This window comes from Thiobacillus sp., assembly GCF_018780105.1.
GTDB lineage: Bacteria > Pseudomonadota > Gammaproteobacteria > Burkholderiales > Thiobacillaceae > Thiobacillus.
Genome location: NZ_JADMKC010000006.1, coordinates 1 through 55890, shown reverse-complemented (window position 1 = coordinate 55890; position 55890 = coordinate 1). Strand labels below are relative to the sequence as shown.

General features: G+C 61.5%; 59 protein-coding genes and 3 tRNA genes (1 of these 62 only partly in view). 13 read left to right on the top strand and 49 right to left on the bottom strand.

The features are described from left to right. A protein-coding gene (locus IV098_RS06465) for a PAS domain S-box protein (protein WP_296887222.1) crosses the window boundary here: on the bottom strand, window positions 1–264 show its 5' portion. Its footprint begins 126 nt before the window's first position; 264 of the gene's 390 nt are visible here — the first part of the coding sequence; the start codon lies at window positions 262–264; its stop codon lies off the left edge, out of view. Between the two features lie 221 nt (window positions 265–485). Here IV098_RS06465 and IV098_RS06460 point away from each other — a divergent pair, with 221 nt between their 5' ends. After that, window positions 486–737, top strand: a complete 252-nt coding sequence (locus IV098_RS06460) for a hypothetical protein (protein ID WP_296887220.1) — start codon at window positions 486–488, stop codon at window positions 735–737. Between the two features lie 166 nt (window positions 738–903). Here IV098_RS06460 and IV098_RS06455 read toward each other — a convergent pair whose 3' ends face one another. Both IV098_RS06455 and IV098_RS06450 read right to left on the bottom strand, forming a co-directional pair. Then, a complete protein-coding gene (locus IV098_RS06455) occupies window positions 904–2289 on the bottom strand; it encodes an ATP-binding protein (protein ID WP_296887218.1) in 1386 nt (461 codons plus the stop codon). Further along, a complete protein-coding gene (locus IV098_RS06450; RefSeq protein WP_296887216.1) occupies window positions 2289–2972 on the bottom strand; it encodes a response regulator transcription factor in 684 nt (227 codons plus the stop codon). Before IV098_RS06450 ends, IV098_RS06455 begins: the two co-directional genes overlap by 1 nt. A gap of 279 nt (window positions 2973–3251) precedes the next feature. Between IV098_RS06450 and IV098_RS06445 the strand changes: the two genes are divergently transcribed. Then, complete coding sequence (locus tag IV098_RS06445; RefSeq protein ID WP_296887214.1) at window positions 3252–3782, top strand: cytochrome b/b6 domain-containing protein; 531 nt, start codon at window positions 3252–3254, stop codon at window positions 3780–3782. A gap of 45 nt (window positions 3783–3827) precedes the next feature. Here IV098_RS06445 and metK read toward each other — a convergent pair whose 3' ends face one another. From metK to IV098_RS06365, 16 genes are all read right to left on the bottom strand, one after another. Continuing rightward, complete coding sequence (gene metK / locus IV098_RS06440; protein WP_296887212.1) at window positions 3828–5009, bottom strand: methionine adenosyltransferase; 1182 nt, start codon at window positions 5007–5009, stop codon at window positions 3828–3830. A 26-nt stretch (window positions 5010–5035) separates the two neighbouring features. Further along, on the bottom strand, window positions 5036–6178 hold the full coding sequence (locus IV098_RS06435) for a class I SAM-dependent methyltransferase (RefSeq protein ID WP_296887210.1): 1143 nt from the start codon (window positions 6176–6178) through the stop codon (window positions 5036–5038). Between the two features lie 117 nt (window positions 6179–6295). Next, entirely contained in the window at window positions 6296–6793 is a 498-nt protein-coding gene (locus tag IV098_RS06430) for an arsenate reductase ArsC (RefSeq protein ID WP_296887208.1), read from the bottom strand. 99 nt (window positions 6794–6892) lie between these two features. After that, window positions 6893–7816, bottom strand: coding sequence for an MBL fold metallo-hydrolase (locus tag IV098_RS06425; protein WP_296887205.1), 924 nt, complete (start codon window positions 7814–7816; stop codon window positions 6893–6895). 14 nt (window positions 7817–7830) lie between these two features. Then, window positions 7831–8274: a hypothetical protein gene (locus tag IV098_RS06420; protein WP_296887203.1), complete on the bottom strand. Its 444-nt coding sequence runs from the start codon at window positions 8272–8274 to the stop codon at window positions 7831–7833. 148 nt (window positions 8275–8422) lie between these two features. Continuing rightward, the gene (locus IV098_RS06415) at window positions 8423–8713 is read right to left on the bottom strand and encodes a thioredoxin family protein (protein ID WP_296887201.1); all 291 of its coding nucleotides are present in this window, start codon (window positions 8711–8713) and stop codon (window positions 8423–8425) included. Window positions 8714–8756: 43 nt separating this feature from the next. Continuing rightward, on the bottom strand, window positions 8757–9044 hold the full coding sequence (locus IV098_RS06410; protein ID WP_296887199.1) for a hypothetical protein: 288 nt from the start codon (window positions 9042–9044) through the stop codon (window positions 8757–8759). A gap of 13 nt (window positions 9045–9057) precedes the next feature. Beyond that, entirely contained in the window at window positions 9058–10113 is a 1056-nt protein-coding gene (locus IV098_RS06405; RefSeq protein WP_296887196.1) for a permease, read from the bottom strand. A 141-nt stretch (window positions 10114–10254) separates the two neighbouring features. Beyond that, window positions 10255–11334 carry an ACR3 family arsenite efflux transporter gene (arsB, locus tag IV098_RS06400; RefSeq protein ID WP_296887195.1) on the bottom strand — a complete coding sequence of 360 codons (1080 nt, stop codon included), beginning with the start codon at window positions 11332–11334 and terminating at the stop codon, window positions 10255–10257. After that, window positions 11331–11828 (bottom strand): arsenate reductase ArsC, encoded by a 498-nt coding sequence (locus IV098_RS06395; RefSeq protein ID WP_296887193.1) that lies wholly within the window; start codon window positions 11826–11828, stop codon window positions 11331–11333. The genes arsB and IV098_RS06395 overlap by 4 nt, the downstream gene beginning before the upstream one ends. 27 nt (window positions 11829–11855) lie before the next feature. After that, window positions 11856–12281 carry an arsenate reductase ArsC gene (locus tag IV098_RS06390; RefSeq protein WP_296887191.1) on the bottom strand — a complete coding sequence of 142 codons (426 nt, stop codon included), beginning with the start codon at window positions 12279–12281 and terminating at the stop codon, window positions 11856–11858. 66 nt (window positions 12282–12347) lie between these two features. After that, entirely contained in the window at window positions 12348–12830 is a 483-nt protein-coding gene (locus tag IV098_RS06385) for an ArsI/CadI family heavy metal resistance metalloenzyme (RefSeq protein WP_296887189.1), read from the bottom strand. After that, window positions 12827–13177, bottom strand: a complete 351-nt coding sequence (locus IV098_RS06380) for a metalloregulator ArsR/SmtB family transcription factor (RefSeq protein WP_296887187.1) — start codon at window positions 13175–13177, stop codon at window positions 12827–12829. The genes IV098_RS06385 and IV098_RS06380 overlap by 4 nt, the downstream gene beginning before the upstream one ends. A gap of 338 nt (window positions 13178–13515) precedes the next feature. Continuing rightward, window positions 13516–14136, bottom strand: a complete 621-nt coding sequence (locus IV098_RS06375; RefSeq protein WP_296887185.1) for a hypothetical protein — start codon at window positions 14134–14136, stop codon at window positions 13516–13518. A 13-nt stretch (window positions 14137–14149) separates the two neighbouring features. After that, window positions 14150–14563: an EF-hand domain-containing protein gene (locus IV098_RS06370; RefSeq protein WP_296887183.1), complete on the bottom strand. Its 414-nt coding sequence runs from the start codon at window positions 14561–14563 to the stop codon at window positions 14150–14152. A 56-nt stretch (window positions 14564–14619) separates the two neighbouring features. Beyond that, entirely contained in the window at window positions 14620–14910 is a 291-nt protein-coding gene (locus IV098_RS06365; protein ID WP_296887181.1) for a hypothetical protein, read from the bottom strand. 174 nt (window positions 14911–15084) lie between these two features. Between IV098_RS06365 and ompR the strand changes: the two genes are divergently transcribed. Together ompR and IV098_RS06355 are read left to right on the top strand one after the other, a co-directional pair. Continuing rightward, a complete protein-coding gene (gene ompR, locus IV098_RS06360) occupies window positions 15085–15795 on the top strand; it encodes a two-component system response regulator OmpR (protein WP_296887179.1) in 711 nt (236 codons plus the stop codon). A 2-nt stretch (window positions 15796–15797) separates the two neighbouring features. After that, on the top strand, window positions 15798–17093 hold the full coding sequence (locus tag IV098_RS06355) for an ATP-binding protein (protein WP_296887177.1): 1296 nt from the start codon (window positions 15798–15800) through the stop codon (window positions 17091–17093). On the opposite strand, the gene IV098_RS06350 is transcribed toward IV098_RS06355, so the two are convergent. The 4 genes from IV098_RS06350 to guaB form a co-directional block, all read right to left on the bottom strand. Further along, window positions 17032–18678 carry an NAD(P)/FAD-dependent oxidoreductase gene (locus tag IV098_RS06350; protein WP_296887175.1) on the bottom strand — a complete coding sequence of 549 codons (1647 nt, stop codon included), beginning with the start codon at window positions 18676–18678 and terminating at the stop codon, window positions 17032–17034. The two genes, IV098_RS06355 and IV098_RS06350, sit on opposite strands and share 62 nt — an antisense overlap. After that, window positions 18662–19906 (bottom strand): TIGR03862 family flavoprotein, encoded by a 1245-nt coding sequence (locus IV098_RS06345; protein ID WP_296887173.1) that lies wholly within the window; start codon window positions 19904–19906, stop codon window positions 18662–18664. The genes IV098_RS06350 and IV098_RS06345 overlap by 17 nt, the downstream gene beginning before the upstream one ends. A gap of 113 nt (window positions 19907–20019) precedes the next feature. Then, window positions 20020–21582 carry a glutamine-hydrolyzing GMP synthase gene (gene guaA, locus IV098_RS06340; RefSeq protein ID WP_296887171.1) on the bottom strand — a complete coding sequence of 521 codons (1563 nt, stop codon included), beginning with the start codon at window positions 21580–21582 and terminating at the stop codon, window positions 20020–20022. Between the two features lie 96 nt (window positions 21583–21678). Then, window positions 21679–23139 (bottom strand): IMP dehydrogenase, encoded by a 1461-nt coding sequence (gene guaB / locus IV098_RS06335; protein WP_296887169.1) that lies wholly within the window; start codon window positions 23137–23139, stop codon window positions 21679–21681. Window positions 23140–23361: 222 nt separating this feature from the next. On the opposite strand from guaB, the gene IV098_RS06330 reads away from it, so the two are divergent. Continuing rightward, the gene (locus IV098_RS06330) at window positions 23362–23688 is read left to right on the top strand and encodes a hypothetical protein (protein ID WP_296887167.1); all 327 of its coding nucleotides are present in this window, start codon (window positions 23362–23364) and stop codon (window positions 23686–23688) included. Window position 23689: 1 nt separating this feature from the next. Next, the gene (locus IV098_RS06325; protein ID WP_296887165.1) at window positions 23690–24178 is read left to right on the top strand and encodes a DUF4124 domain-containing protein; all 489 of its coding nucleotides are present in this window, start codon (window positions 23690–23692) and stop codon (window positions 24176–24178) included. 26 nt (window positions 24179–24204) lie between these two features. Here the strand turns inward: IV098_RS06325 and IV098_RS06320 are convergent, their stop codons facing one another. Together IV098_RS06320 and IV098_RS06315 are read right to left on the bottom strand one after the other, a co-directional pair. Next, entirely contained in the window at window positions 24205–24558 is a 354-nt protein-coding gene (locus IV098_RS06320) for an RnfH family protein (RefSeq protein ID WP_296887163.1), read from the bottom strand. Beyond that, on the bottom strand, window positions 24555–24989 hold the full coding sequence (locus IV098_RS06315; RefSeq protein ID WP_296887160.1) for a type II toxin-antitoxin system RatA family toxin: 435 nt from the start codon (window positions 24987–24989) through the stop codon (window positions 24555–24557). The genes IV098_RS06320 and IV098_RS06315 overlap by 4 nt, the downstream gene beginning before the upstream one ends. A 49-nt stretch (window positions 24990–25038) precedes the next feature. On the opposite strand from IV098_RS06315, the gene smpB reads away from it, so the two are divergent. Further along, on the top strand, window positions 25039–25488 hold the full coding sequence (gene smpB, locus IV098_RS06310) for an SsrA-binding protein SmpB (RefSeq protein WP_296887158.1): 450 nt from the start codon (window positions 25039–25041) through the stop codon (window positions 25486–25488). 593 nt (window positions 25489–26081) lie between these two features. Beyond that, window positions 26082–27137: a tRNA 2-selenouridine(34) synthase MnmH gene (gene mnmH, locus IV098_RS06305; RefSeq protein ID WP_296887156.1), complete on the top strand. Its 1056-nt coding sequence runs from the start codon at window positions 26082–26084 to the stop codon at window positions 27135–27137. 15 nt (window positions 27138–27152) lie between these two features. On the opposite strand, the gene IV098_RS06300 is transcribed toward mnmH, so the two are convergent. The 11 genes from IV098_RS06300 to IV098_RS06250 form a co-directional block, all read right to left on the bottom strand. Beyond that, window positions 27153–28100, bottom strand: coding sequence for a Dyp-type peroxidase (locus tag IV098_RS06300; RefSeq protein ID WP_296887154.1), 948 nt, complete (start codon window positions 28098–28100; stop codon window positions 27153–27155). Then, the gene (locus tag IV098_RS06295; RefSeq protein WP_296887152.1) at window positions 28081–30219 is read right to left on the bottom strand and encodes a bifunctional (p)ppGpp synthetase/guanosine-3',5'-bis(diphosphate) 3'-pyrophosphohydrolase; all 2139 of its coding nucleotides are present in this window, start codon (window positions 30217–30219) and stop codon (window positions 28081–28083) included. Before IV098_RS06295 ends, IV098_RS06300 begins: the two co-directional genes overlap by 20 nt. 227 nt (window positions 30220–30446) lie before the next feature. After that, a complete protein-coding gene (locus IV098_RS06290) occupies window positions 30447–32342 on the bottom strand; it encodes a SurA N-terminal domain-containing protein (protein ID WP_296887150.1) in 1896 nt (631 codons plus the stop codon). A 153-nt stretch (window positions 32343–32495) separates the two neighbouring features. Next, a tRNA-Asp gene (locus IV098_RS06285) sits at window positions 32496–32572 on the bottom strand. Window positions 32573–32676: 104 nt separating this feature from the next. Continuing rightward, window positions 32677–32752, bottom strand: a tRNA-Val gene (locus IV098_RS06280). Between the two features lie 57 nt (window positions 32753–32809). Continuing rightward, window positions 32810–33088, bottom strand: a complete 279-nt coding sequence (locus IV098_RS06275; RefSeq protein ID WP_296887148.1) for an HU family DNA-binding protein — start codon at window positions 33086–33088, stop codon at window positions 32810–32812. Window positions 33089–33236: 148 nt separating this feature from the next. After that, the gene (gene lon / locus IV098_RS06270; RefSeq protein WP_296887146.1) at window positions 33237–35657 is read right to left on the bottom strand and encodes an endopeptidase La; all 2421 of its coding nucleotides are present in this window, start codon (window positions 35655–35657) and stop codon (window positions 33237–33239) included. Between the two features lie 117 nt (window positions 35658–35774). Continuing rightward, window positions 35775–37046 (bottom strand): ATP-dependent Clp protease ATP-binding subunit ClpX, encoded by a 1272-nt coding sequence (gene clpX, locus IV098_RS06265; RefSeq protein ID WP_296887144.1) that lies wholly within the window; start codon window positions 37044–37046, stop codon window positions 35775–35777. Window positions 37047–37057: 11 nt separating this feature from the next. Next, window positions 37058–37699: an ATP-dependent Clp endopeptidase proteolytic subunit ClpP gene (gene clpP / locus IV098_RS06260; protein ID WP_296887142.1), complete on the bottom strand. Its 642-nt coding sequence runs from the start codon at window positions 37697–37699 to the stop codon at window positions 37058–37060. Further along, a complete protein-coding gene (gene tig / locus IV098_RS06255; RefSeq protein ID WP_296887140.1) occupies window positions 37699–38997 on the bottom strand; it encodes a trigger factor in 1299 nt (432 codons plus the stop codon). Before tig ends, clpP begins: the two co-directional genes overlap by 1 nt. Window positions 38998–39053: 56 nt before the next feature. Next, window positions 39054–39138, bottom strand: a tRNA-Leu gene (locus IV098_RS06250). A gap of 115 nt (window positions 39139–39253) precedes the next feature. Here IV098_RS06250 and hpnC point away from each other — a divergent pair. Genes hpnC through IV098_RS06225 form a run of 5 tightly spaced genes read left to right on the top strand, consistent with a single transcriptional unit; the run spans window position 39254 to window position 44252 of the window. Next, window positions 39254–40063: a squalene synthase HpnC gene (gene hpnC / locus IV098_RS06245; RefSeq protein WP_296887138.1), complete on the top strand. Its 810-nt coding sequence runs from the start codon at window positions 39254–39256 to the stop codon at window positions 40061–40063. A 2-nt stretch (window positions 40064–40065) separates the two neighbouring features. Continuing rightward, the gene (gene hpnD / locus IV098_RS06240) at window positions 40066–40911 is read left to right on the top strand and encodes a presqualene diphosphate synthase HpnD (RefSeq protein WP_296887136.1); all 846 of its coding nucleotides are present in this window, start codon (window positions 40066–40068) and stop codon (window positions 40909–40911) included. Next, window positions 40908–42185 carry a hydroxysqualene dehydroxylase HpnE gene (hpnE, locus tag IV098_RS06235; RefSeq protein WP_296887135.1) on the top strand — a complete coding sequence of 426 codons (1278 nt, stop codon included), beginning with the start codon at window positions 40908–40910 and terminating at the stop codon, window positions 42183–42185. The genes hpnD and hpnE overlap by 4 nt, the downstream gene beginning before the upstream one ends. Next, window positions 42182–42925: a YciK family oxidoreductase gene (locus IV098_RS06230; RefSeq protein ID WP_296887134.1), complete on the top strand. Its 744-nt coding sequence runs from the start codon at window positions 42182–42184 to the stop codon at window positions 42923–42925. Before hpnE ends, IV098_RS06230 begins: the two co-directional genes overlap by 4 nt. Window positions 42926–42953: 28 nt before the next feature. Then, on the top strand, window positions 42954–44252 hold the full coding sequence (locus IV098_RS06225; RefSeq protein WP_296887132.1) for a serine/threonine-protein kinase: 1299 nt from the start codon (window positions 42954–42956) through the stop codon (window positions 44250–44252). A 42-nt stretch (window positions 44253–44294) separates the two neighbouring features. Here IV098_RS06225 and modC read toward each other — a convergent pair whose 3' ends face one another. The 13 genes from modC to IV098_RS06160 all read right to left on the bottom strand — a co-directional run. Then, entirely contained in the window at window positions 44295–45368 is a 1074-nt protein-coding gene (gene modC, locus IV098_RS06220) for a molybdenum ABC transporter ATP-binding protein (protein ID WP_296887130.1), read from the bottom strand. Further along, entirely contained in the window at window positions 45365–46039 is a 675-nt protein-coding gene (modB, locus tag IV098_RS06215; RefSeq protein WP_296887128.1) for a molybdate ABC transporter permease subunit, read from the bottom strand. Before modB ends, modC begins: the two co-directional genes overlap by 4 nt. Before the next feature lie 12 nt (window positions 46040–46051). Beyond that, the gene (gene modA, locus IV098_RS06210; protein ID WP_296887125.1) at window positions 46052–46807 is read right to left on the bottom strand and encodes a molybdate ABC transporter substrate-binding protein; all 756 of its coding nucleotides are present in this window, start codon (window positions 46805–46807) and stop codon (window positions 46052–46054) included. Between the two features lie 213 nt (window positions 46808–47020). Continuing rightward, a complete protein-coding gene (locus tag IV098_RS06205; protein WP_296887122.1) occupies window positions 47021–48007 on the bottom strand; it encodes a nitrogen fixation protein NifQ in 987 nt (328 codons plus the stop codon). A gap of 1 nt (window position 48008) precedes the next feature. Further along, window positions 48009–48323 carry a ferredoxin III, nif-specific gene (gene fdxB, locus IV098_RS06200; protein ID WP_296887119.1) on the bottom strand — a complete coding sequence of 105 codons (315 nt, stop codon included), beginning with the start codon at window positions 48321–48323 and terminating at the stop codon, window positions 48009–48011. An 8-nt stretch (window positions 48324–48331) separates the two neighbouring features. Continuing rightward, entirely contained in the window at window positions 48332–48652 is a 321-nt protein-coding gene (locus IV098_RS06195; protein WP_296887117.1) for a CCE_0567 family metalloprotein, read from the bottom strand. 348 nt (window positions 48653–49000) lie between these two features. After that, complete coding sequence (locus tag IV098_RS06190) at window positions 49001–49474, bottom strand: NifX-associated nitrogen fixation protein (protein ID WP_296887115.1); 474 nt, start codon at window positions 49472–49474, stop codon at window positions 49001–49003. Beyond that, complete coding sequence (gene nifX / locus IV098_RS06185; RefSeq protein WP_296887113.1) at window positions 49467–49883, bottom strand: nitrogen fixation protein NifX; 417 nt, start codon at window positions 49881–49883, stop codon at window positions 49467–49469. Before nifX ends, IV098_RS06190 begins: the two co-directional genes overlap by 8 nt. Window positions 49884–49920: 37 nt before the next feature. Continuing rightward, window positions 49921–51288 carry a nitrogenase iron-molybdenum cofactor biosynthesis protein NifN gene (nifN, locus tag IV098_RS06180; RefSeq protein ID WP_296887111.1) on the bottom strand — a complete coding sequence of 456 codons (1368 nt, stop codon included), beginning with the start codon at window positions 51286–51288 and terminating at the stop codon, window positions 49921–49923. A 17-nt stretch (window positions 51289–51305) separates the two neighbouring features. Then, entirely contained in the window at window positions 51306–52772 is a 1467-nt protein-coding gene (gene nifE / locus IV098_RS06175; RefSeq protein WP_296887109.1) for a nitrogenase iron-molybdenum cofactor biosynthesis protein NifE, read from the bottom strand. A 67-nt stretch (window positions 52773–52839) separates the two neighbouring features. Next, complete coding sequence (locus IV098_RS06170; protein WP_296887106.1) at window positions 52840–53187, bottom strand: 2Fe-2S iron-sulfur cluster-binding protein; 348 nt, start codon at window positions 53185–53187, stop codon at window positions 52840–52842. 75 nt (window positions 53188–53262) lie between these two features. After that, window positions 53263–54801, bottom strand: coding sequence for a nitrogenase molybdenum-iron protein subunit beta (nifK, locus tag IV098_RS06165; RefSeq protein ID WP_296887104.1), 1539 nt, complete (start codon window positions 54799–54801; stop codon window positions 53263–53265). A gap of 87 nt (window positions 54802–54888) precedes the next feature. Next, window positions 54889–55890: nitrogenase component 1 (locus IV098_RS06160; protein ID WP_296887102.1), on the bottom strand; the 1002-nt coding region annotated here is incomplete at its 5' end.

Sequence of the window (55890 nt, the reverse complement as noted above, 5' to 3'; positions counted from 1 at the left end):
GCAAAGAAAGGCGAGTCGGGCGTTGATGCGGTCTTCCATCACCAGTTCGGTGCCATGCAGCTCGGGAAGCAGGGTCGACACATGATGGCCGGCCAGTTCGTCGGTGCGGTAGCCGAACACCTGTTCGCAATCGGGACTGCAATGCTGGATGACGCCGCGGTCGTTGAGCGCGAGCATGGCGAGATCGATGGTGTCAGGGTGGGATGGAAGCTGCGGGTTGAAAGAAGTGAGTGTCGTGTGCAGGTGCTTGCGGGCTATTGCCATGAAATCCTCCGTAGGATGTCGTGCAGGAATGCGCCAGGGGAGGCTGATTCTGATCCTGCAAAGTGACGCATTTGTGACCCGGGAATGAACTTATAAAGCCGTTCCGCAGGCCCGTAACCGGGCGATGCGGATTCAAACTTCATCTGGCTGCGATAGCGCGGCAACCAGATAAAGTTGTAGCATCCAGAACAGCGGATTTCAATATCAAGGATCGAGTTGCGATGAAAAGAACCCCAAGTGATGAATACCTGGAAAAGGCCAAACTGCTGGACGAGGAAGCCTGCGAACGCGTGCTGTCGCGCGCCCGCTCGAAACTCATGCGCCGGCTCGAAGACCGAAAGGTAACGGTTCAGGAAGTCGTGGCCATCCAGCTTGAACTCGAAGACGAAGACTTGGCCGAATGGCGCGCCAGAATGGCCGAAATCAAGGCGGTCGAAGAGAAGAAAAAGAACAAATCCAAAAAGTCGGACTGATTCCGGCCGGGCAGTGAAAGCTGCCCACGCCGTCTGCTGGTGCCTTTAATAAATCCATAAAAAAGTTGCAACCCTTCTTTCAGGTCCGCGCCTGATCCGGGTTGCGCACGCTTCCACCTGCGCCTCCTAACTCTCACAGTAGCCCGCCTGCTGGATGTGGCGCCGTTCACATCCCGACAAGGGGCAGGGACAGCCTGACGCTCAAACCGCCTCCCGGCGTGTCATCGAGCGACAGATTTCCACCATGCGCATGCGCGATCGCCTCGACCAGCGCCAGGCCCAATCCGCTACCCGGCTGGGTCCGGGCGCTGTCGCCGCGGGCGAAGCGCTGCGTCATGCGGCTGCGTTCCGCCGCCGCTATGCCGCTACCGTGGTCGATGACGGCCAACTCGGCATGGTCGCCCAGTCGCTGCAAGCTCACCCCGACTGCCGCAGCGGGCAGCGTGTATTTGAATGCGTTGTCGAGCAGGTTGGCGAGCGCCTGGGCAAGCAGGGCAGGCTGCCCGCTGATGTTCAGGCCCGCAGCCAGTTCGACGCTGAAAGGCCGCCCTTCGTCTTCCGCTTCGGCGGCGTACAGTTCCGTCACCTGCCGGACCTGCCCTGCCAGATCGAAGCGCTCGGGCGATGCGATATCGCTGCCCGCCTCCAGCCGCGCAATCGACAGCAGCGCATCGAAGGTGCGCATCAGTTCGCCAGCGTCGGCTGCGGTTTGCGCCAGCGCCGTGCGGTAATCGTCCGCTGCGCGCGGCTGCGCCAGTACCACCTCGATGCGGGTTTGCAGCCGCGCCAGCGGTTTGCGCAAATCGTGGGCGACGTTGTCGGACACGTCGCGCATTCCCGCCACCGCAGCTTCGATGCGCGCCAGCATGGCGTTGAGATGCGCCGCCAGCAAGTCGAATTCGTCCTTGCGCCCGCTCGTTTCCACACGCTGACCGAGGTCGCCTGCGGCGATTTTTCCGGCCGTTCGATCGATCGCCTCGATCCGCGCCAGCCACTGGCGACCGAGCGACACGCCGAGCGCCAGTGCCAGCAAGGCGGACACGCCCAGCAGCGCAGCGGCGATGCCGAGCACCGTTTCGCGCAGCTCTTCCAACGCGCCCGGCGCCTGCGCCACCAGCAAGCGGCCGCCACCGGGGAGCCGCGCGGCCACTGCAGGCAGCGACACCCATTCGTCGTGATCTTCGCCGGGCTCGCGCACCCGCAATTCGAGCATGCGGACCCGGCTGTCGGCGGCCAGTGCAGCGGGCCACTGCGCGACGTTGCCGGCGAGCGTGCGGCCATCGGCGGCTTCCAGCCGGTAGTAGCGCAGATCCTTGTGGCTGCCGCTGGCCGCCAGCACGCGCACGCTGTTCACGCGATGCTCGCCGGGCAGACTGGCCAGCGCGGCGAGTTCGCCTGCAAGCGCCGACTCGATCTGCCGGTCGACATAGCGGTTGAGCAGCACGAACAGCAGTGCCAGCGCGACCATCAGAATACCCACCTGCAGCAGCGCCGCGCGCAGGGCGAGGCGCATGGCCGAGGTGCGGGCGAGCTGGCGCAAATAGGCAAACATCAGGCGTCGTCGCCAAGTCGATAGCCGATACCGCGCAGGGTATGCAGCAGGGGGGTATCGAAATCGCGGTCGATCTTGGCGCGCAGGCGGCTGATCTGGCTGTCAACCACGTTGGTCTGCGGGTCGAAATGCAAATCCCACACCTGTTCCAGCAACATGGTGCGGGTGACGATGCGGCCGGCGCGCCGCATCAGATACTCCAGCAGCCGCAGTTCGCGCGGCTGCAGGCGGATCAGCTGGCCGGCACGGCTGACCCGCCGGCGTTCCAGATCGAGTTCGAGGTCGGCGACCCGGAGCACGCCGGGCACCGCCACGTCCACCGGCTGCGCGCGCCGCGCGAGCGCCTCGACGCGCGCCAGCAACTCGGCGAACGCACACGGCTTGACCAGATAATCGTCGCCGCCCGCGCGCAGGCCCTCCACCCGCTGATCGACCTGCCCCAGCGCCGACAACACCAGCACCGGGGTGGTCCGGCCATCGGCGCGCAGCATGCGCACGATCGACAGGCCGTCGCGGCGTGGCAGCATGCGGTCGATCAGCAGCACGTCGTAGTCGCCCTGCAGGGCAAGCTGCAGTCCGGCCTCGCCGTCATGTGCGACATCCGCGACATGCCCGGCTTCGGTCAAGCCCTGCCGCAGGTAGTCGGCTGCGGCGATATCGTCCTCGATGATCAGTAAGCGCATGGGCGAAGTGTAGCCGCCGCGCACAGCGGATCGGCATTACCGTTTGGCGACCTGGCCCCAACCTCGCCAAACCGTCATCCTGCCGCCAGCCTGGGGTGAGCTGCGCTGCGTAATCTGACATCACGGCATTTCCACGGTTCTGGTGAAAGGACACCTCATGACCCGCATCACTACCGCATTTTCCGTCGTCACCCTGATTGCTGCGCTCGGCGACGAACGCAGCTGATCAAGCCCGCCGGCCATACGTCCGGTTCATTCCATGATTGCGAAAGGCCCGACATGAAACGCTACCCTGCCCTGCTCATCGCCCTGCACTGGCTGACCGCGCTCGCGGTCGTCATCGCCTATGCAAGCAGCGGCAACCCAGCCGAATCCCACGACCTGTTCGATGCGTTGATCGGACAGGTACACGTCATCAGCGGCCTGGCCGTGTTCGCGCTGGTGGCGCTGCGCCTTCCTGCCCGCCTGCTGCTGGGCACGCCCGCCGCTCTGCCCGCGCCACGCTGGCAAGCTCGCCTTGCACGTGCCGCGCACATCGCGTTGTATGCGCTGATGCTGCTGGTGCCGCTGGCCGGCTGGGCCGCGCTCGCCGACGAAACCGCGACATTCACCCTGGCCGGCGGCATCGCCCTGCCGCTGCCCGACGCGCACGCGAGCTGGGTGGAATGGCTGGGCGAAACACACGAAACCCTGGGCAACGCATTCATCTGGCTGGCCGGACTGCATGCCCTGGCTGCGCTGGTGCATCACAACCTGTTGCGCGATGCGACCCTGCTGCGGATGCTGCCGCTGAAGGCGCTTGCGCGGTAACCCGGCATCCGGCAACGGGCTGGTTTTTCAGGGATCGAAAAGCGCTCAGCCGGAAAATCCTGCCAGCGCCTGCGCCTGATCCACGTGTTCCCAGCTGAACTCGGGTTCGGCGCGGCCAAAATGGCCGTAGGCAGCGGTTTTCCGGTAAATCGGGCGCAGCAGGTCGAGGCTCTCGATGATGCCGCGCGGCGTCAGGCGGAAAGTCTGACGCACCCGGCGTTCGAGCGCTTCGTCGGGCACGCTGCCGGTACCGTAGGTTTCGATCAGCAGCGAGACCGGCTCGGCCACGCCGATGGCGTACGCCAGCTGCACCAGGCAGCGCCGCGCCAGTCCGGCCGCGACGATGTTCTTGGCGATGTAGCGCGCCATGTAGGCGGCGGAACGGTCAACCTTGGTAGGATCCTTGCCGGAAAACGCGCCGCCGCCGTGCGGGCACGATCCGCCATACGTGTCGACGATGATCTTGCGTCCGGTGAGGCCGGTGTCGCCGTTGGGGCCGCCGATTTCGAACGGGCCGGCCGGGTTGACCCACAGCTTGAAGTCAGGCGTGCGCAGTTCGATCGGCACCAGCGGGTCGACGATTTCACGCGCCACCTCGCGGGCAACCCAGGCCGGATCGAGATCGCGTTCGATCTGGGTGGAAATGATCACGTTCTCGACCCCGACCACGCGCTGGCCTTCGTACGCCACCGTCACCTGGCTTTTGGCGTCGGGACGCAGCCACGGCAAGGCGCCGGAATGGCGCAGCTCGGCCTGACGTTTGACCAGGCGGTGCGCCAGCCATACCGGATACGGCATCAGGTCGGGCGTTTCGTCGCAGGCATAGCCGAACATCAGCCCCTGGTCGCCCGCGCCGATGTCGCCGCCCGCCAGCGTGATGCCCTTGTTGATCTGGATCGACTGGTGGTTGAAGCGTACCTGCACTTCGCAGGTGTCGGGATCAATGCCGGTATCGGAATCGACATAACCGATGTCGCGCAGCACCTGGCGGGCAATCGCTTCGGCACGGCCCTGAATCTCGCTGAACAGTTCGCGGCGCGCAGTTTTGAACTCGCCCGCAATCACCACCAAATGGTCGGCCACGAAGGTTTCGCAGGCGACCTTGGCGGCGGGTTCCTCGGCCAGGAAGGCGTCGAGGATGGCATCCGAGATCTGGTCGGCGATCTTGTCGGGATGGCCTTCGGCAACGGACTCGGATGTGAACAGGTAGCGACGGTTGTTTTGCATGTTGATTCCTCAATCAAATGAAACGATCAAGCGGGCGCGAGCCGCCACAGCGAGGTGATCTCGGCGGCGCGTGCGGCGTGCAGCGGGTCGCTGGCGTCGGCGGCGCGCGGGTGGGTCGGTTTGGTATCGATGCGCTCCAGCTGCTTGAGCCCGGCGGCGTCGATGGCTGCCAGCAGGCTGTCGCGCGTGCGCAGGCCAAGGTGCTCGGCGAGGTCGGACAGGATCAGCCAGCCTTCGCCGCCGGGTTCGAGATGCGCGGCCAGCCCGTTCAGAAAGCCCAGCAGCATGCGGCTGTCCGGGTCGTATACCGCGTGTTCGAGCGGCGAGTTGGCGCGTGCGGGTAGCCACGGCGGGTTGCACACGATAAGCGGCGCGCGGCCGTCCGGAAACAGGTTGGCCTCGACCACGCTGACCTGCGGGTTCAAGCCCAGCCGCGCGATGTTTTCGCGCGCGCAGGCCAGTGCACGCGGGTCCTGGTCGGTCGCAATCACCTGCTTGACCCCGCGGCGCGCCAGCAAGGCTGCCAGCACCCCGGTGCCGGTGCCAATATCGAACGCACGTTCCAGCGACGGCAACGGCGTCTTGGCCACCAGATCGAGATACTCGCCGCGCACCGGCGAAAACACGCCGTAATGTGGGTGGATGCGCGCGCCCAGCGCGGGAATGTCGACACCCTGCTTGCGCCATTCGTGCGCGCCGATGACGCCGAGCAGTTCGCGCAGCGATACCAGCGATGGCATTGGATCCTTGCCATGCGGCAGTGCGCCATAGGCTTCGATACAAGCCTGCCGCACGTCGGGCGCGCGACGCAGCGGAATGCTGTAGTCGGCCTCCAGCGGCAGCAGCAGCATGCCCAGGGTGCGAGCGCGCTGCGACTGGAACTGGCGGTGAAAATTGAAGGACTCGATCGGCGAGGTGGCAGGCTTGCGCGGCTTGCGGTCGATGCGGCGTGCCATCGCCTGCAGCAACTGGCGCGCGTTCTGGTAATCGCTGCGCCACAACAAAGCCGTACCCTCGCTGGCCAGGCGGTAGGCGGCGTCTGCCGTCATGCGATCGTCCGCCACCTGGATCCGCTTGGGCGGCGGCGAGCCGTTCTCCGAACGCCAGCGGGCGGATCGGGACTGGTCGGCTTCGGACCAGCTTGCAACGGGAAAACTCGGATCGCCCACTCAGCTCACTCGGTTAATGCTTAACCGCCAAAATGCATCAAGCCGGAAATTGTACGTTCCGCGAGGGCCCTGCGGTAAATGCCTGTGCGGCCTGCCTGAACAGCCGACCGGATGGACTCAGGCCGGATTGCCGATGTCGCGCACCGTCTGCCCAAGCTTCATTTTGTCGAGTGTGGCGAACGGCAGGCAGATCAGGGCGGAAATATGTTGCTGCAACTGGCTCATTGCCTCGACGAATGCGTGCTGCCTGTGTGCGTCGGAGCCCTGCGCCCGCACCGGATCGGGGATATGCCAGTGCGCCGTAATAGGATGTCCCGGCCATACCGGGCAGGCCTCGCCCGCCATGTCGTCGCAAACCGTGATGATGAAATCGAAGCGCGGCGCGCCGGCCGCGGCGAATGCATCCCACGACTTGCTGTGCAGACCGGCCGTCGCCAGACCGCTCTTGTGCAGCAATTCCAGCACCTCGGGATGGATCTGTCCGGCGGGCTGGCTGCCCGCGCTGTAGGCATGGAAACGTCCCTCGCCCATGGCGTTGAGCAGACACTCGGCAAGGATGGAACGGGCCGAGTTGGCGGCGCACAGAAACAGTACGTTAAAAGCGGCTTCGGCCATGCATTGAGTCTCCGGGGCGCAGGCAGCGGCCTGCGGACTCAATTATCGTGCAGCCTGGCCGGAAATTTGATGACAGATTCCCGGCAAGGCGGGCAAAAACTACTGCGACTCGAACTCGGTGAATGCACGGTTCATGTTGGCGCGATGCAGGCCTGTGTAGTTGTCCAGATGGCGGAAGGCAGGCAAGTCGGCATAGCGATCCAGCGTCGCATCCATCGGTTCCATGTCCTTTGCCGCAGCACCGATCTTGCCGGCCAGAAAATCGTAATAGTCGCCGCTCTCGCGCTGCGCCTGCTCCAGCTTGCAGACGCGGCCATGACCGGGAACGATCCACGCCGGCTGCAACGCGGCCATGGCCTGGAAAGCCGTCTGGCTGTGTTTCACGCTGGACCAGGGCAGGATGCCCGCCAAGCGGTCGACAAAAACCAGATCGCCGCTGAACATCACGCCGCGCTGCGGCAGCCAGACCCAGGCATCCCCCGGGAAATGCGCATCGGTGTAAGCCAGCCTCAGCGTCTCGCCCCCCAGCTCCAGACTGACGGCTTCGCCCGCGTAGGTTTTGGGCGCGGGCAACGGCTGCGTGCCTTGCATGCGGTCGCCCAGCATGCGCTGCAAGCTTGCCATATGCTGGGTGGAGAACTCAGCCTGGGTGGCCGCGGTGCGGGCAAGCGCAATGACTTCGGCGCCCTTGCCGGCGAAATAGGCGTTGCCCAGCCAGCGGTGATCCTGGCTGCCGGTATTGATGACCCAGCGCACCGGCTGCGCGGTCACTTTGCCGATCGCGGCCGCAATCTTTTCGGCGCCAAGACGGCTCGCGCCGGAGTCGATCAGGATCACCCCTTTGGGCGTGACGATGAAGCCGAAGCTGGCGTTGAGGCCGTCATTGTCCACGCTACGCTGGCCCAGCGGACCAACGATGGCATAGACATTTTCGACGACCGGTTCGGCTCTGGGTTGAAATGCATCGGCCGCATGGGCGCTCAGGGCGAGAAGAAACAACAGGGGAGCAAGCAGGGTACGCATGTTCGATTCCTTGATTATTTGAGGCGATAGCCCGCATGGCAGGCCACGCAGCTGGCGGTGACCTTGCCCAGCGCGTCCAGCACGCGCGGCAGGTCGCGGGTGACCGCCGTTTCCTGGGCGACAACGGCAAACCGGCTGGCCGACTGGTGCATCGCGGTGCCGGCTTCCTGCATGCCCTTGGGCATGAAGCCCGCCATGTGGCTCGCGCCATGCGACTGCAGCGAACTCATGCCGAGACGCTTTTCGGCGATGTCGGCCGCGGCGCCGTAGTTGCCGAGCGCCAACGCGCTCTGGATTTCATGGAGGGAAAGCAGGTGCTCGCGCATGTTCGCCAGCATGTGGCTGCGCATCATGGCGGGCATGTCGACCGCCACCCGGCTGTCGTCATCGGACGCCAGGACGACAGGCGTGATCAGCAGGCTGGCCAAAACAAGGGTAGCGAAGTGTATGGGGGTCATGGATGATTGATCCGGCAAGTTGAAATACCGGATCAATATAGCAAGCCGGCTGTCAGGCAGGCCGATCCTTTTCATACCATCTCTTGCTGCGGTTCACGGTCCTCGTTAGCGTACATATCTACCCCCGCGCCGACGTATGCCCCTGGCGTCAACAACACTTCCCGCCGCTGCAGCAGCTTCCGGCGGGCACGGCCGTCACGCCGCCGGCCAGCCAGCCAGCGATTTTTTCGCGGCTGGGCACGCCGCCCGCATGCACAACCTTGCCGTCGATGACGACGCCGGGGGTGGACATGACGCCGTAGCCCATAATGGCCTGGATGTCCTCGACCTTCTCGACCTGCACCGGCACGCCCTTTTCCGCGGCGATGTCCTCGATGAGTTTGGCGGTGGTCTTGCAGTTGGCACAGCCGGTGCCCAGAACCTTGATGGTGGTGCTCATGGTGTACTCCTCAGAACGCGATTGAAAAAACGGGATTGAAAAATCAGCAGCAGGATTGCCCCGACGCGGTGGGGGTGCAGCAGGCCTCGCCCGCGGAAACCGTAGGCACGCAACCGGCCATCGCCTGATCGAAACTATGGTCGAGCTTTTCGCCCGCCTCGTCGCGAATGTGGCGGGCGATCTCGACGACGGCGTCGATGTGCGCCTGCGAGACGCCATAAGACCGAAGCCGGTCGACCTGGCACAGCCCCTGTTTGGGATGATTGGCCGCGATGTTCGCCGCCAGCGAGACCAGGGCGGCGATGGCGGGATGAAGAGGTGTATCGCTCATGCGGCTTCCTTTATCAAATCAGGACATTGAACACATAGCCCACCAGCAGGATGCCGGCGGCGACGACCCCCACGAAGGTGGCGATCAGGCGGGGCTTGAGCACCTTGCGCAGAATGATCATTTCCGGCGCCGACAGCGCGATCACGCTCATCATGAACGCCAGCACGGTGCCCAGCGCCGCACCCTTGGCGAGCAGGGCCTGGACGATGGGGATGACGCCCGCCGCGTTGGTGTACATCGGCACGCCGATCAACACGGCCGCGGGCAGCGCCCACCACGGCGCGTCGTGCCCCATGATCGAGGCCATGAAGTCCTCCGGCACGTAGCCATGGATGCCGGCGCCCAGGGCCACGCCCAGCACGATGTAGATCCACACCTTGGCGACGATTTCGCGCACATGGTGGAAGCCGTTCTCGACGCGCTCGCCCCAACTCATCGTGCCTTCGACGATGGCGGACGGAACCTGCGAGTTCTGCATGGCGCGCACCCAGTCCTCGAGGTGATGCTCCATGCCCAGCTTGCCGATGACGATGCCGGAGAGGATGGCGACCGCCAGCCCCATCACCAGGTACAGGACAGCGATCTTCCAGCCGAACAGGCCGAACAGCATCGCCAGCGCAATTTCGTTGACCATCGGCGCGGCGATCAGGAAGGAGAAGGTCACGCCCAGCGGCACGCCGGCCTGCAGGAAGCCGATGAACAGCGGCACCGCCGAGCACGAGCAGAACGGCGTCACGATGCCCAGGCTGGCTGCCATCGCGTTGCCGCTGCCCAGGCGGCGGCCGGACAACAGCGCACGGGTGCGCTCGGGCGAGACGAAGGTATGCACGATGCCCATGACAAAGACGATGCCAGTCAGAAGCAACAGCACCTTGGGCGTGTCGTACAGGAAGAATTGCAGCGCACCGCCCAGATGGCTGGCGCGATCCACCGGTAGCGCCGCCACCAGCGCCTCGGAAGCCGGGATCAGCGACCGATACAGGGCGAACCAGATCGCGGCGGCGACGACGAGGAACAGGATGGGCTGCTGGCTGGGCCAGCGTCTGAGTTGAAGGGCAAGGGCATTCATGGTTGTCAGCTTTTTATGGAACGCGTGGGGAAGACGAACGACCCGGCAAAAGGATAAACCATCGGAAAAACCGTGCCGGAGCAAGTCGTGTCGTTCAGAGCCCCCAGTCAGTTCGATTCCATTGCCGGCGAGATGACGCTTTCAACGAATCGGCAATCCCGCTTCGTACCAGCCCTTGCTGCGATTCACAATTTTTACCACCAGCAGCATCACCGGTACCTCGATCAGCACGCCGACCACGGTGGCGAGCGCCGCGCCCGACTGGAAGCCGAACAAGGCAATCGCCGCCGCCACCGCCAGCTCGAAAAAGTTCGACGCGCCGATCAGCGCCGAGGGACAGGCCACGCTGTGCTTCTCGCCGACCTTGCGGTTGAGCCAGTAGGCCAGCCCCGAATTGAAGAACACCTGGATCAGGATCGGCACCGCCAGCAGCGCGATGATCAGCGGCTGCGCGATGATGGCCTCGCCCTGGAAGGCGAACAGCAGCACCAACGTAGCCAGCAGCGCCAGGATGGAGGCGTGGCCGAGCTGCGCCATCACCGCATCGAACGCGGCCTGGCCGCGCTTGAGCAGGATCTTGCGCCAGATCTGCGCCAGGATCACAGGGATCACGATGTACAGCACCACCGAGATGATGAGCGTGTCCCACGGCACCACAATGGCCGACAGGCCGAGCAGCAGACCGACGATGGGCGCGAAGGCGACGATCATGATGGCGTCGTTCAGGGCCACCTGCGACAGCGTGAAATACGGATCGCCGCCGGTGAGCCGGCTCCACACGAACACCATCGCGGTGCACGGCGCGGCGGCCAGCAGGATGAGGCCGGCGACGTAGCTGTCGAGCTGCTCCGCCGGCAGATACGGCGCGAACAGATGGCGAATGAAAATCCACGCCAGCAGCGCCATCGAAAACGGCTTCACCGCCCAGTTGACGAACAGCGTGACGCCGATGCCTTTCCAGTGCGACTTCACCTGATGCAGCGCGCCGAAGTCGATCTTCATCAGCATCGGAATGATCATCACCCAGATCAGCAGGCCGACCGGCAGGTTGACCTGCGCGATTTCCATGCGCCCCAAGGCCTGAAACGGCGCCGGAAAGAGCTGGCCAAGCGCCACCCCGGCGACGATGCACAGCGCCACCCACAGCGTAAGCCAGCGCTCGAACACGCTCATCGGCGCGCCGGCGGCGCGCTTACCCGTTACTTCGCACTGTGCGCTCATGCTGTCTTCCCGATTTCGCGCACGGCCTGTTCCAGCTTCATCTTGTCGAGCGAGGCGAACGGCAGGCTGACGAACATGCAGATGCGGCGCTGCAGCTGGTTCATCGCGTCGACGAAGGCACGCCGCTTTTCCTCGTCCGTGCCGGCAACCGCCGCCGGGTCGGGAATGCCCCAGTGCGCGGTCATCGGCTGTCCCGGCCACACCGGACACACTTCGCCCGCCGCGTTGTCGCATACGGTGATGACGAAATCGAGATGCGGCGCATCCGGCTGTGCATATTCGTCCCACGATTTGCTGCGCATGGCGCGGGTGTCGAAATGGTTCTTTTCCAGCAGTTCCAGCGCGAACGGGTTGACCTGCCCCGCCGGATGACTACCGGCGCTGAAGGCGCGAAAACGGCCCTTGCCCAGATTGGTGAGAAGGCCTTCGGCCAGGATCGAACGTGCCGAGTTTCCGGTACACAGGAACAGCACGTTGTAGACGGGTTCAGTCATGACAGGTCTCCGCGATGGCTGGGAAAATCAGGCTGCGGCCTGCAGGCCGAATTTTTCGCGCACGGCCGCAATCAAGCGGGTGCGAATGTCGTCGCGCACTGTGAGGAAGCTCTCCAGCGGTTCGCCGTGCGGGTCGTGGAACGGCAGGTGGATTGCCGGGATCGGCTTGGGGAAAATCGGGCAGGCTTCCTTGGCGTTGTCGCACACGGTCACCACCAAATCGATGTTTTCGTTCATCACGGCATCGATGTCCTTGGGGTGCAGGCCGTCGGTGTTCAAACCTGCTTCTTTCAGCGCTGCGATGGCGCCATCGGCCACTTTGGGCTGCGGCTTGGTACCGGCAGACAGCGCGCGCACCTGACCGGCGAGATCATGGTTCAGCAGCACTTCGGCCATTTGCGAGCGGCAGGAGTTGCCGGTGCACAGCACCAGCACGGTATAGGGTTGAGTCACGGGATTTCCTCGAAGTTGAATGAAATGGAAGGTTTGGATGGAACGGATTTCAGCCGTAGCGAAGGCTCAACAGCAGCCCGACGCCTGACCTTTGACCGGAATGCAGCCGGAGACTTTGGCCACGGCAGGTTCGGGCACGCAGCACCCGCCTGCGCGCACTTCGCCTTCCTCGGCCGCGCCGAACACGGGAATGCTGTCGAGCGTGTGATAGGTTTCCCACGCGATGCCGGTCGGGTCAGTTGCCCAGTATTTGTCCGACTTGGCATAGCAGCAGGCGGTGCCCATTTCCTCGATCACGTCGGCCTCCAGCTTTTGCAGGCGGCCGCTCATCTCGGCCAGTTCATCGGCGTTTTCCACCTGCACGCCCAGATGGTTGAGGCCCGGGGTCGCGCCGCGCGCCGAGATGGCGAAGTTGACGCGCGGATCGTCGAGCATCCATTTCGCGTAATCGGTTTTGGTGACGGTCGGCTCGCTGGCGAACATCGTGGAATAGAACTTGATGCTGGCGGCGAGATCGTCGACCGCGACGTGCACATGCAGGCGTTTCATGATGGCTCCTTTTCGGTAGAACAAACGGGTGAGCACACAGGTGAATGGACCGGCGTGCAGGGATTGCCGCCGCAGCAGTTTTCGGTGAGGTAGGCCACCAGCGCATTCATCGCTTCGAATTGCGCGGTGTAGATGACGAAGCGCCCGTCCTGGCGCGAGGCGGCCAGCCCGGCATGGCTGAGTTCCTTGAGATGAAACGACAGCGACGACGGCGGGATGGCCGTGAGTTCACTGATTTTTCCTGCGGGCAAGCCGCCGGGGCCTGCCTGGACGAGCACACGGAACACCGCCAGGCGTGAAGCCTGGGCGAGTGCGGCAAGGGCAAGAACAGCGTCTTTGGTTTCCATATTTCGATAATAGTCGAAACATGGAAACAATAACAAGCCCCGTTTAATTAATTTTTAAAAACGGGGGCTGTTCACGCGCATTCCATGCCCGGGTTGGCGCCTTGCCGTACAGCCCCGCCCTAGACCCGCCCATCCAACAGCAGGTAGGCAAACGCCAGGCACAGCACGGCGACAATCAGGGTTGCACGCATGGCATCAGGGCGCCGGCGCGGGCGTGACGGTGGTGCTGTGCGTGTGTGTCTCGCCGTTGAAACCCGTGCTCGTGAGCGTGCGCGTGGCGCTGCCGTCGGCGTGCGTCACGTCCAGCACGCGGCTGGCGGTCTGGCCTTCGCGAGTGGTCAGGCTGTTCGTACGGGTCGTCCCGAATCGGTGCGCACAAGGCTGCCCGATGTGATGCCGGTCTTGCCGCTGCCCGTGGCGTAGCTGCCGGTGCTGACATACCCGTCCGCCGTAGGCGTCACCGTCTTGTCGGTACTCAGGCTCTTGCCGGTGGTTTCGTTGAGGCGCGTGGTTTCCACCGATCGGCTGCCGTCGTCGTTTTTGCTGATGGCGCGATCCATGCTCACGTCCTGGCCTTTGAAGTTCGTGCCTTCGCCATGCACCACTGCGCCGCTGTCGGTTTTCTGCCCGGATTTGTTCCAGCTGGCCGTGTTGCCGTTGCCGTTGGTGACGCTGCGGTCGGACGACCAGCTACCCGCCTCGCGGTTGCGTTCGCGGTTCAGCGACGATGCGCCGCTGCGGCCGTCGGCATGCTGCCAGCTGGTTTCGCGGTTGAGGCTGCCGGGCTCGCGTGCGGTGTAGCATTGATACGTGCCACTGCCGCCGCGGCTGTTCTGCCAGCCGCCGCCGCCCTGGCGCTCGCGCGCTTCGGCGGCGGTGGCGCTCATAAAGGCGCCGGCCAGCAAGCCGCCCATGAGGGCAAGCGCAACAGGGTTCAAAGCCGTTTTCAATACGTACATGATGGAATTCCTTTCAGGGTGGGGGTGCATCGCCGCCGGGCGGTGGCCGCATGTTTTCGCGGCGCATTTGCATGCGCTTGCGGATCGCGTCGCCGAGCTCCTGCTCGCTCGCCAAGCCATCGCCATTGCTGTCGATGCGATCGAAGTGTTGTGCCATACCGGGACGCAGTCGGGTCATCTCTTCCCGACTCAACTGCCGGTCGCCATTGCTGTCCGCCTCCTTGAAGCGGGCGCGGGCGCGTTCGCGAATCGCCTCGCGGCGTGCTTCGAAATCGCCGTTCGGGCGCCGCGCTTCGGCATCGACATCGCGCCGCATGCGGCCCCAGTCCGTTTCCGTCGCCGGGGGCGGCGCGACCTGTGCCAGCGCCGTGCCACCCTCTACAAGGGCGAGCAGCGCAGCAGCAATGAGAAACGGAGCGGATTTCATGGGGCGTCCTGGAGGGTTCGATGATCCCGGATTCTATTCAACCCGGCTCAATTTAATCAGCGGCGATCCGGACTGGCCCCGGGGCCACCCTGCGGACCGGGCTGGTTTTCCCAGTTGGTGCCCGGGCCACCGGCATGGCCGGGCGGATTGTTGTCGCGACCGTAGCGTGCGTAATGGCGACGATCCGGGCTGGCGCCGGGACCGCCTTGCGGACCGGGGCGATTTTCCCAGTTGGTGCCAGGACCGCCTGCATGTCCCGGAGGATTGTTGTCGCGGTCGTAAGCCAGGGCAGGCAGGCTCAGTGTGGTAGCCAGAACCACGATGGCGAATGCGGTTTTGCGTGTCATGTCGGTCTCCAGAAATCGAATAGGCGTGAACGGTTTGTCCACGCTGTGCATTCTGGGCAGGCCATGTAAACGCCGCTTGTCGGTACGCGGGAATAGTGTAAGGATTTGTTTCCGGCGAGCCTGCGGAAACATTCGGAAACAATCGCCAGGCGACCGCAGCCATACTCTGTACCCATGACAAGCGATCAAACCAAAATCCTGCTGGTGGACGACGACCTGCGTTTGCGCGATCTGCTCGAGCGCTATCTGGCCGAACAGGGCATGAGCGTGCGCACGGTGGCCGATGGCCGTGCGATGGATAACGCACTCGAACGCGAACGCTTCGACGTGCTGGTGCTCGACTGGATGCTGCCGGGCGAGGACGGCTTGTCGATCTGCCGCCGCCTGCAGGTCAGCCATGCCGAGCTGCCGATCGTGATGCTGACGGCCAAGGCCGACGAAATCGACCGCATCGTCGGCCTCGAAATGGGCGCCGACGACTATCTGCCCAAGCCCTTCAATCCGCGCGAACTGGTGGCGCGCATCAAGGCGGTGATGCGCCGCCGGGTGGCTGCACCGCCGGGGGCGCCCGCGCCCGACAACACCGAACTGAACTTCGGCGCCTGCCGACTCAATCTCGGCACCCGCGAACTGTTTCGTGACGCCAGCAAACTGCCTCTCACCAGCGGCGAATTCGCCGTGCTGAAAGCGCTGGTCGAGCACCCGCGTCAGCCGTTGTCACGCGAGCGGCTGATGGTGCTGGCACGCGGACGCGACCACGAAGCCTACGACCGCAGCATCGACGTGCAAATCTCACGACTGCGCAAACTGATTGAAAGCGATCCCGCCGCGCCGCATCACATTCAGACTGTGCGCGGCTTCGGCTACGTATTCGTGCCGGACTGAACATGCTGCCAAACACCCTGCTGGCGCGCACCGTGCTGCTGATCGGCGCTTTGCTGCTGATCAGTCTCGCCGCCTGGCTCACCCTGTTCAATCTGGCCGAGCGCGAACCGCGCGCGCACCAGATCGCCACCCGTGCAGCGGCCGTGGTCAAACTCAGCCGCGCCGCCCTGCTTGCTGCCCAGCCCGACCGGCGGCAGGCATTGCTGCAGGAACTGTCGCAGCAGGAAGGCATCCGCATCGTGCCGATGGAGCCGGAAGAAGCCTTCCTGCCGCCGCCCGAGCAATCGATGCAGCGGCTGATCTGGCGCGAGCTGCAAACCCGGCTCGGCGAAGACACCCTGCTGATCGGCGATGTCGAAGACAACGAGGCGCTGTGGATCAGCTTTCAGCTCGGCCCCGACGATTACTGGCTGGTGTTGCCGCGCGTCGCCCTGCGGCCCAGCCTGACCTGGCAATGGATGGGCTGGGGTGCGCTGACGCTGCTACTGGCGTTTGCCGGCGGTTGGGTGTTGGTGGCGCGTATCAACCGCCCTTTGCGCGACGCCGCGACTGTGGCCGCGCGCGTCGGGCGCGGCGAATTCGACGCGCGCCTGAACGAACAGGGACCGGATGAGATTGCCGCGCTGGCGCAGGCTTTCAACCGCATGAGCGCCGACCTCGCCGAGCAGGAAAGTCAACGCGCGCTGATGCTCGCCGGCCTGTCGCACGACCTGCGCACCCCGCTCACCCGCCTGCGCCTCGCGGTCGAAATGCAGGTGGACGATCCGAACGAACGCACGGCGATGGTGCAGGACATGGACGACATGGATACGCTGACCCGGCAGTTCATGGAGTTCGCACGGCCGCAGCAGGAAGCGGCCAGGACGACACTGGATATCGATGCGCTGTGCCACGAACTGGCTGACAGTTTCTGCCAGCGCGGTTTGGTCGTGACGGTTCGAGGCGCAGCTGGCCTTGCCCGACTACCCGCCGAAGGCCTGCGCCGTGCTATCGGCAATCTGCTGGAAAACGCTCACCGCTACGGCGCACCACCAGTGGAACTCGAACTTGCTCGAAGCGCGGATGCGGTCTGCATCACCGTCAGCGACCGGGGTCCGGGCTTGCCGGATGCGGAACTCGAAGCCGCCAAACGGCCGTTCTGGCGAGGCAACGCCGCACGCACCGGTGCGCAGGGTACGGGCCTGGGTCTCGCCATCGTCGAACGCTACGCGCAGCTGTCCGGCGGCAGTCTCGTGCTCAGTAACCGCAATCCGGGTTTGGCCGCGCGCCTGAGTCTGCCGCTGGCAGCCCAAGCATAGCCCGCGCCACCGCCTCCGCGACCTTGATGCCGTCGACCCCGGCCGACAGGATGCCGCCGGCGTAGCCCGCCCCCTCGCCCGCCGGATACAGGCCTTTGACGTTGAGACTCTGGAAATCGTCGCCGCGCGTGATGCGCAGCGGCGACGAGGTGCGGGTTTCGACGCCGGTCAACACCGCATCTTTCATCGCAAATCCCTTGATCTGCTGGTCGAACGCGGGGATCGCTTCACGGATCGCGGCGATGGCGTAATCCGGCAGGCTGGGTGCGAGATCGGTCAGGTGCACGCCCGGTTTGTACGACGGCTCGACACTGCCGAGCTGGGTGGATGCCTTGCCTTGCAGGAAGTCGCCGACCAGTTGCGCCGGCGCGTCGTAATTGCCGCCGCCCAGCTCGAATGCGCGCGATTCCAGCTGGCGCTGCAGTTCGACCCCCGCCAGCACTCCGCCTGGAAAGTCCGCCGGCGTAATGCCCACCACGATGCCCGCATTGGCGTTGCGCTCGTTGCGCGAATACTGGCTCATGCCGTTGGTGACGACACGGCCTTCTTCCGAGGTGGCGGCGACCACGGTGCCGCCGGGACACATGCAGAAGCTGTATACCGCGCGACCGTTCTTGGCGTGGTGCACCAGCTTGTAATCCGCTGCGCCGAGCAGGGCATTGCCCGCGTTCGGCCCCAGCCGGGCCTGGTCGATCAGCGACTGCGGATGCTCGATGCGAAAGCCGATGGAAAATGGCTTGGCTTCCATGAACACGCCGCGCGCGTGCAGCACCTCGAAGGTGTCGCGTGCGCTGTGGCCGAGCGCGAGGATGACGTGATCGCTGCGCAAGGTTTCGCCGCTGGCGAGCGTCACGCCGCGAATGTGTCCTGCCTCGATCAGCAGATCGGTGACACGCTGCTGGAAGCGGATTTCACCTCCGAGCGATTCGATTTCATGACGCATGGTCTCGACCACGCCGACCAAACGAAACGTGCCGATGTGCGGCTTGGCCACGTAGCGGATTTCTTCGGGTGCGCCGGCCTTCACGAATTCGGCGATGACCTTGCGCCCGTAATGCTTGGGATCCTTGATCTGGCTGTAGAGCTTGCCGTCGGAAAACGTCCCCGCCCCACCCTCGCCGAATTGCACGTTGGATTCGGGATTGAGCGTGTGTTTGCGCCACAGCCCCCAGGTGTCCTGGGTGCGCTCGCGCACCGCCTTGCCGCGCTCCAGCACGATCGGCCTGAAGCCCATTTGCGCCAGCACCAGCGCGGAAAAAATACCGCTGGGACCGAAGCCGACGACGATGGGGCGATGCGATAAGTTGGCGGGCGCATGGCCGACGAAGTGATACGCCATGTCCGGCGTGGGTGCCAGATTGCGATCGTTGCGGAATTTCTTCAGCAACGCAGCCTCGTTGCCGACTTCGATGTCGACCGCGTATACCAGCAGCAGCGCATGCTTTTTGCGCGCGTCATGGCTGCGCTTGAAAATGTTGACGCTCAACAGTTCGTCATCCTTCAGCGCCAGGCGTTGCAGGATCGCTGCGCGCAAGGCGTCTGCAGGATGGTCAAGCGGCAGTTTGAGTTCAGTCAGTCGCAGCATGGAGGGCCTTCAAATAGTTCAGGGCACCCTGCCCTGCCGCGCGCCCGCTGGCAAAGCAGGCTGTCAGCAGATAGCCGCCGGTGGGCGCCTCCCAGTCGAGCATTTCACCGGCGCAAAACACGCCGGGTAGCGTGCGCAACATCAGGTTTGCGTCCAGCGCATCGAAACGCACGCCGCCCGCGCTGCTGATCGCTTCGTCGAGGGGGCGGGTTGCGTCAAGCGTGAGCGGCAGCGATTTTATCGCGTGGGCGAGCTGCAGCGGGTCGTTCAATTGCGCGGGCGTCAGGATTTCGCGCAGCAGCGCCATTTTCACGTCCTTGATTCCGGCGCGGCTTTGCAGGTGGCTGGACAACGAACGCGCGCCGCGCGGATGCGCCACTTCGGCAATCACCCTTGCCAGCGGTTTGTCCGGCAGCAAATCCAGTTCGAGCGTGACCGCGCCCTGCGCCGCAAGGGTGTCGCGCAACGCGGCGGACAAGCCGTAGATCAGGCTGCCTTCCACGCCTGTGCGCGACAGCAGCAGCTCACCCTTGCGCGCGTGCATTGCCCCGGTTTGATCCGCGAAGCGAACGCCCAGCGTCTTTACCGGTTGCCCGGCAAACCGGCTGAGCAGATGCTCGCTCCAGCCGCCCGCCACGTCGAATCCGCAATTCGACGGCCGCAAAGGCGACACCGCCACCCCGCGCCCAGCCAGCACAGGCAACCATGCGCCATCCGATCCCAGGCGCGCCCAGCTGCCGCCGCCCAGTGCCAGCACCACCGCATCGGCCCGAATCCGTTGTTCTCCGTCCGGGGTCAGGAAAAGCAGTTCGCCCACATCCGTCCAGCCCTGCCAGCGATGCCGCACATGAAACCGCACCCCGGACTGACGCAGCCGGTGCAGCCAGGCGCGCAACAGCGGCGCGGCTTTCATGTCCTGGGGGAAAACACGGTTCGACGAACCGACAAAGGTCTCGATGCCCAGCGCGTGGCACCAGGCACGCAGATGGGCGGGGGGAAATGCATCGAGCAGGGGCTGAAGCTCGGCGACGCGTGTGCCGTAACGCGTCAGGAAAGACGCGTAGGGTTCGACATGGGTGATGTTCATTCCACCCACGCCCGCCAGCAAAAACTTGCGGCCAACCGAGGGCATCGCATCGAACACGCCAACCTGAGCGCCGCCCTGCGACAGCACTTCGGCCGTCATCAGGCCAGCGGGACCGCCGCCAATGACGGCGACAGTCGTCATTACCGATCCGCTCCGATAGAGCATCGAAAAATCACGGCCTGCGCGTCGCGGACAGGCCTTTTCGGCGGGTCGATCCCCGCTCTGCGGGGCCCCTCGCCCATCCCCTCAAAGTCTTACTCCCACTCGATCGTTGCCGGCGGCTTGCCCGAGATGTCGTAGACCACCCGGTTGATGCCGCGTACTTCGTTGATGACACGATTGGACACTTTGCCGAGCAGGGTATACGGCAGCTCAGCCCAGTGGGCCGTCATGAAATCGCTGGTGACGACGGCGCGCAGCGCGACGACGTAATCGTAGGTCCGGCCGTCACCCATGACGCCGACGGACTTGACCGGCAGGAAAACGGCAAACGCTTGCGAGGTTTTTTCGTACCAGCCGGCCGCGCGCAGCTCTTCGATGAAAATGGCATCGGCACGCCGCAGCAGTTCAGCATATTCGGCCTTGACTTCGCCGAGGATGCGCACACCCAGTCCAGGCCCGGGGAAAGGATGGCGATACACCATGTCGTGCGGCAAACCGAGCGCGACGCCGAGTTCGCGCACTTCGTCCTTGAACAGCTCGCGCAGCGGTTCGAGCAGCTTCAGATGCAACGTGTCAGGCAGTCCGCCGACGTTGTGGTGACTCTTGATGGTGTGCGCTTTTTTGGTTTTGGCGCTGGCCGATTCGATCACGTCGGGGTAGATGGTGCCCTGCGCCAGCCATTTGGCTTTGGGCAGTTTTTCGGCTTCTTCCTGGAATACGTGGACGAATTCGCGGCCGATGATTTTGCGTTTCTGCTCCGGATCGGAGACGCCGGCGAGCTCCTTCATGAAACGTTCGCGCGCATCGACGTGGATGACCTTGACGCCGAGGTTCTCGGCGAAGGTCGCCATCACCTGCTCGGCCTCGTTCAGGCGCAACAAGCCGTTGTCGACGAACACGCAGGTGAGCTGCGGGCCGATGGCCCGGTGCAACAGTGCGGCCACCACCGAGGAATCGACGCCGCCCGACAGGCCCAGGATCACTTCGTCGCTGCCGACTTCGCTGCGCACCCGGCCAATCGCCTCGTCGACGTAATCCGGCATGTTCCAGTCGCCTGCGCAGCCGCACAGATCGCGCACGAAACGGTCGAGGATGGCTTTGCCCTGCAAGGTGTGGGTGACTTCGGGGTGGAACTGCACGCCGTAAAACTTGCGGTCTTCGTCGGCCATCGCAGCGATCGGTGTCGCCGCGTTGCTCGCCATCAGCTTGAAGCCGGGCGGCAGCGCGGTGACCTTGTCGCCGTGGCTCATCCACACGTCGAGCAGGCCGTGGCCTTCGTCGTTTGCCCGATCCTGAATGTCGCGCAGCAACGCCGTGTGGCCGCGCGCGCGGATTTCGGCATAGCCGAACTCACGCTTGGCAGCCGACTCGACCTGGCCGCCCAGCTGCGCCGCCATGGTCTGCATGCCATAACAAATCCCCAGTACCGGCACGCCGAGCGTGAACACGACTTCGGGTGCGCGCGGCGTTTCGTCCTCGTAAACCGAATTCGGCCCACCCGACAGAATGATCCCCGACGGGGCAAAATCGCGCACAAATGCATCGCTCACGTCATTGGAATGCAGTTCGCAGTAAACCCCGGCCTCGCGCACACGCCGCGCGATGAGCTGGGTGTACTGGGAACCGAAGTCGAGAATGAGAATTTTCTGGTGCATGGCGGGGAAACCGGTAAGGCGTTAGGGGTGAGGCGTTCGGGGTTCAGCGCGCGTGGGGCAGTCGGTGGCAAAGCACGCCGTACCCCCGCGCCTGACTCACTCCACGCGGTAGTTCGGCGCTTCCTTGGTGATCTGCACGTCATGCACGTGCGACTCGCGCACGCCGGCCGAAGTGATTTCGACGAATTCAGCCTTCGCATGCATATCGGGAATGCTGGCAACACCAAGGTAGCCCATTGACGAGCGCAAGCCGCCCATCAACTGGTGAATCACGCTGAGCACGCTGCCCTTGTAGGGCACGCGGCCTTCGATGCCTTCGGGCACCAGCTTTTCGGCGCTCTTTTCATTGTCCTGAAAATAACGGTCGCTGGAGCCCTGCTGCATCGCGCCGAGCGAACCCATGCCGCGATACGACTTGTAGGAGCGTCCCTGGAACAGTTCGACTTCGCCCGGCGCTTCTTCGGTGCCCGCCAGCAGGCCGCCCAGCATGACGCAGCTCGCGCCCGCAGCAATGGCCTTGGCGATATCGCCCGAGTAACGAATGCCGCCGTCGGCGATCACGCCTACGCCGCTGCCCGCCAGCGCATCGGCCACATTGGTAACGGCCGTAATCTGCGGCACGCCGACTCCCGCAACCATGCGGGTGGTGCAGATCGAGCCCGGACCGATGCCGACCTTGACCGCATCGGCGCCATGATCAACCAGCGCCTTCGCAGCTGAAGCGGTGGCGATGTTGCCGCCAATGACCTGCACTTCGGGGAAATGCTGTTTCACCCATTTGACGCGGTCCAGCACGCCCTTGGAGTGACCGTGGGCGGTATCGACCACGATCACATCGACCCCTGCAGCAGCCAATGCGGCCACGCGTTCTTCGGTGCCTTCGCCGGTGCCGACCGCCGCGCCGACGCGCAGGTGGCCCATCGCGTCCTTGCATGCGTAAGGGTGTTCGCTGGATTTCTGGATGTCCTTGACCGTCACCAGACCGCGTAACTCGAATGCATCGTTCACCACCAGCACGCGCTCCAGGCGGTGCTTGTGCAACAGCGCCATGGCCTCGTCGCGGCTCGCGCCTTCCTTCACCGTCACCAGCCGCTCTTTAGGCGTCATGATGTTGGCGATCAACTGATCGAGCTGGGTTTCAAACCGCAGGTCGCGGTTGGTGACGATGCCGACGACCTTGCCGCCATCGATCACCGGCAGGCCGGAAATATGCTTGGCGCGGGTGATCTCCAACACCTGACGCACCGTCATCTGCGGCGCTACCGTAATGGGATCCTTGACCACGCCGGACTCGAAACGCTTGACCGCCGCCACTTGCGCGGCCTGCAACTCGGCGCTCATGTTCTTGTGGATGATGCCGAGGCCACCTTCCTGCGCCAGCGCAATGGCCAGACGGGCCTCTGTCACTGTATCCATCGCGGCGGACAATAGGGGCAAATTCAGGGTGATGGTGCGTGTCAGCTGGGTCGAAAGCGTGACTTCGCGCGGGAGAATGGCGGAATGGGCGGGAACGAGCAGAACGTCATCAAACGTCAGCGCTTTTTGCAAAACACGCATGGTCTATCCTTGAACGCAAAGCGGAATTATACGTACCCGGCACCGCCCGCACAAACCACCCGCTTGCCCTGCCTGAAACTTGGTCGTAATTTACCAAGGCCAAACAGGCGTCAAATGGTTGACTCACGCCGATGATGCGACTAACTTTGCGGCAGCATGACAGGCAGGGTGGGTAGAAATTGCTCGACCCTGAACACCATACAACTCAAGGAGACAAAACCAATGTCCAAAGTACTGCTTACCCTGACCTCCGCCGCCCTGCTGATCCTGGCGGGTTGCGCCAGCACCCCAGAGCCCACGGCCAAAGCGGAACCCGCGACAATCAGCGCCGAAGCACAAGCCGCACTCAGCGCCGCGCAGGCCGACGTCAAAGCCGCCAAGGCCAAAAATGCTTTGTGGACGACCTCCGAGAGTGCACTGAAGTCCGCCGAAGAGGCCGCCAAGAAGGCCGATAGCGCCACCGTGATCAAGCAAGCCAAACTGGCAAGCGATCAAGCCAAGCTGAGCAACGCTCAACTCAGCTACCCCGAGCTCAAAGTTGGCCAATAAGTTGAAACTGGCCGGCCTAGACCTGCAAGCCTTCCGGATTTATGCCGGAAGGCTTTTGTTTTTGGGGGTGCTGGCATGCTCCGCTCACGCCCAAGCCGATCTCTACAAATGGACCGATGCGCAAGGCAAAGTGCATTACACCGATCAGCCGCCGACACTGAACAGCCAGACGATCAAGCGCAGTACTGCAGGCCAGGCCGAAACCACGACCCAGGCGACCCAGTCGCTCGACGCCAAGGAGCAGGATTACCAGAAGCGCCGCAAGGAGGCTGAAGAAGCTCGCGCCAAAGCGGAAAAAGAAGCGGAAAAGGCACGTATCGCACGCGAAAACTGCGACAAGGCACGCAAAAACCTCAGTACGCTGCAAAACGCCAACACACCCAATATTTACAGCAAAAATGCTGCTGGACAACGCGTCTACATGGATGATTCTGCACGCGCCAGCGCACTGGCCAACAGTCAAAAAAGCATCGCTGAATACTGTAAATAAGCTCGCTTATCGCGTCGGCGCCCGATTTAGCCAGCTTCCGCAGTGTCTGCCTCCGCCGTTTTCCCTACCGCATCGCCGCCGCCTTTCTTGGTGACTTTGCCTTCCTCCGCGCGCTTGCGCCGCACTTCCTTCGGATCCGCAATGAGCGCTCGGTATATTTCCACCCTGTCCTTGTCGCGCACGACTTCATCCAGTTTGACCAGCTTGCTGAAAATACCCACCTTGTTTTTGGCCAGATCGATGTCTGGAAAATTTTCCAGCACGCCAGATGCGTGAATCGCGTCAGAAACAGTCGCACCTGCGGCAAGCTGGACGTGCAGCAAGGGTTGCGCATCAGGCAGTGCGTACACGACCTCAACCTGGATAGTTGGTGGATTCATACGGGATACACCTCGTCAGCACGACGCACAAAGGCATCGACAAAAGTATTGGTGATGTGACTGAAAACGGGCGCCAGTATCGTTTCCAGCATCCGGTTGGAGAACGCATACTGAAGCCTGAATTCGATCTTGCAGGCATCGTCACCCAACGGGGCAAACAACCAGTCGCCCGACAATTCCGAGAAAGGACCATCCTGCAGCTTGATCCGCATTTCATGCGGGTGGCGCTTGGTGTTCTCAGTGGTAAAGCTCTGACGTATCCCCATATAGGCGATATGTATCGTCGCCACTGTATGGTTTGCATCACGCAGCTTCAACTCGGTGCCCCCGCACCAGGGCAAAAAAATCGGGTAATCCTCAACCCGATCAACCAACTCGAACATGAGTTCAGGGGTATGCGCCACCAGCACACTTTTTTCTACCCGCGCCATGTGTACCTGAAGCCTTGTAAAATTAAGGATTGTACTGAAGCCCTACGCCATGAGCATTGCCGATAACAAAAAAGCCTTCCACGATTATTTCATCGAAGAAAAATTCGAGGCAGGCCTCGTGCTCGAAGGCTGGGAGGTCAAAGCCATCCGCGCAGGCCGGATTCAACTGAAGGAGGCCTATGTCGTCATCAAAAATGGCGCGGTCTATCTGATCGGCTGTCACATCAGCCCGCTTTTGTCTGCCTCGACCCACATCCTCCCCGACCCTACACGGTCGCGAAAATTGCTGCTCAATGCGTCAGAAATCAACAAATTGATCGGCAAAACCGAGCGGGCCGGCTTTACCCTGGTGCCGCTCAACATGCACTTTTCCAAAGGGCGGATCAAACTGGACATCGGTTTGGCAAAAGGCAAGAAGCAGCACGACAAGCGTGCGAGCGAGAAAGACCGCGAATGGGAACGAGAAAAACAGCGCCTGGTTCGTTCGGCGCAGAATTGAAACGTCCAATCAACCGCACAAAGGTCAGCGTGCGGTCTCGCCACCGACAAACGGGCGAAATGAGTCGCCAGTCGGTCTATTAGAACCATTGCATATGCTGAGATTTCGGCATATGCTGACAACATCTCGACAAGCTGGGACATGAATCATGTCAGCCCTGCCCGTTTATCAAGTTGAATTTATCCCTCTGGAACGCCGCTTGGGTGATCGCCGTATCGCCTCCAGCCATGCCGCGTTGCCGCCCAACGTCACAACTGACCGGCGCAAGTCAGTCGTAGTGGGTCGGCGTACAGAAGACCGGCAGTCCATGCCGCTTAAACTCGTTTAAGCACTCTGTCACTCAAGCCTGACGTTAAGCGTCGGGCATTGACTGTCTGTTTCAATTGCGTAACCAACCAAACGGGCCAGCTTGGCCCTTTTTTCATTTTATCTTCACATTATAAATGTGCGTCCGCCAGGCGCCGCCTGCAAGTACCCAGGTCTGTTTCAACAAACCGCATGACGTGCGTCTCCGGATAACTTCCCGCCCCCATCTGCAGTCGTGTCAGAATTGCCCCGTTTGATCGCACCCATTTTCAGAAAGCAGAATCCGCTTGAGCATCGCCACCGTTTCAGATCTCCTCACGTTTGAAGAAGTCATCGATGTGCGCTCGCCCGGCGAGTATGCGGAAGACCACATCCCTGGTGCAATCAATCTGCCCGTGTTGAATGATGCCGAGCGAGAACGCGTCGGCACACTCTACAAACAGGTATCGTCATTCGAGGCCAAGAAAGTCGGGGCAGCGCTGGTATCGCGCAATATCGCACACTATCTGGAAAGCTACCTGGCCGACAAGCCCAAGTCGTATCGCCCATTGGTGTATTGCTGGCGCGGTGGCAGCCGCAGCGGATCGCTGACGCACATCCTGCAAAAAATCGGCTTCGGTGCGACACAACTCGATGGTGGCTACAAAGCCTACCGGCGGCATGTCATAGCCGAACTCGCCAAGCTCCCGGCACAACTGACTTACCGGGTCGTCTGCGGCCCGACCGGAAGCGGTAAAAGCCGATTGTTGCAGGCGCTTGCCGAGGAAGGCCTGCAAGTTCTGGATCTTGAGGTACTGGCTGCCCATCGCGGATCCCTTCTGGGCGCTCTGCCGGACCAGGCGCAGCCCACACAGAAAAGTTTTGAAAGCGCCATCTGGTTCGCCCTCACCCAGTTCGACCCTGCACGCCCGGTGTTTGTGGAATCGGAAAGCAAAAAAATCGGGGCATTGCGCGTACCTGAAGCGTTGATCACTTCCATGCGCGCAAGTCCCTGCGTAAGACTGGAGGTACCGCTGGCTGCGCGCGTCCAATTGCTGATTGAGGACTACGCGCACTATCTGACCAACGCCAGTGCAATCAACAGCCAGCTATCCCGTCTGGTTGCATTGCGCGGCAACGATACCGTGCAGGCCTGGCATGAACTGGCCAACCGGCAAGCCTGGGATGAGCTGGTTGCGTCCTTGCTCGAGCAGCATTACGACCCGGCTTATCTCCGCTCCTTGTCGAACAACTATCCTTCAGAGGCAAGCGATTTAAGCTTTAACAGTGCTGACTTGTCCAGTGCGGGGATGCAACTGCTGGCGCAAAAAATCAAGGCGGCCTGCCCGGCACACGCTCAGTAAGCGGCCGAACGCGCCCTAGCCCAGAGCAGTAAGATCAATCACGCCATCCACCACCGGCGGACACCAGTAGTATCCGCCGGTAAGCGGCCGGGTGAAGCGGAATAACGCGTCCGTGATGCCATCATCATGCCCCGTCATGCGGCGCAACTGGGCCTCGAAGGCATCGAACGACTTGCCGAAGGCGAGGAAGACCAGGCCGGCATCCGCCCCTTCCACCCAGGGCATTGAACGGCGCACGACGAAAGCCTCAGGTTCGAAGTCCTCCTGCGCAGTGCGTTTGACATGGGCCGATTTCGGCGCATCGTCGAGTTCTTCGTTGCTCTCCTGATCGCGACCGAAACAGTTGTTCTGTTCCCTGCGCGACATGGCGTCGAATACCGGAAAGTCATGCAGCCATTGCTGCACAGCAGCAAAGCTGGAGCCGTCGATACCCGCGCCCAGCCCCTGCGCTAGGGCTGCCTCGATGGCGGCTTCATCCTTGGGGTTTTCAGTACCGTCTTCGTAACCAGTCAGATCGCGGCAATCCTGATGGCGGAAGCTGACGACCGCCTGTGTCAGTTTGAAAGCCGGTGCGATCAGCGCCTGCAGGGCGTGACCGTGCAGCAGCAGATCTCCGGGTTCGTCGCCACGCAGCCACAACCATAACGCCTGCTGGGTTACCGGGATCGCGGGCTGCGCATCCGGCAACAGCGGAAATGCGCGCAATCCGGCAATTTCGCCTCCCAGTGCCTGGATGACGCTTTGCCCGATTCCCAGCACAGCCGACCGGCCGTCACACGCTATAGCCAGCGCCTGCAAGGCATCGCGCGGATCGACAGCGGAATTCAACTCGAAAAAAAGGTGGCGCGCATGGTCAGGAATCAGGTCAAAAATTGCGGCTTGGGCTGTCATGATTCGAGAGGATTCATTCAAAAAATTGGGAGAAAATGCCAGCGTACCTGGCCTAGCTGCGCCTGACTTCAATCACATTCTGTACATGCTGCAAACGCGCCAGCAAGCGGGACAATTGCTGCAACTCCTTGATACGCACCGTAATTCGCATGGTGGCATATTCGCCGCGACTCTCGGTGTTCACGCGCAGTACGTCGAGCCGATCTTTGGCAATGACATCGGAGATATCGCGCAGCAAACCCTGACGGTCAAATGCCTTCAGCTGGATGTCGACTTCAAAGGCCGCACCCGCATCGAGCACCCATTCGGCCGCCATCATTCGCGCCGGGTTGGCGCGCCGTAGCGCGGCACAGTCCGCCCGATGCACGGTGAGGCCGCGACCAACCGTGGTGTAAGCGACGATGGCATCCGGCGGCTGAGGCTTGCAGCAGCGCGCCAGCGACATCGGCACATCTCCCAGTCCCGGAATAATGACCGGATTTCCCGACTTGGCGCGTGCACGCGGTTTGGCTGTGGGCATCAACGCCGGCGCAGCTTTTGCCGGATCCTGCAAGGCGTTGATCAAATCGCGCTGGCCCACATCGCCGCGTCCCAGTGCGGCAAAAAACTCATCCAGCTTGCCGAACTTCAGTCGCTGCGCAAGCTTTTCCTGGTTCGCGTCAACCACACCCAATCGTTTCAGTTCCTTGTCCAGCAGCGAGCGACCAAGGCTGACCTGTTCACCCACATCGCGCTGGCGAAACCAGGTCCGTACTTTCGAACGCGCGCGATGTGTGACCAGATATCCCAACGCCGGATTCAGCCAGTCACGGCTCGGCTCACCTTCCTTCACGGTGATGATCTCTACACGCTGACCATTCTCGAGTGCCGTGTTGAGCGGGACCATGCTGCCATTGAGCTTGGCACCGCGACAGCGGTGACCCAGATCGGTGTGCAATGCATAAGCGAAGTCCACCGGGGTTGCGCCGCGATCGAGCGCAACCACCCGCCCCTGCGGGGTCAGCACATAAACCTGATCCTGGAACAACTCGGTCTTGAACTGTTCGGTAAATTCGCTGCTATCGGCTACGTCGTCCTTCCATTCGAGAATGCGCCGCAGCCAGGCGATTTTTTCTTCATACTGCGGGTCCTGCTTGCCGCCTTCCTTGTAGCGCCAATGTGCGGCCACGCCCAATTCGGCATGCTGGTGCATGTCGAAGGTCCGGATCTGCACCTCAAGCGCACGCGCCTCCGGCCCGATCACGGCCGTATGCAGGGACCGATAGTCGTTTCCTTTGGGTTGCGCGATGTAATCGTCAAATTCGCCTGGTATCGGCTGCCACAGGTTATGCACCAGCCCCAGCACCGTGTAGCAATCGATCTCATGGCGGACCAGCACGCGCACTGCGCGAATGTCGTACAGCTGCTCGAAGCTCATGCGCTTGCGCCGCATTTTGTTGACGATGCTGGCAATGTGCTTGGGACGCCCGGTGACCTCGGCCTCGATCCCATGCAATGCCAATTCACCCTGTAGCCGCTCGATAATGCCCTTGATGTAGGCTTCCCGGTCGATGCGTTTCTCGTCGAGCTGGGCTGCAATGGTCTTGTAGGTGTCGGGCTCGAGATAGCGAAACGCCCAGTCTTCCATTTCCCACTTGATCTGCCACACACCCAGCCGGTTGGCCAGTGGCGAAAACAGTTCGCGCGCCTGCTGGCCCAGCGCCTCACGCGTCGCGGCGTCCTGGCTCGCGGCACAACGCAGCGCGTGCGTCCGCTCTGCAAGTTTCACCAGCACGACGCGAATGTCCTCCACCATCGCCAGCACCATCTGACGCAACGCCTCAAGCTGGGCATGGGGGTCAATGCGCTTGTCGGTCGCGCTTGTCGCCAGCGCCTCGATACGGGCCATCGCAGCCACACCCCGTGCCAGCCGCGCTGCGGTACCAAAAGTCGAATCGAATTCTGGCGCAGAGTCCGAACAGGCATGCAGCAAAGCAGCCGCAACGGCATCGGCCCCTACCCTTAATTCTGCAACGATCAGTGCAGTCCCTACGCTGTGGGAGAAAAGCTTGCTGTCCAGTTGAGCGTACGCGTAATCCAGCGCACGCCAGGGTGTATCGTTCTCCGCCACCGGCAGTACGCGAGCGAGTGCCTGCCGGGACGATTCCAGGTCAGTCGCATCGAAACAGCGAGGGCGGACAGGTTCGTTCATTTTTCAGGTGCTCAATATTCCCCTGCCAGGGTCAAGCGATGTGCGCCCACACTAGAAACGCAGCATCGTTCCATATGCGAAGCACGACTCAACTTCTGGTTGGCAATCTGAAAGCGCACAAGTTTGAGCAGCACTAGCTGCCCCCGCCTGCGATCGCAACCGGAAGCAGCAATCTGCGGTGATGCCATCTCGGGCTTTAGTCTCACCCGATGAATAGCCTCGTGGAATTATCTACCTTCGATTGCGTTCGGCTGGATTTTCACTTTTTGCCCAGCTTTCACCAGCGCCAGCATCGCCTGCATGTCCGCTTGCTGCTGGGCCTGGATTACGCCTGCTTCAATCGAAGCCACCAAGCGGGAATCAAGGCCGGGCGCATCAAGTACCCTGCTTATCCGGACAATTCGATATGCGCCATCCGGGCGGATAAACCCGGTATAGGCTGGAAGCTTGTCCGTCCCCACTCTGAATACCGCCTTTGCCGCTGCTGCATCGAGCGCGGCCGAAGCTTGACGCCCAACCACCTGAAAAGCCGACCAGCCCATCCCGGTTTCCTTACCTTGAGACAGAGACTGAAGCGTCTTCTCGCCTTGTGCGGTCAGCAATCGTGCACTCTGCTCGGCACGCAGTCTGGCTTCAATTTCCGGCTGCACCTCGACCAGCGGACGCACGCGTGCGGGGCGATGATCAAGTACCCGGGCAGCGACCAACACACTCGGCTGAATTTCGATTGCTTCGGTGTTTTGCTTTGACTTGACCGATTCCGCACTGAACAACGCAGCCTGTAATTCAGCATGATTGAAGGGTGGCGGGGCATTCTTGGCCGTCATCCAGGGCGTTTGCTGCACGGTCAGCTTGGCAGCAGCTGCCGCGGGTTGCAATGAACTGGCATTCTCGTAAACGAGGTTGCCAAAATTGTCCGCCAATTCTGCAAAGGTCTTTTGCGCCTGCTGTTTTCGCACTGCTTCTGCCACCGTTGTACGCACATTATCCAAGGGGGCGGTCTGGGCAGCCTGAATAGCATCCAGACGAATGATGTGATAGCCGAAGTCGCTTTCCACCGGGCCACGAATTTCATTGGGCCTCATGCTGAACACGGCGTCCTCGAAAGGCTTCACCATCATGCCGCGGCCAAAGCTGCCCAGATGACCATCCTGAGCGGCAGAGCCCGGATCCTGCGACTGGGTACGTGCCAGCCCGGCAAATTGATCCGGAGACTTTTGCAAAGTCTGATACAACGCAGTAGCTTTTGCCTTGGCCTGGGCACGCGTCGCAGCATCTGCACTCTTATCGACAGCGATCAGAATATGGCTTGCACTACGTTGCTCAGGCATACCGAATTCGGCGGCATGGGAGGCATAGTAATCCGCCACGGCCTGATCACTAACCGTCATGCCCGCGGCCACAGAAGCCATGTCGAGCATCAGATATTCGGCACGCACCTGTTCCGGCTCAGTGAATGCCGTCGTATTGGCTGCATAGTATTTTTCAATCTCGGCTGATGTCGGCTTGACCAGGGCTGCTACGGTTGACGCGGGTATATCGACCCAGGAAATTTCTCGCTGCTGCGCAACCAGACGCGCAATCTGCGTCAGCGACGCTGTTGCAGGAAACGCCGCGAGCGAAGCAGGACTGGTGACGGTTTCCAGCATGAACGACTGCCTTAACTCGCTCTCGAACTGGGCAGGCGTGCGATTGTTCTGACGCAGTACCGCTTCATAGCGTTGTGGAGAAAATTTGCCGTCCTGCTGGAATGCGGGGATTTGCATCAATACAGATGCGACGTACGCATCCGGCGCGACGATTTTGAGTTTCTGCGCTTCCTGGAACAAGGCCTTTCGATCAATCAGGCTATCCAGAACCTGCTTGCGAAACTCAGTTGTTTCAGTAACCGACGAATCAAAAGAGGCGCCCAGTGATTCGCGCATGCGATCAGTCTGACCCTGAATTTCTTTCGCCAGTTCCTCCCGCGATATCCCTACATCCCCGACCTCCGCGATCATGCCGCCATTGTTGCCGCTCGACATGTAGGAATCGACGCCAAACAACGCGAAGGAAAGTGCGATCAAACCCAGCAAGACTTTGGCCAACCAGCCTTGTGCGTGGTTGCGGATTGCTTCGAGCACGGTAACTACTCCAGAAAAAACATCAACGCGGATTCTCGCGCACTTTGCCTCGCGCGTCTTCACCTACGTCGATTAAATCGAGTCGATTTCTTTAAATTGATGCAGCGTAGACGGAAATGAAAAAAGGCGAACTTTCGTTCGCCTTTTTGATGTTGGCGGAGCGGACGGGACTCGAACCCGCGACCCCCGGCGTGACAGGCCGGTATTCTAACCAACTGAACTACCACTCCATTGCGCTGAATGCATCAGCACAAATTAACTTGCTTGATTGGCGCTGAAATAATCAACACACTGCGAAACTGACCGCTTGCTTGTTTTTATTCCATTCCACTGCTGGTGGGTGCTGAGGGGCTCGAACCCCCGACATCCTCCGTGTAAGGGAGACGCTCTACCAACTGAGCTAAGCACCCTACGAAGACCAAAATTATACAATGATTTTTTTGATCTTGCCAATTACAAACGCGATTTTATTTCTTGTTGATGGCGTCTTTCAGACCTTTGCCTGCACGGAACTTCGGTACCTTGGCCGCCTTGATCTTGATCGTGTCGCCAGTACGCGGATTGCGGCCGGTACGTGCAGCGCGCTCACCCACATAGAATGAGCCGAATCCCACCAGCGTGACCATGTCACCCTTTTTCAGTGCGACTTTGATGGCTTCGACTGCGCCATCCAGAGCGCGGCCCGCAGCTGCTTTGGAAATATCAGCCGAGTCGGCAATGGCGTCAATCAGTTCGGATTTATTCACGTGTTGTCCCCTTCACTCAAGTGGTACAGGAAAACCCTGCGAGCGCTTTTATAGCAACCGGCAAAACCTTGTGTCAAGCGGTTTTCAGCATGACGGACGAAAAAATCCCACGTCTGGCGTGGGATTCGGGGCGAAGCTTAATTAAATATCAATGTTTCAATGAAGCCCCTGTTGCGGCTTCATCGTCCTGCACAGGCAATGCAGTCGCCGTTTCTGCCGCAGGTTCATCACTTAACGGCTCGGGCAAACGTTCAAGCGCCAGCTCCAGCACCTGATCGATCCATTTCACTGGATGGATGTCGAGTTTGTTTTTGATGTTGTCCGGAATTTCCGTCAAATCTTTTACATTCTCATGCGGAATCAGAACGGTCTTGATTCCACCCCGATGCGCGGCCAGCAGTTTCTCTTTCAGACCACCGATTGGAAGCACTTCGCCCCGCAATGTGATTTCACCCGTCATTGCGACATCAGCCCGCACCGGAATCCCGGTGAGAATTGACACCATGGACGTGCAGATCGCAATGCCTGCGGATGGGCCATCCTTTGGCGTCGCGCCTTCCGGCAAGTGGATATGGATATCGCGCTTCTGATAAAAATCGTCCTGAATGCCCAGCTTGCGAGCACGGGATCGCACCACCGAAAGCGCCGCCTGGATCGACTCCTGCATCACTTCCCCAAGCTTGCCGGTCGTCGTCATTTTGCCGCGACCTGGCAGAGCGACCGCTTCAATTGTCAGCAATTCTCCGCCCACTTCTGTCCACGCAAGCCCGGTAACCTGGCCCACCTGATTGTTCATTTCGGCGATGCCGAAACTGAAGCGGCGAACACCCAGATACTTTTCAAGATTGCGCGAAGTGACCGAGATCTTGCTGGTATGCTTTTTCAGCAGCAGCGCCTTGACCGCCTTACGGCAGATTTTGGACAACTCGCGCTCAAGATTGCGGACGCCTGCCTCGCGCGTGTAATACCGCACGATGTCACGAATCGCCGACTCGGCAATGGCAAGCTCACCTTCCTTGATGCCATTTACCTTGAGCTGCTTGGGTGCCAGATAGCGCACTGCAATATTGACCTTTTCATCCTCCGTGTAGCCCGAAAGCCGGATCACTTCCATGCGATCCAGCAGCGGCGCAGGCAGGTTGAGCGAATTGGCTGTTGCCACGAACATCACATCGGAAAGGTCGTACTCAACCTCAATGTAATGATCCTGGAATGTGTGGTTCTGCTCGGGATCCAGCACCTCCAGCAAGGCGGACGAAGGGTCACCGCGGAAATCCTGCCCCATCTTGTCGACTTCATCGAGCAGGAACAACGGGTTCTTCACCCCGACCTTGGTCAGGCTTTGCAGGATCTTGCCGGGCATCGATCCAATATAGGTACGACGATGCCCGCGAATCTCTGATTCGTCGCGTACGCCCCCCAAAGCCATGCGCACAAACTTGCGGTTGGTCGCGCGCGCGATGGATTGGCCGAGTGAGGTTTTTCCTACACCGGGTGGTCCGACCAGACAGAGGATCGGTGCTTTAACCTTGTCCACGCGCTGCTGTACCGCGAGGTATTCAAGGATGCGTTCCTTGACCTTGTCGAGGCCGTAATGGTCCTGATCCAGTACCTGTTCAGCCTTGGCGAGATCCTTGCTGATCTTGGTCTTTTTCTTCCAGGGCAAGCCCACGATGGCTTCGATGTAGCTGCGTATCACCGTGGCTTCAGCAGACATCGGCGACATCATGCGCAGCTTTTTCAACTCGCCCATGGCCTTGGCCTCAGCCTCCTTGGACATGCTGGCTTCCTTGACGCGCTTCTCGAGGTCTTCCAGCTCAGCACCTTCCTCGATATCGCCCAGCTCTTTCTGGATCGCCTTGACCTGCTCGTTCAGATAATACTCACGCTGGCTTTTCTCCATCTGCCGCTTGACGCGGCCGCGAATGCGCTTTTCCACCTGCAGGATATCAAGTTCGCCTTCCAGCAAACCCAGCAGATGCTCCAGGCGTTTGTTCACGCCTATCATTTCCAGCACTTCCTGCTTCTGCTCAAGCTTAAGCGGCAAATGCGCGACGATGGTGTCGGCCAGACGGCCGCCTTCGTCAATGCCCGACAATGAAGTAAGAATTTCCGGCGGAATTTTTTTGTTCAGTTTGACGTACTGGTCGAACTGCGTCAGCAGCGCACGGCGCATCGCCTCAACTTCAACCAGCTCTTCACCCTCGGCCGGCAAAATTTCGGCACGCGCCGTGAGATGGGTGCCCACGTCGGTCACGTCGATTACGCGGGCACGCTGATTGCCTTCCACCAACACCTTGACGGTGCCATCGGGCAATTTCAGCATCTGCAACACAGTCGCAACGCTGCCCGTGTCATAGAGGTCTTCAGGGGTGGGGTCGTCCTGTGCAGCGGTTTTCTGTGCGACGAGGAGGATGCTTTTGCCGGATTCCATAGAGGTTTCCAGCGCCTTGATCGATTTGGGTCGTCCGACAAACAACGGAATGACCATATGGGGGAATACCACCACATCCCTCAACGGCAACAGCGGCAGGTCTATCTGTTCCTTGGATACGTTGTCGCTCATCATGATTTCCTGGTCAGGGTTGAGGAAAAGATGCGTGGCGATAAACCACGCACTTCCCTAGCTGGGGGGCATAGTTCGTATTTCAAGTGAGCCGGCAACGAAGTCGGCTCACACCGGGATTCAGGCGCCAGCAGCCAGCGGCTGCTCACCCTGCTCGGAATAGATCAGCAAGGGCTTGCCCTCGCCATTGATTAATCCCTGATCGACGACTACCTTGCTCACGCCTTTCAGCGAAGGCAAGTCATACATGGTGTCAAGCAAAGCATGTTCAATAATGGAACGCAGCCCGCGCGCGCCCGTACGGCGAGCCAGCGCACGTTTGGCGATCGCGTTGAGCGCTTCCTCCCTAAACTCGAGTTCCACGCCTTCCATCTTGAACAGCTTGGCGAACTGCTTGGTCAACGCATTCTTCGGCTCGGTCAGGATCTGCACCAGCGCGGCTTCATCAAGTTCATCAAGCGTCGTCACGACAGGCAGGCGCCCGACGAACTCCGGAATCAAACCATATTTGATGAGGTCTTCGGGTTCGACCTGATGCAGCAACTCGACGTCACGCTTGGTGTCGTCGACGTTCTTGACCTGAGCGCCAAATCCGATGCCGCCCTTTTCAGTGCGGCCACGAATGACTTTTTCCAGTCCGCTGAACGCGCCACCACAAATAAACAGGATGTTGCTGGTGTCGACCTGAACAAACTCCTGATTCGGATGCTTGCGGCCACCCTGCGGCGGAACCGAAGCCGTGGTGCCTTCGATCAGTTTGAGCAATGCCTGTTGCACACCTTCACCCGACACATCGCGGGTAATGGACGGGTTATCCGACTTGCGCGAAATTTTGTCGATTTCATCAATATAAACAATACCCTGCTTGGCCTTGTCCACATCGTAGTCGCACTTTTGCAGCAACTTCTGGATGATGTTTTCGACATCCTCACCCACATAGCCGGCTTCGGTCAGGGTGGTTGCGTCGGCGATCACAAAAGGCACATTCAGCAGCCGCGCCAAAGTCTGAGCCAGCAGGGTTTTACCCGAACCGGTCGGCCCGATCAGCAGAATATTGCTCTTGGCCAGCTCGACGTCACCGGTGCCCGAATTGCTGCGCAACCGTTTGTAGTGGTTGTACACCGCAACCGCCAGTGACTTCTTGGCTTGCCCCTGACCAATTACATATTGATCAAGAATATTGCTGATTTCATGGGGCGTCGGCAGATCGGTGCTTGCACCCTTCTGATTGTCGGCCTGCTGGATTTCCTCGCGGATGATGTCATTACACAGCTCGACACATTCGTCGCAGATGAAAACCGACGGCCCAGCAATCAGCTTGCGCACCTCGTGCTGGCTTTTGCCGCAAAAGGAGCAGTAAAGGAGCTTGTCGCTCGAGCCTTTTTCAACCATGCCTGATTCCTTTATTTAGCGCTTGCTTCGGCGCGGGTCGTCAGTACCTTGTCGACCAGGCCGTAACTCACCGCATCCTCTGCACTCATGAAATTGTCGCGATCAGTGTCGCGTTCGATTGTTTCCAGACTTTGCCCTGAATGCTGCGCCAACATACCGTTCAGACGGCCTTTCAGGTACAGGATTTCCTTGGCGTGGATCGCGATGTCCGATGCCTGCCCCTGAAATCCACCCAGAGGCTGGTGAATCATCACACGCGAGTTCGGCAAACAGAAACGTTTTCCGTGGGTGCCTGCGGTCAGCAAAAAGGCGCCCATGCTCGCTGCCTGGCCGATGCAGAGTGTGGACACATCCGGCTTGATGAATTGCATGGTGTCGTAGATCGCCATCCCGGCCGACACTGAGCCACCGGGCGAGTTGATATAAAAGTAAATATCCTTGTCTGGATTTTCCGACTCCAGGAACAGCATTTGTGCGACCACCAGATTGGCCGTTGCGTCATTCACCGGCCCCACCAGGAAAATGACGCGTTCCTTGAGCAGGCGCGAATAGATGTCATACGCGCGCTCGCCACGGCCGCTCTGCTCGACGACCATGGGAACCAGACCCAGACCCTGGGGTTCCATGGATTGGCGTTCAAAATCAATAAGCATCAGGCACGTCCCATCAGTTCTTCAAAGGTGGTTGTCACATCTTCTACCGCAGCCTGGCCGGCAACCCATGCTACAACGTTTTCTTCCAGCGCCAGCGACTCGATTTCCTGCATCCGCTCCGGGTTCTGGTAGAACCACTGTGCGACCTGCTCGGGCTCTTCGTAGCTTTGCGCCTGCTCCTCGATCAGGGTGCGGATCTGATCGGGCTGTGCCACCAGTTTATTGGCCTGCACGATTTCAGCAAGGATCAAGCCCAAACGCACCCGGCGCTCGGCCTGTCCAGTAAACATATCGGTCGTCAGCTTCATGGTCTGAACCCCGCGCGACTGCATATCGGCTTCGGTCATTTTCAGCAGACGGTCCGTTTCCATCGCCACCAGGCTTTGCGGCAGATCCAGCATGCTCTTTTGCAAAAGCAGTTCCATTGTCTGTTCTTTCAGCTTGGTCTGCACGCGGCGCTTCACTTCGCGCTCCAGATTCGACTTCACCTCAGCCTTAAGCTTGTCCACATCGCCATCCTCAACCCCCAAAGCCTTGGCGAATTCCGCATCGATTGCGGGCAATACCGGCGCCTGGACTTCCTTCACCTGCACTTCGAAATGCGCTGCCTTGCCGGCGAGCTCTTTCGCGGCGTATTCAGCCGGGAAGGTCACGTCAAAGCCTTTGCTGGCACCGGCTTTGAGGCCAACCAGACTCTGCTCGAAATCCTTCAGCAGACGCCCTTCGCCGATCACTGCAGCGAAGTCTTCGCCTTTACCGCCTTCAAACGCCACACCGTTGACCGTACCCTGATAATCGAACTTGACCAGATCGCCTTCGGCTGCAGCCCGCTCGCTCACTTCGAAGGTACGGCGCTGCTTCTGCAGCACTTCGAGCGTTTTCGCCACATCGGCATCGCTCAAACTCACAACCGGACGGCTGATCTTGCCCCCCGTCAACGCGTCGATCCTAACTTCAGGATAGACCTCAAAACGGGCGCTGAAGGTCATTTCTGCAGCTGCAGTCTGGCCCGCTTTCGGCTCAAATCGGGGGTAACCGGCAATTTTCAACTTGTGCGCCTGCACGGCCTCGCCAAACCGGCTTTGCAGGGCTTCGCCCAGCAATTCCTGGCGCACGCCTGGGCCATGCTGGCGCGCCACGGCCGCCAGCGGCGCCTTGCCCGGACGGAAACCATCCATCTTGACGTTGCGTGCCATCCGCTTGAGGCGGTTTTGCACTTCGGCTTCCAGTTGTTCCATGGGCACATTAATGTCCAGGCGCCGAACCAGACCTTCGAGAACTTCAAGATTCGCTTGCATCACAAATATTTCCTGACTGAATTGATTGATAAGTAAGGGTAGTAAGAAAAAACCGGTGGTGCGGGAGGGGGGACTCGAACCCCCACGCCTTGCGGCGCTGGAACCTAAATCCAGTGCGTCTACCAATTCCGCCACTCTCGCGGCTAAGCCGCAAAGTCTTCATCGATAAGTGTAATATAATCAATATGATGCTGTCACCCAACGGGGCGCCGCTTCCTCGCTAAGTCTTTATTCCCATTCCGTTTTTTTGTTTCCGGTGCCGGTCGATCATTACGAAAACTTTCCCGTTGCGTCCTGGCTGCTGCCCAGACGCCTGCGCCGGCCGGTTGAAGCCATTTACCGATTCGCCCGCAGTGCGGACGATATTGCCGATGAAGGCAACGCTCCGGCCGCCGAACGTCTCGCTCAACTGGCGGCTTACCATGCCGAGCTGGATCGCATCGAACGCGGCGACACACCGACCGATCCCATAATATTTGGCCCCCTGGCCATCGCCATACGCGAATTCGCCATCCCGCTCGCGCCGTTCCGCGATTTGCTGTCTGCGTTTGCGCAGGATGTGGAAAAAACGCGCTATGCCCATTTCGGCGAAGTGATGGACTACTGCCGCCGCTCGGCCAACCCGGTCGGCCGTCTGATGCTGCATTTGTATGGCGACCATGATCCGCGGCATCTGGCCTATTCCGATGCCATCTGCAGCAGCCTGCAATTGATCAATTTCCTGCAGGACATCGCGGTCGACTATCGGAAAGACCGCGTGTATCTGCCACAGGACGAACTCGCCGCGCTGCACGTCAGCGAAAAGCAGATCGCCGATGGCGATGCACGCGGCACCTGGAACATGATGATGGGCCGGCAAATCGAGCGCACCCGAAAGTTGCTGCAGGCCGGTGCGCCGCTCGGACGGCAACTCAAGGGACGCGTCGGGCTGGAACTGCGCGTCACCATCCTGGGGGGCGAAACCATCCTGCGCAAACTGCACGCCGATCCAGGCTGCGTGTTCCACAATCGCCCGGTGCTGACCAAAAAGGACTGGATGCTCATGCTCGGACGCGCGCTGTATTGAATATGGACGCCCATCAATACTGTCAGGAACGCGCTGCCGCCAGCGGCTCCAGCTTCTATTACAGCTTTGTCTTTCTGCCCGCCGACACCCGGCGCGCGATCACGGCTTTTTATGCCTTGTGCCGCGAGCTCGACGACGTGGTGGACGAATGTCACGAACGTGCGATCGCCGAGACCAAACTCAACTGGTGGCGTGAAGAGATCGGACGGTTTGCGGCTGGCGTGCCGGAACATCCCGCGACCCACGCCCTGTTCGACACCCCGCAAGGGCGCACGATTCCGGCCGCCCTGTTGCTGGAAATCGTCGACGGCATGGCGATGGATCTGGACGGCCAGCGTTACCCCGATTTCAAATCGCTCAACCTGTATTGCTACCGCGTGGCAGGCGTCGTGGGCGAAGTGGCGGCCTCGCTGTTCGACGGTGAGCGCAGTGCGGACGACCGCGCAATCCGCCGTTACGCGCATGAACTGGGGCTGGCCTTCCAGCTCACCAACATCATCCGCGACGTGGGGGAGGACGCGCGGCGCGGACGCATTTATTTGCCGCAGGACGAACTGGTGCGTTTCGGCGTCGCTGAAGCCGACCTGCTGAACGGCCGCGACACGCCCGAATTCCAGACCCTGATGCAGTTCCAGTACGCGCGCGCGATCGCCTGCTACGACCGTGCGCTCGCTGTGCTTCCTGCGGGGGCACGGCGCGCGCAACGCCCTGGTCTGGCCATGGCGGCGATCTACCGCACCTTGCTGGAGGAAATCCGGCGCGATCACTTTCCCGTGCTGCGCGCGCGCGTCTCGCTGACGCCACTGCGCAAGCTGTGGCTGGCAAGCAAAACCTGGCTGCTCACATGAATCGCCCTCAGGCCAAACCCCACGTCGCCATCGTCGGCGGCGGTTGGGCCGGTTGCGCCGCCGCGCTGACCCTGGCCGAAGCAGGCGTCAGCGTCACCCTGCTGGAGGCAAGCCGCACCCTCGGCGGACGTGCGCGGGTCGTCGAGTGGGAAGGAAACACCCTCGACAACGGCCAGCACATCCTGCTCGGCGCCTACGGCCAGACCCTGCAGCTGATCGAACGCCTGCAGGCGTCTGCAGGCTTGTGGCGGCTGCCGCTCAGCCTCAGGCAGCCGTCGGATTTCAGCCTGGACTGCCCCCGCCTGCCCGCTCCGCTGCATCTGCTGGCCGGATTGCTGGGTGCGCAAGGGCTGAACTGGCGCGAAAAGCTGGCTGCCGCGCGCTGGGCCTATTCGCTTTTGCACGGCGCAGAGGTATCCGATCAGCTCAGCGTCAACCAGCTCACGCGTGACCAGCCAGCCAAACTGAATCGCCTGCTGTGGCATCCCTTGTGCATTTCTGCGCTGAATACGCCGCCCGAAACCGCCAGCGCCCGGGTATTCCGCAACGTGATCCGCGCCGCGTTCGGCGGACGCAACGACCACAGCGACCTGCTGCTGCCGCGCCGTGATCTGACCGCCCTGTTTCCCGCGCCGGCTGCCGCCCGGATCGCGGCATTGGGCGGCAGCGTGCGTCTGTCCAGCCGGGTCAGCGCGCTTGCCGCGTCGAGCGACGCCATCGCGCTTCACACGCGCGACGAAACCCTGGTCTTCAGCCATGTCATCCTCGCCGTGGCCCCGCAACACCTGGCGGATTTGGCGGCGCCCGTGCCCGAGCTCCAGACGGCAGTCAACGCCGTGACAAGCTATGGCTACCAGGCCATCGCAACGGCCTATGTGCAATACGACCCCGGCTTTCGACTTGACTCGCCCCTGCTCGCACTTGCCGATGGGCCTGCGCAGTTCGTGTTCGACCGCGGACAAAGTCACGCTCAGCCCGGCTTGCTGGCCTTTGTTGCCAGCGCCGCGGCAGACTTGCCGGCCGACTGGATGGACCGGGCCGAAGCGCAGTTGCGACGCAACATCGATCCGGGGCCCGTGCGCTGGCGCAAGGCCATCGTCGAAAAGCAGGCCACCTATGCGTGTATCCCCGCGCTCGCACGTCCGGCCAACCGCACGTCCCACCCTCGCATTGTCCTTGCCGGCGACTACACTGCCGGCACGTATCCCGCCACGCTCGAAAGCGCAACAACGAGCGGGGTACAATCCGCGCAAACCCTGATCGAACAACTATGAAAGATTATTCCCCCCGCCCCGACCTCCTTGCAGGCCGCGTCATTCTCGTCACCGGAGCCAGCTCAGGCCTGGGTCGGGCCGCCAGTCTCGCGTTCGCGCGTCACGGCGCCACCGTTGCGCTGCTTGCGCGCAACGAAGCCAAGCTCGAAGCGGTGTACGACGAAATCATCGCGGCTGGCGGCGCAGAACCCGCAATGTTCCCGTATGACCTCGCCGTGGCCGACGACCGCAGCCTGGAAACCCTGGCCGGCACCCTTGCGCACCATCTCAAGCGTCTCGACGGCGTACTGCACAGTGCGCACCAGTTCTACAACCTCACGCCCCTTGCGCTGCAGACACTCGATCAATGGCAGAGCCTGATGCGGGTCAACCTGATCGCCCCGTTTGCGCTGACCCGCGCCTGCCTGCCCCTGCTCAAGCAATCGCCCGACGCTTCGGTCGTGTTCACCGGCGAAACCCACGGCCACCAACCCGCAGCCTTCTGGGGCGGCTATGCCGTCGCCAAATCGGGGCTGGAAACCCTCACCCGCATCTGGGCCGACGAAATCAGCCCGGAAGAAAACCTGCGGATCAATACCCTGATTCCCGGCCAGGTGGCGACCAGCCTGCGCGCGCGCACCCATCCGGGGCTCGACCCCGATACGCTGCCCAGCACCGACGATCTGATGCCCTGGTACCTGTATCTGATGGGTGCAGACAGCACATCGGTACGCGGCCAGATCATCGAATGCCGCAACTGAATCTCTGGTCCTCCACACAAGCGTTCACATGACGATCGGCCGCTACGAAATCCTGGACGAAATCGGCCAAGGCGCGATGGGCACGGTGTACCGCGCGCGCGATCCGATGATCGAACGCGTGGTCGCCATCAAAACCGTATCCATCGCCCAGTTGCAACGGGAAGGCGCCGATGCGGAATCGCGCTTCCTGCGCGAAGCCAGAAGCGCGGGGCGGCTTTCCCATCCCAACATCGTGACGATCTACGATGTCAGCGAAGCCGACGGTCTCGCCTACATCGCTATGGAATACCTGTCCGGCAGAACCTTGCGCGACATCATGAACCAGGGGCCGATCCCGCTCGACCTGACGCTCGACACCGTCACGCAGATGGCGGAAGCACTGGCGTTTGCGCACGAACACGGCGTCATCCACCGGGACATCAAACCCGCCAACGTCGTCGTCACGCAGCCGCGCGGACGCGTCAAGCTGACCGATTTCGGCATCGCCCACCTGATCAACAGCAACCAGACGCAAACCGGGCAAATGCTCGGTTCGCCGCGCTACATGTCGCCGGAACAGGCCATGGGGCGTGCGGTTGATGGACGCTCGGATATTTTTTCGCTCGGCGCCGTACTGTACGAAATGCTGACCGGCCGCTACGCCTTCGATGGCGAAAGCCTGCCGAACATCATTTACCGCGTAATCAGTGAAATGCCGGTTCCAGCCGAGACCCTGCGTCCGCAGATACCCGCCGAACTCTCCGCCCTGCTGGCGCGCATGTTAAGCAAGGACCCGCAGGACCGGCCCGACGCCAGCGAACTCGTCAAAGCCCTGCACGGCTTGACCGCCAGCGTCCCACCCGCGCCGGCTGCGCAGCCCGTTGCCCCGTCTCGTTCTAGCCGTTCACCCACATTCCTCAAGCCGCTTGCGGCGCTTCTGTTGATGGCAGCAACGGGCCTTCTGGTCATGAAAGTCTTCACCGACATGCCCCAGCAAGCCACCCCTTCACCTGCCGGCAGCGTCGTACAGCCCGCTCTCCCGGCAAATCCGGCCAGCCTGAACCCGGAGCAAGCCGCCCAGACGCCAGGCATGCCCCAGGATTCGCCGCAAACACTTGCCGAAGAGGCGATTGCCGCAGCCCCGGTTCTGTCCGACACGCCGCCCCCCCAGCCCGATGCTTATCTGACGGGTCTCGACAAGAAACGGGTTGAATTGCGCATCAAGCGTACCGAGCTCCTGCTGAAATACACCGAGCAGCATCCGGATGTGGTGCGGGTGGATCGAGAAATCGAGCAACTGCGCATCGAGCGCCGGTCCTACCTGCAACAGAAGCGGCAGCAAGGTTAAGCGCACCGCAGCGTTGAATCGGGGCGCTGAACCTTCCGAAATTCACCCCACCAGCGCCACCGCCTTGATCTGCGCCCACACGTTGAGCCCCGGGCACAGGGCCAGTCTGGCTGCGGAACGCCGCGTGATGCGTGCAACCAAGGGGACGCCGCCGGCATTCAGGCGCACCAGCGCCAGCGCCGGATGCGTGTCATCCGTCAGTTGCTCGATGGTAGTGGGAAGAACATTCAAAATGCTGCTGTCGGATTGAGCGACCCGCGCAATGCTGATGTCGCGCGCCAGAATGCGCACGCGCACGTGCTGTCCCAGGGGTACGCCGCTATCGCGCACCCACAGGCTGCCGCCGGCGAAGTCAACGCGGGCGAGATGCCATTCCGCATCGAGTTCGGCGATCGTCCCTTCCAGCACGACACCCGCATCTTCGCCGAGACGAATGGGCAAATCGAGCCGCGCCAGGGTCTCGCCCAGGGGACCACTGGCCAGTGCGCGTCCCTGTTCCATGACCACCAGATGATCCGCCAGACGTGCGACTTCGTCAGGGGCATGGCTCACATACAGCACGGGAATATCGAGTTCGTCGTGCAGGCGCTCCAGAAAGGGCAGGATCTCATTCTTGCGTTTCAGATCGAGCGCGGCCAGCGGTTCGTCCATGAGCAGGATGCGCGGGCTGGTGGCGAGCGCACGGGCGATGGCAACCCGCTGCTTTTCGCCACCCGACAGTTTGTCCGGCATGCGATCGAGCAAGGGATCGATTCCAAGCAGCGCCACCGCCTGGTCCAGCGACACCTGGCGCGATCCAGCCGACACGCGCCGCATGCCATATTCCAGATTGCGGCGGATAGACAAATGGGGAAACAGACTGGCTTCCTGGAATACGTAGCCCAATGGGCGTTTGTGGACGGGTAGAAAAGTCGTCGCGTCTTGCCAGACCGTGCCGTTCACTTCGAGAAAACCACCGGGTACCTTTTCCAGACCGGCGATGGCGCGCAGCAACGTAGTCTTGCCCGAACCCGAATGGCCAAACAGGGCAGTGACGCCGCGACCGGGCAGTTGCAGATCCACATCCAGCGAGAAGCCGGCGTAGTCGAGTTTGAAACGGGCCTGGATGGCGTTCATGTGCGCCGCCCGGTCGGATTGAGGGTATACAGCGCCAGCAGAATCAGAAAGGAAAACGCCACCATGCCTGCCGCGAGCCAGTGCGCCTGAGCGTATTCCATCGCCTCGACGTGGTCGTAGATTTGCACCGACACCACGCGCGTCTTGTCCGGAATGTTGCCGCCGATCATCAGTACCACGCCGAATTCGCCGACCGTATGGGCAAAACCCAGCACGGTGGCAGTGAGGTAGCCGGGACGTGCCAGCGGCAGCACCACGCTGTAAAAGGTGTCGAAAGGCGAAGCGCGTAGCGTGGCCGCCACTTCCAGCGGGCGCTCGCCGATGGCCTCGAAAGCGTTCTGGATCGGCTGCACCACGAATGGCAGCGAGTAGAACACCGACGCCACCACCAGCCCTGCGAAGGTGAAGGGCAGCACGCCCAGCCCCAGGGATTGCGTGAGCTGGCCGACCGGACCGTTGGGGCCCATCGCCACCAGCAGATAAAAGCCGATTACCGTCGGCGGCAGCACGATGGGCAGCGCCACCACCGCGCCGATTGCGCCCTTCCAGGCCGAGCGCGTACGCGCCAACCACCATGCGATGGGCGTGCCGATGACGAGCAGCAGCAAGGTGGTGATGCTGGCCAGTTCAAACGTCAGCCGGATCGCACTCCAGTCGGTATCGCTCAGCATGCCCTGTCCCGTTTACAGTGCGTAGCCGTAGGACTTGATCACCGTGCGCGCCGCATCGGATTTGAGGAACTTGACCAGCGCGGCCGCGGCCGGATTGTCCTTACCCCGCGTCAGCACCACTGCGTCCTGGCGAATCGGGCTGTGCAAGCCAGGTGGGACGATCCAGGCCGAACCGCTCTTGATTTTGCCGTTTTCGACAATTTGCGACAGTGCAACGAAGCCGAGCTCGGCGTTGCCGGTGCTGACGAACTGGTAGGTCTGCGCGATATTCTCGCCCTGCACGAACTTGCCTTCGACGCTGCCGAGCAGGCCCAGCCGGGTCAGGCTCTCGACGGCTGCCGCACCATACGGTGCCAGCTTGGGGTTGGCGATGGCCAGATGGTCGAATGCGCCCTGCTTCAGCACCTCGCCTCTGGCGTCGACGTAGCCAGGCTTGGCCGACCACAGCGCCAGTTGTCCGATCGAATAAGTGAAGCGACTGCCGCTCACGGCGAGCCCTTCATTTTCCAGTTTGGCCGGGGTTTCATCGTCCGCCGCCAGCAGCATCTCGAACGGCGCACCGTTCTTGATCTGCGCATAAAACTTGCCGGTGGCACCAAAAGCCAGCTTCGCCTGGTGACCGGTGGCTTTCTCGAAGTCGGCGGCGATTTTCTGCATCGGCGCGGTGAAGTTGGCGGCGACGGCGACCTGGACTTCCGCAGCCCGCAGCGGGGTGGCGAAGCCCAGAACGAGCAGGCTGGCGAATAAGGATAAAAATCGTTTGCTCATGATGGCCTCCAGCGTGAATGAAAACAGCTCGCGGAGCAACCGTCAGGATGATGCGTGAGGCCTTGATCAGGACATGGATGCGTACATCACATCCTGAATGCGTCGCCGGTATTGAAAAGGCATCACGGGTCGCACGGGCGGCACGCGCATTCTCCACACGAGCATTGAGGGAGAAGCCAACAAGCGGATTACGGCCGCCTCAGCATGAAACACTCAACGCGGCCGCTCGGGCACGACGGCGTACTCCGGACGCAGGCTGCGCTCACGGCAATCACCTGCCTGCCCGCCCCGTATGGTGCAACTCAGCCACTGGCCGCTCGCCAGCCGCCAGGCCTTCACTTCCTCGAAATAAGCCTGCTCTTCATAAAAGTTGTCATCGTCGTCGAGCGCCACTTGAGTCAATTCGTAGTGGTGGCGGTAGTAACAACATTCGCCGTTGCGGTCGTAGGCCAGAATCTTGTAGGCGCGCGAGGGCTCATCCTCGAAGCGTTCATGGCGGAATGGCACCGTCACCTGCGCCCGATACGCGTCCGGCACATCCACCAGCCAGTCCGGCAACTGCACTTCCGCCGCATTGGGGCCGCGCTGGCTGATCGCAGACAATTGAGCCAGCCCGCTGTCATCCTCGGGGCCGAAACACTTATGGTATTCGTCGCATACCTGGCATGAAGGGGCGCTGCAGGCGCGCACTTCGGCACGGTCGCACAGCTGCTTGTAGAGGAATTTTTTCCACTTCATGTTGGCGCTGTTCTTCGCCATCAAGGCGCTGAAATGCCGCGCCAACAGGGTCGACAAGGCCTGGCGGTCGGGCAGGCCCATGTCCTGATAAAGGTGATCGCCGCCCATGCAACCGCTGGCGATGGCGTAAGCCAGCCATTCGGTCTGCTCGGAGTCGTCGCTGCGGTGTTCCAGCAGCAGCTGCACCAGATCGTCAAACTCGTCCGACGGCAGCGGCGTGCAGTCGGCGCAGGGTGCGGCGGGATTGCAGGCGGCGCCGAACAATTGCACATCCGCACCGGGGAAATAGCAGGCCACCAGCGCGCCGAAGCGCAAGCGGTCCAGCCCCATGCCCACGCCGGGCGCGGCGAGCGTACCGCGCGCCGACGCCATGATGACGCGCGCAAAGGTTTGCGCCAGCACATCATCCGGATCGCGCGCATGCCGCATCAGCATGTCGTAATCGAGCCACTCGCGATGCATGTCAGCCCGCCTCCATCACTTCGTGGTCATAGCACTTCTTCGGACAGATCTTGGCGCACGCCTCGCACCCGACGCAGTTCATCTGGTTGGCGATGGTCATGACCTTCTTCTCATACTCACCATCATCGTCATCGTCGTCCAGCGCGACTTCGACATACTCGCCGTCCTCGTTTACGCCCTTGAGTTGCAGCACGTCGCGGCCGCACACGCGGAAACAGCGGCCGCAGCCGATGCACTTTTCCTCGTTGATGGCGTGAACGAACTTCGGCGTCCAGCTACGCCCGTCGGGCAGGGTGATGGTGACCGGGTTGCTCATGATTCACCTCACGCCGTAGCGGCAGCCAGCTTCTTGCGCGCCGCCTCCAGACTGATGAAAGCAGCAACGGTTTGCTGCGCCACGTCCATCACCGTGTCCAGGCCAGCCGGAAGTTCTTCCGACAGATCGTGCAAGGCCATGCGTGCTTCCATGGCACGCGCATTGAGTTTTTTCACTTCGGCCTTGAGTACTTCCTTGTCTTCCATGTTGTCCATCCCTTTTGATTTCGCCATCACTCCGGCCAGAAACTGCTCGAAGTTTTCGTTTTCGATAATGTCGATCCAATGGGGGACTTCGACGTCCATGCCACGTTCAAGAATTACAGCCATGATTTGCTCCTTTAGGGCGTGTTAACACTAATTTCGCACCCGCGTTGCCGCGAGAAAGCGATGGATGCAAGGCGTGTCGCGCCGGCAAGGGCTATCCCTTGCCAAGCGACGCAACGCCGCAGACGCGCTTTCTCGCGGCAACCCGGAGGGACGGGCCGATTCGGGCGCATCCCTTTGTCGCAAGCCGCTTGCAGTGAACGACACTGCGGCGCGTCTCGCTCCTCGGGCTGCATCCCGAATCGGCCTCGTCGCGGGCGTGAAATTAGTGTTAACACGCCCTAGCATCATTCGGCGTCTCGAACCCGGGTTTGGCTTCACGTCCGCCCACTCGCCGCACACCCGCGCGGCTTACTCATATTTGGCCGCGTCGGGATATTGATTCACCATGCCGACGCCTGCCGCCACCTGCTTTTCGCCTTCTTCAGCGAGCTTTTCCATGCTCTCGAAGCCGAAGCGATTGACGTCGCGCAATTGCTTGTTGACCGCGACCAGACGCCCGGCCAGCAGCACCAAGCGGCCGAATCCCTCGTGCGACATCTTCATCATGGGCGAGACCATGACGCCGGTCTGCCGCTCGATGGCGAGACCGATGGCGTTGTAGTACAGCTCCATCCGCCACAGGGTTTCCGGATCGGGGTCGCCGATGATGGGCAATTGCCGACGTTGCTCCTTGGTGATGATGTAGGGCTCCAGCAGCTTGGCGTCGGTCTTGCCTTCCCACGTGCCGTGGGTGTCCTGGGCGCGCCACTGCTTGATCAGCTCTTTCATGAACGGCGACTGCATTGGATCGGCCGCGACTGCGGAAACTTCGGCTTCAAGCATTTTGTTCAACCTCATCTTCGTCAAAATCGAAGGTCTTTTCCTGACCCTTTTCCAGTACCTTGCGCAGCCAGGGCGGCGGCGTGCCCTTCAGCACGCCTTGCAGTTTCACCAGGATGGCGTCGATGGCCTCCGGTTCCTGCACCTTGATCGGATGGATCTTGTTGGCCACCACCCGCGCCGCCCCCGAGCCGCCGATCGCGGCCACGTAAAGGATGGCGCAGTCCTTGATCGCTTCCAGCTTCGGCGCGAGCTTGTCCTCGTTGCCGTCTTCTTCGAGGTCGCCATCGAACTGGATCGCTTCGGCGAAGTGCGCGTCATCGGCCGAGACCTCGTAAATGGCGATGTTTTTCGCCCAGCCGAAATGGGCGTCAACCCGCTTCATGTCCTGCGTACAAAATGCCACTTTCATATAGCCTCCGTTAGAAAAGGATTCACCCGAACCGCTGTCAATGAGCCGCAGCCGGCGTACAACTTCCACATTCCGCTCCTGTTGGGGCAGCGTGTCGCCAATCGTCCGGCCCCGGCTCGTGTGCCGCCGCCATGAACATGTTGGCCACTTCAAAAATCAGGCTGCGCGTGCCGCGGTAACCAACCGTCACCTGGTGCGCAGCTCCCAGACGGTCGAACATCGGGATGCCCATGCGCAGGAATGGCAGCTGCAGGCGGTCCGCCATCTGGCGGCCGTGCGAATGCGTCACCAGCAGATCGCAACCCGCCGCCCGCTGCTCCAGGTCTTCGAGGTCGCCAATCAGCACCTCCTGCGTCGGCAGGTGTTCCAGCACGGGCGAGGCCGTCGTCGTCACCACCGCCGTGAGCTCTGCGCCGAGGCCGGCGAACAGCTTGCCGACGGCGAGCAGCAGATCCGGCTCGGCGCCGATGGCGATCTTCTTGCCACCGATGAAGAAATGCGCATCCAGCATGGCGTCCATCAACTGGCTGCGCTGGCGGCGGTATTTGTTCGGCGCCGGGCGGCCGGACAGTTTCGCCAGCAGGCTCATCAGGCGATCGTTGGTGTCGAGCCCGGTGAGACTTTCCAGTACCTCGAACGGCACGCTGCAGGTGTCCTGCAGGGTCTGCGCGGCCTCGCGCATGTGTTCGCCAATGGCGAGGGTAAATTCGGACGAACCGCTCGCACGCAGTTCCGCCAGCGTGGTACCGCCCAGGGTAGTGGGACTGAAGTTGTCCGGAATATGGCCATCCATGGAGCCCGACAAGTCGGGCAGGATGATCGGCTTGAGGCCGAAGGCTTCGACCAGTTCGCGGATTTCCTCCAGGTCGCCGGGCGTGAGGTGGCTGCCGGCCAGCACATTGATCTGGCCGGCGACAGGCAGGCCCGGCACGGCCAGTTCCTTGACGATCTTGGCCACGGCCTTGGACCAGCCGTCCTGAAACGCGCCGACGTAGTCCGGCGTGGAAACATAGACCAGCGCGACCTCATCCAGCTCCGGATGCTTCTTGCGAATCAGGCTCAGGTAACCGTCCACATCGTCGCCCTTGGTCTCGGTGAGGCCGGTCGAAGCAATGGCGATGATGGCCGGCTTGGCGCGCTTGTGAATGTTGAGGATGGCCTGCTCGACGTTGTCGTAGCCGCCCATGATCGTGGTCGCCTCGTTCATCGCGGTGGTCTGCATCGGCACCGCTTCCTTGAAATGGCGCACGAACAGCACCAGCCCGAACGCGGTGCAACCCTGTGAACCGTGCAGCGTGGGCATGCAGTTGTCCAGCCCGGTAAAGGCCAGGGCTGCGCCGATCGGCGCGCTCATCTTGAGCGGGTTGACCGCGCAGGATTTCTTGAGGTGGGTGACGATGGCCATGATTTCAGCTCCAGGGTTCAAGCTGCAAGATTCAGGGGCAAAGCATCGTTGCCGGGCAGCGTCACGATCGTTCCCGAATCTTGTGTCGTGCAGCTTGCATCTTCGATATCCCACGGCGCAGGGCGGCGCACCTGTTCCCAGATCGGGTTGCGCAGCGATTTGTCGATCTCGCGCACCAGCGTCACCATGCCGTCGTAGCCCGCGTAGGCGTGATGGCGCTCCTGGTTGATGTCGAGCCAGGGCATCTTGGCCTTCAAGGCGATGAACTGCGAACGCCCGCCGGAGAGCATGATGTCGGCCTGCGCCTCCTTTAGCATCTTGTACATTTCGCGCGGCGTCATGTCGTCGACCATGTGGGCGTCCTCGCCCATCAGTTCCTTGATTTTCTGCTTGTCTTCGAGCGTGGATTTCTTCACGCTGGTGCCGACGATTTCCATGCCCACTTCCTGCAGCGCGGACACCACCGACCAGGACTTCACCCCGCCGGTAATGAGCAGCACCTTCACGCCTTTGAGGCTGTCCCGGTAGGGTTCCATGCGTTGCCAGCACGCCGCCTCCTCGCGCTGGATGATGGCTTCGGTGCGTTCCAGCAGGTCGGCCGGCGCGCCCTTGTCCACCAGCAGTTTGGCGATGTTGCGCAGCGAATCGCTCATGTCGCTGACGCCGTAGAAGGAACCTTCGAAGAATGGGATTTCGTAGCGCTCTTCCATCTTGCGGGCGATGTTGATCATCGCTTTCGAGCACACCATCATCGCTGCCTTGGCGCGGTGCGAGTAGGCAACCTCTTTGTATTTGGCGTCGCCGGAAATGCACGACAGGACGCGCACACCCATCTCGTCCAGCAACGGTTTCACCTGCCACAGCTCGCCGGCCAGGTTGTATTCGCCGATGATGTTGATGTCGTAGGGCGTGGTGGTCTCGGGTTCCTCGGTGCCGATCACATAATCGAGCAGCGCCTCGCCCGCCAGCTTGTTGCCGAGGTTCTTGTTGCCGACGAAGCCCGGGGCGTCGACCGGAATCACCGGCTTGCCGAATTTCTGGGTGGCGGCCTTGCACACCGCCTCGATGTCGTCGCCGATCAGTGCGGTGACGCAGGTCTGGTAGACGAACACCGCGGCCGGATCGTATTTGTCGAGGATTTCCTTGACCGATTTGAACAGGTGCTTCTCGCCGCCGTAGACCACGTCGAGTTCGTTGATGTCGGTGGTGAAGCCGGTGCGGTACAGGCTGGAGCCGGAAGACTTGGCGCCGCGGTTGTCCCAGGAATTGCCTTCGCAGGCGATCGGACCGTGCACCAGATGTGCAACATCGGTGATCGGCTGCAGCGCGATTTTTGCGCCGTCGAATGCACAGCCGCCCGCCGCCGCGCCGGGAACCAGTTGCTTGGTGCAACCCTTCTTGCGTTCCTTCTCGCCCTTTGCCTGGTTCTTGCCGCAGGCGGGTTCGTCGAATACTTCCTGAACCTTCGAACTCAGACTAGACATTGCGCATCCCTTTCAACAGTGTGTCGCGGCATCTCTGGGCTGATCGCCCGGCCAGCTGCGGCCTTCCCTAGAACTTCACCAGAATGTCCTCGTCACGCACGATGTACTGGCAAGCCAGACGCCACGGCGGGGGTATATCGCTCAATTCGGCCTGCTCGATCTGCTCGCGGCTGATCTTGCCGGCCAGCTTGAGCGCAACCTTTTCCTTCTCGGTCAGATGCATGCCCATCGGCTGGCGATTGGAGAGGATGCCGACCTCCACCGCGCATGAACCGCATTCACCGTTTTCGCATTCGAAATGAATCGGCAGCTTGTTTTTTTGCGCCACTGCCAGGAGCGTGTGGCAATCGCCTGCGGTCGCGTAGACAGTGACGTCCTTGTTCATCGCGGGCGAACTGAATGTCACGTTAGCCATTTCTTACCTTTCCGTGAGGGGTGGGCGGTGGGGATTGCTGTTGCCCCTCACCGCTCACCACTTACTGCTTACCGCTTACCTGATGATGTCGAAGCTGTAGTCGGTCTTCGCCGGGACGATGGTGCTCTTGTCCATTTCGTCGAAGATCTTGTCCAGAATCCACACCAGCGTATTCATCGTGCCCTGGTAGCCCCACACCGGATAACGATGGTGATGGTGACGGTCGAACACCGGGAAGCCGATGCGGATCAGCGGGGTGCCGGTATCGCGCTCCAGGTACTTGCCGTAGGTGTTGCCGATCAGGAAGTCCACCGGCTCGGTATTGAGCAGCGAACGCATGTGCCACAGATCCTTGCCCGGGTAGACATGGCAGCTCTTGCCGAAAGGCGAGCTGTCGAACAGCGCCTGCATCTTGATTTCCCATTCCTTGCCGCCGTTGGTCGACAGCACGTGCGTCGGCTCGGCGCCCAGTTCGAGCAGGAAACCGGCCAGGCCGTAGCACAGGTCCGGATCGCCGTAGATGGCGAACTTCTTGCCGTGGATGTGCGCGCTGGAGTCGGCGATGGCGTCCACCAGACGGCCGCGTTCCTTGGTCAGCGCGTCGGGAATCGGCAAGCCGGTGATGCGCGACAGCTCCATCAGGAAGGCGTCGGTTGCCGCCACCCCCACCGGGTGGTTGAAAGCCACGGTTTCCTGGCCGGTCTTGGCGATGTAGTCGAGGGTCTTCTCGGTGCAGTACTGCTGCATCGAAATGGTGGCCTTGGCATTGAGCGCCGCCTTGGCGTCGTCCAGCGTGGTGCCGCCGTCGTACATGCGGAATTCGCCGTCTGCCGGGGTATCCCACACATCGCTGTTGTCGGCCAGGATGGTGTAGTTCACGCCCATCAGATCGAAAATGCGTTTGACTTCGCGCAGGTTGCCGACGGTGTAGCCGTCGAAGCCGCCGATGAAGTTGATCTTTTCGCCGGGCGTGCGTTCCTTGCCTTCCCAGAAGTGGCTGATGATGCCCTTGAGCGCGTTGTCGTAACCGGTGATGTGGCTGCCGACGAAAGCCGGGGTATGGGCGTAAGGCACCGGGAAGTCAGCCGGCACGCTGCCTTTTTCCCGCGCGGTCGAAATGAAGCCGTTGAGGTCGTCGCCGATCACTTCCGCCATGCAGGTGGTGGAGACCGCGATCATCTTCGGCTTGTACATCGAGTGGGTGTTGGCCAGACCGTCGATCATGTTGTTAAGGCCGCCGAACACCGCTGCGTCTTCCGTCATCGAAGACGACACGCAGGAAGAAGGCTCCTTGAAATGGCGGCTGAAGTGGCTGCGGTAGTAGGCGACGCAACCCTGCGAGCCATGCACGAAGGGGATGGTGCCTTCAAAGCCGACCGCGACGAACACCGCGCCCAGCGGCTGGCAGGCCTTGGCCGGATTGACGGTCAGCGCCTCGCGCTCGAAGTTCAGCTTGCGGTATTCCCAGCCCTTGGTCCATTCAGCCGTTTCCTCGACTTTTTCGTCGGGATGGGCGAACTCGAAATTCTTGCGCTTGTCGGCGAACATATCCTTGTATTCCGGACTACGGAACAGGTTGAAATGGTCGACTACGTTTTGTACGTCCTGAGTCATTTTGAAACTCCTTCAAATTCTGTGAGGTGTAAGGGGCGAGATCAGCGTCACGGGCTTGCCGCAGACGCCTCACCCCTCACGCAACGTTCACTTCTTCCAGGGTGCCTTGGTCAGGCCCCACACCGGGTTGTTGATCGCCATGTCCATGTCGCGGGCGAAGATGGCGAAGCCGTCGTAGCCGTGGTACGGACCCGAGTAGTCCCAGGAGTGCATCTGACGGAAAGGCACGCCCATTTTCTGGAATACGTATTTTTCCTTGATGCCGGAGCCGACCAGGTCGGGCTGGATCTTCTCGACGAATTTCTCGAACTCGTAGCCGGTGACGTCGTCGTAGATCAGCGTGCCGTCCTTGACGTAGTGCGTGGTGCGCTGATAGTCGTCGTTGTGGCCGAACTCGTAGCCGGTGCCGACCACGTTCATGCCCAGGTCCTCGTAGGCGCCGATGACGTGGCGCGGACGCAGGCCGCCGACGAACAGCATCACGGTCTTGTCGGCCAGACGCGGTTTGTACTTCTCGATCACCGCGTCCATCATCTTGCGGTACTTGGCGATCACCTTCTCGGCGCCTTCCTTGATCTTGTCGTCGAAGTGGCTGGCGATTTCGCGCAGGCTGGCTTCGATCTTGGACGGGCCGAAGAAGTTGTACTCAACCCATGGAATGCCGTACTTCTCTTCCATGTGGCGCGAGATGTAGTTCATCGAGCGGTAGCAGTGCAGCACGTTGAGTTTGGCCTTGGGCGAGTTTTCCAGCTCGGCGATGGAGCCGTCGCCGGACCACTGCGCGATCACGCGCAGGCCCATTTCTTCCAGCAGGATGCGCGAAGCCCAGGCGTCGCCACCGATGTTGTAGTCGCCGATGATGGCGACGTCGTACGGGGTGCCGACGAACTCGGGGTGCTTGTCGCCCTTGTCGAAGATCCAGTCACGGATGGTGTCGTTGGCGATGTGGTGGCCGAGCGACTGCGACACGCCGCGGAAGCCTTCGCAGCGCACCGGCACGATGGTCTTGCCGTCGTATTCCTTGGACTTCTTCTTCGACACCGCTTCGATGTCGTCGCCGATCAGGCCGATCGGGCACTCGGACTGCAC

What these genes read in the sequence shown, in the direction of transcription:
- IV098_RS06445 (WP_296887214.1), top strand. Translation starts at nt 3,252, where the DNA reads ATGAAACGCTACCCTGCCCTGCTCATCGCCCTGCACTGGCTGACCGCG.
- lon (WP_296887146.1), bottom strand. Translation starts at nt 35,657, where the DNA reads ATGATGAGCGACAACGTATCCAAGGAACAGATAGACCTGCCGCTGTTG.
- IV098_RS06195 (WP_296887117.1), bottom strand. Translation starts at nt 48,652, where the DNA reads ATGGCTGTAATTCTTGAACGTGGCATGGACGTCGAAGTCCCCCATTGG.
- IV098_RS06405 (WP_296887196.1), bottom strand. Translation starts at nt 10,113, where the DNA reads ATGAATGCCCTTGCCCTTCAACTCAGACGCTGGCCCAGCCAGCAGCCC.
- IV098_RS06330 (WP_296887167.1), top strand. Translation starts at nt 23,362, where the DNA reads ATGTCCAAAGTACTGCTTACCCTGACCTCCGCCGCCCTGCTGATCCTG.
- IV098_RS06380 (WP_296887187.1), bottom strand. Translation starts at nt 13,177, where the DNA reads ATGGAAACCAAAGACGCTGTTCTTGCCCTTGCCGCACTCGCCCAGGCT.
- IV098_RS06410 (WP_296887199.1), bottom strand. Translation starts at nt 9,044, where the DNA reads ATGAGCGATACACCTCTTCATCCCGCCATCGCCGCCCTGGTCTCGCTG.
- IV098_RS06395 (WP_296887193.1), bottom strand. Translation starts at nt 11,828, where the DNA reads ATGACTGAACCCGTCTACAACGTGCTGTTCCTGTGTACCGGAAACTCG.
- ompR (WP_296887179.1), top strand. Translation starts at nt 15,085, where the DNA reads ATGACAAGCGATCAAACCAAAATCCTGCTGGTGGACGACGACCTGCGT.
- nifX (WP_296887113.1), bottom strand. Translation starts at nt 49,883, where the DNA reads ATGAAAGTGGCATTTTGTACGCAGGACATGAAGCGGGTTGACGCCCAT.
- metK (WP_296887212.1), bottom strand. Translation starts at nt 5,009, where the DNA reads ATGCAAAACAACCGTCGCTACCTGTTCACATCCGAGTCCGTTGCCGAA.
- IV098_RS06295 (WP_296887152.1), bottom strand. Translation starts at nt 30,219, where the DNA reads ATGAACGAACCTGTCCGCCCTCGCTGTTTCGATGCGACTGACCTGGAA.
- hpnD (WP_296887136.1), top strand. Translation starts at nt 40,066, where the DNA reads ATGGACGCCCATCAATACTGTCAGGAACGCGCTGCCGCCAGCGGCTCC.
- IV098_RS06170 (WP_296887106.1), bottom strand. Translation starts at nt 53,187, where the DNA reads ATGGCTAACGTGACATTCAGTTCGCCCGCGATGAACAAGGACGTCACT.
- hpnE (WP_296887135.1), top strand. Translation starts at nt 40,908, where the DNA reads ATGAATCGCCCTCAGGCCAAACCCCACGTCGCCATCGTCGGCGGCGGT.
- modC (WP_296887130.1), bottom strand. Translation starts at nt 45,368, where the DNA reads ATGAACGCCATCCAGGCCCGTTTCAAACTCGACTACGCCGGCTTCTCG.
- IV098_RS06350 (WP_296887175.1), bottom strand. Translation starts at nt 18,678, where the DNA reads ATGCTGCGACTGACTGAACTCAAACTGCCGCTTGACCATCCTGCAGAC.
- IV098_RS06355 (WP_296887177.1), top strand. Translation starts at nt 15,798, where the DNA reads ATGCTGCCAAACACCCTGCTGGCGCGCACCGTGCTGCTGATCGGCGCT.
- IV098_RS06315 (WP_296887160.1), bottom strand. Translation starts at nt 24,989, where the DNA reads ATGGCGCGGGTAGAAAAAAGTGTGCTGGTGGCGCATACCCCTGAACTC.
- IV098_RS06455 (WP_296887218.1), bottom strand. Translation starts at nt 2,289, where the DNA reads ATGTTTGCCTATTTGCGCCAGCTCGCCCGCACCTCGGCCATGCGCCTC.
- clpX (WP_296887144.1), bottom strand. Translation starts at nt 37,046, where the DNA reads ATGGTTGAAAAAGGCTCGAGCGACAAGCTCCTTTACTGCTCCTTTTGC.
- nifK (WP_296887104.1), bottom strand. Translation starts at nt 54,801, where the DNA reads ATGACTCAGGACGTACAAAACGTAGTCGACCATTTCAACCTGTTCCGT.
- guaB (WP_296887169.1), bottom strand. Translation starts at nt 23,139, where the DNA reads ATGCGTGTTTTGCAAAAAGCGCTGACGTTTGATGACGTTCTGCTCGTT.
- IV098_RS06205 (WP_296887122.1), bottom strand. Translation starts at nt 48,007, where the DNA reads ATGCATCGCGAGTGGCTCGATTACGACATGCTGATGCGGCATGCGCGC.
- IV098_RS06460 (WP_296887220.1), top strand. Translation starts at nt 486, where the DNA reads ATGAAAAGAACCCCAAGTGATGAATACCTGGAAAAGGCCAAACTGCTG.
- IV098_RS06450 (WP_296887216.1), bottom strand. Translation starts at nt 2,972, where the DNA reads ATGCGCTTACTGATCATCGAGGACGATATCGCCGCAGCCGACTACCTG.
- nifN (WP_296887111.1), bottom strand. Translation starts at nt 51,288, where the DNA reads ATGGCCATCGTCACCCACCTCAAGAAATCCTGCGCGGTCAACCCGCTC.
- IV098_RS06320 (WP_296887163.1), bottom strand. Translation starts at nt 24,558, where the DNA reads ATGAATCCACCAACTATCCAGGTTGAGGTCGTGTACGCACTGCCTGAT.
- clpP (WP_296887142.1), bottom strand. Translation starts at nt 37,699, where the DNA reads ATGCTTATTGATTTTGAACGCCAATCCATGGAACCCCAGGGTCTGGGT.
- IV098_RS06190 (WP_296887115.1), bottom strand. Translation starts at nt 49,474, where the DNA reads ATGCTTGAAGCCGAAGTTTCCGCAGTCGCGGCCGATCCAATGCAGTCG.
- IV098_RS06430 (WP_296887208.1), bottom strand. Translation starts at nt 6,793, where the DNA reads ATGGCCGAAGCCGCTTTTAACGTACTGTTTCTGTGCGCCGCCAACTCG.
- nifE (WP_296887109.1), bottom strand. Translation starts at nt 52,772, where the DNA reads ATGTCTAGTCTGAGTTCGAAGGTTCAGGAAGTATTCGACGAACCCGCC.
- IV098_RS06230 (WP_296887134.1), top strand. Translation starts at nt 42,182, where the DNA reads ATGAAAGATTATTCCCCCCGCCCCGACCTCCTTGCAGGCCGCGTCATT.
- tig (WP_296887140.1), bottom strand. Translation starts at nt 38,997, where the DNA reads ATGCAAGCGAATCTTGAAGTTCTCGAAGGTCTGGTTCGGCGCCTGGAC.
- modA (WP_296887125.1), bottom strand. Translation starts at nt 46,807, where the DNA reads ATGAGCAAACGATTTTTATCCTTATTCGCCAGCCTGCTCGTTCTGGGC.
- IV098_RS06345 (WP_296887173.1), bottom strand. Translation starts at nt 19,906, where the DNA reads ATGACGACTGTCGCCGTCATTGGCGGCGGTCCCGCTGGCCTGATGACG.
- IV098_RS06370 (WP_296887183.1), bottom strand. Translation starts at nt 14,563, where the DNA reads ATGAAATCCGCTCCGTTTCTCATTGCTGCTGCGCTGCTCGCCCTTGTA.
- smpB (WP_296887158.1), top strand. Translation starts at nt 25,039, where the DNA reads ATGAGCATTGCCGATAACAAAAAAGCCTTCCACGATTATTTCATCGAA.
- IV098_RS06385 (WP_296887189.1), bottom strand. Translation starts at nt 12,830, where the DNA reads ATGAAACGCCTGCATGTGCACGTCGCGGTCGACGATCTCGCCGCCAGC.
- fdxB (WP_296887119.1), bottom strand. Translation starts at nt 48,323, where the DNA reads ATGAGCAACCCGGTCACCATCACCCTGCCCGACGGGCGTAGCTGGACG.
- IV098_RS06365 (WP_296887181.1), bottom strand. Translation starts at nt 14,910, where the DNA reads ATGACACGCAAAACCGCATTCGCCATCGTGGTTCTGGCTACCACACTG.
- IV098_RS06425 (WP_296887205.1), bottom strand. Translation starts at nt 7,816, where the DNA reads ATGCGTACCCTGCTTGCTCCCCTGTTGTTTCTTCTCGCCCTGAGCGCC.
- guaA (WP_296887171.1), bottom strand. Translation starts at nt 21,582, where the DNA reads ATGCACCAGAAAATTCTCATTCTCGACTTCGGTTCCCAGTACACCCAG.
- IV098_RS06375 (WP_296887185.1), bottom strand. Translation starts at nt 14,136, where the DNA reads ATGTACGTATTGAAAACGGCTTTGAACCCTGTTGCGCTTGCCCTCATG.
- IV098_RS06225 (WP_296887132.1), top strand. Translation starts at nt 42,954, where the DNA reads ATGACGATCGGCCGCTACGAAATCCTGGACGAAATCGGCCAAGGCGCG.
- IV098_RS06415 (WP_296887201.1), bottom strand. Translation starts at nt 8,713, where the DNA reads ATGAGCACCACCATCAAGGTTCTGGGCACCGGCTGTGCCAACTGCAAG.
- modB (WP_296887128.1), bottom strand. Translation starts at nt 46,039, where the DNA reads ATGCTGAGCGATACCGACTGGAGTGCGATCCGGCTGACGTTTGAACTG.
- IV098_RS06420 (WP_296887203.1), bottom strand. Translation starts at nt 8,274, where the DNA reads ATGACCCCCATACACTTCGCTACCCTTGTTTTGGCCAGCCTGCTGATC.
- arsB (WP_296887195.1), bottom strand. Translation starts at nt 11,334, where the DNA reads ATGAGCGCACAGTGCGAAGTAACGGGTAAGCGCGCCGCCGGCGCGCCG.